Source organism: Bacillota bacterium, assembly GCA_013177945.1.
In the GTDB taxonomy this organism is placed as follows: domain Bacteria; phylum Bacillota; class DSM-12270; order Thermacetogeniales; family Thermacetogeniaceae; genus Ch130.
Genome location: JABLXW010000002.1, coordinates 57672 through 115342, shown reverse-complemented (window position 1 = coordinate 115342; position 57671 = coordinate 57672). Strand labels below are relative to the sequence as shown.

Annotated in this window: 57 protein-coding genes and 3 pseudogenes (2 of these 60 cut by a window edge); 13 read left to right on the top strand and 47 right to left on the bottom strand. The window is 54.8% G+C overall.

Translation table 11 applies throughout. The features are described 5' to 3' along the window. The 5 genes in view from HPY58_02385 to HPY58_02365 are tightly spaced (at most 47 nt apart) and all read right to left on the bottom strand, a layout consistent with a single transcriptional unit that may run on beyond the window. A protein-coding gene (locus tag HPY58_02385; GenBank protein ID NPV28502.1) for a type IV pilus twitching motility protein PilT crosses the window boundary here: on the bottom strand, positions 1-701 show its 5' portion. 370 nt of this gene lie to the left of the window's left edge; 701 of the gene's 1071 nt are visible here — the first part of the coding sequence; its start codon is at positions 699-701; the stop codon falls past the left edge of the window. Next, positions 698-1798, bottom strand: coding sequence for a 3-dehydroquinate synthase (locus HPY58_02380; GenBank protein ID NPV28501.1), 1101 nt, complete (start codon positions 1796-1798; stop codon positions 698-700). The genes HPY58_02385 and HPY58_02380 overlap by 4 nt, the downstream gene beginning before the upstream one ends. After that, positions 1779-2306 (bottom strand): shikimate kinase, encoded by a 528-nt coding sequence (locus tag HPY58_02375; protein NPV28500.1) that lies wholly within the window; start codon positions 2304-2306, stop codon positions 1779-1781. Before HPY58_02375 ends, HPY58_02380 begins: the two co-directional genes overlap by 20 nt. A gap of 47 nt (positions 2307-2353) precedes the next feature. Further along, the gene (gene aroC, locus HPY58_02370) at positions 2354-3526 is read right to left on the bottom strand and encodes a chorismate synthase (protein ID NPV28499.1); all 1173 of its coding nucleotides are present in this window, start codon (positions 3524-3526) and stop codon (positions 2354-2356) included. Between the two features lie 29 nt (positions 3527-3555). Beyond that, positions 3556-4422 carry a shikimate dehydrogenase gene (locus tag HPY58_02365; GenBank protein NPV28498.1) on the bottom strand — a complete coding sequence of 289 codons (867 nt, stop codon included), beginning with the start codon at positions 4420-4422 and terminating at the stop codon, positions 3556-3558. Between the two features lie 93 nt (positions 4423-4515). Between HPY58_02365 and HPY58_02360 the strand changes: the two genes are divergently transcribed. Next, positions 4516-4668: a hypothetical protein gene (locus HPY58_02360; GenBank protein ID NPV28497.1), complete on the top strand. Its 153-nt coding sequence runs from the start codon at positions 4516-4518 to the stop codon at positions 4666-4668. A gap of 41 nt (positions 4669-4709) precedes the next feature. Here the strand turns inward: HPY58_02360 and HPY58_02355 are convergent, their stop codons facing one another. The 6 genes from HPY58_02355 to HPY58_02330 form a co-directional block, all read right to left on the bottom strand. Next, on the bottom strand, positions 4710-5081 hold the full coding sequence (locus HPY58_02355) for a response regulator (protein ID NPV28496.1): 372 nt from the start codon (positions 5079-5081) through the stop codon (positions 4710-4712). 128 nt (positions 5082-5209) lie between these two features. Continuing rightward, positions 5210-5692: a YqeG family HAD IIIA-type phosphatase gene (locus HPY58_02350; protein NPV28495.1), complete on the bottom strand. Its 483-nt coding sequence runs from the start codon at positions 5690-5692 to the stop codon at positions 5210-5212. A 19-nt stretch (positions 5693-5711) separates the two neighbouring features. Continuing rightward, positions 5712-6677 carry a TIGR01212 family radical SAM protein gene (locus HPY58_02345; GenBank protein NPV28494.1) on the bottom strand — a complete coding sequence of 322 codons (966 nt, stop codon included), beginning with the start codon at positions 6675-6677 and terminating at the stop codon, positions 5712-5714. Positions 6678-6789: 112 nt separating this feature from the next. Beyond that, complete coding sequence (locus HPY58_02340) at positions 6790-7140, bottom strand: sigma-70 family RNA polymerase sigma factor (protein NPV28493.1); 351 nt, start codon at positions 7138-7140, stop codon at positions 6790-6792. A 20-nt stretch (positions 7141-7160) separates the two neighbouring features. Next, positions 7161-8723 (bottom strand): recombinase family protein, encoded by a 1563-nt coding sequence (locus tag HPY58_02335; GenBank protein NPV28492.1) that lies wholly within the window; start codon positions 8721-8723, stop codon positions 7161-7163. Beyond that, complete coding sequence (locus HPY58_02330) at positions 8696-8869, bottom strand: hypothetical protein (GenBank protein NPV28491.1); 174 nt, start codon at positions 8867-8869, stop codon at positions 8696-8698. The genes HPY58_02335 and HPY58_02330 overlap by 28 nt, the downstream gene beginning before the upstream one ends. Positions 8870-9063: 194 nt before the next feature. On the opposite strand from HPY58_02330, the gene HPY58_02325 reads away from it, so the two are divergent. The 5 genes and pseudogenes from HPY58_02325 (at position 9064) to HPY58_02305 (ending at position 10805) form a co-directional block, all read left to right on the top strand. Continuing rightward, positions 9064-9303 (top strand): CopG family transcriptional regulator, encoded by a 240-nt coding sequence (locus HPY58_02325; GenBank protein ID NPV28490.1) that lies wholly within the window; start codon positions 9064-9066, stop codon positions 9301-9303. Next, entirely contained in the window at positions 9293-9724 is a 432-nt protein-coding gene (locus tag HPY58_02320) for a PIN domain-containing protein (protein NPV28489.1), read from the top strand. The genes HPY58_02325 and HPY58_02320 overlap by 11 nt, the downstream gene beginning before the upstream one ends. Positions 9725-9893: 169 nt before the next feature. Continuing rightward, positions 9894-10124, top strand: coding sequence for a hypothetical protein (locus HPY58_02315; protein NPV28488.1), 231 nt, complete (start codon positions 9894-9896; stop codon positions 10122-10124). Positions 10125-10170: 46 nt separating this feature from the next. After that, positions 10171-10437: an AbrB/MazE/SpoVT family DNA-binding domain-containing protein gene (locus tag HPY58_02310; protein NPV28487.1), complete on the top strand. Its 267-nt coding sequence runs from the start codon at positions 10171-10173 to the stop codon at positions 10435-10437. Beyond that, positions 10437-10805: pseudogene (locus HPY58_02305) on the top strand (type II toxin-antitoxin system VapC family toxin). Before HPY58_02310 ends, HPY58_02305 begins: the two are co-directional and overlap by 1 nt. Before the next feature lie 132 nt (positions 10806-10937). On the opposite strand, the gene HPY58_02300 reads toward HPY58_02305, so the two are convergent. The 3 genes from HPY58_02300 to HPY58_02290 all read right to left on the bottom strand — a co-directional run bounded on the left by HPY58_02300 (position 10938) and on the right by HPY58_02290 (position 11956). Beyond that, positions 10938-11306, bottom strand: coding sequence for a hypothetical protein (locus HPY58_02300; protein NPV28486.1), 369 nt, complete (start codon positions 11304-11306; stop codon positions 10938-10940). Between the two features lie 15 nt (positions 11307-11321). Then, entirely contained in the window at positions 11322-11561 is a 240-nt protein-coding gene (locus tag HPY58_02295; protein NPV28485.1) for a hypothetical protein, read from the bottom strand. A 110-nt stretch (positions 11562-11671) separates the two neighbouring features. After that, positions 11672-11956, bottom strand: coding sequence for a hypothetical protein (locus HPY58_02290; GenBank protein ID NPV28484.1), 285 nt, complete (start codon positions 11954-11956; stop codon positions 11672-11674). Positions 11957-12540: 584 nt separating this feature from the next. On the opposite strand from HPY58_02290, the pseudogene HPY58_02285 reads away from it, so the two are divergent. Continuing rightward, a pseudogene (locus HPY58_02285) lies at positions 12541-13719 on the top strand (transposase family protein). 67 nt (positions 13720-13786) lie between these two features. Beyond that, the gene (locus HPY58_02280) at positions 13787-14149 is read left to right on the top strand and encodes a hypothetical protein (GenBank protein ID NPV28483.1); all 363 of its coding nucleotides are present in this window, start codon (positions 13787-13789) and stop codon (positions 14147-14149) included. Positions 14150-14343: 194 nt separating this feature from the next. Here the strand turns inward: HPY58_02280 and HPY58_02275 are convergent, their stop codons facing one another. The 7 genes and pseudogenes from HPY58_02275 to HPY58_02245 all read right to left on the bottom strand — a co-directional run bounded on the left by HPY58_02275 (position 14344) and on the right by HPY58_02245 (position 25035). Next, positions 14344-15321 (bottom strand): response regulator, encoded by a 978-nt coding sequence (locus tag HPY58_02275; protein ID NPV28482.1) that lies wholly within the window; start codon positions 15319-15321, stop codon positions 14344-14346. Between the two features lie 186 nt (positions 15322-15507). Beyond that, positions 15508-17708: pseudogene (locus HPY58_02270) on the bottom strand (histidine kinase). 5 nt (positions 17709-17713) lie between these two features. Further along, positions 17714-18388: an A/G-specific adenine glycosylase gene (locus HPY58_02265; GenBank protein ID NPV28481.1), complete on the bottom strand. Its 675-nt coding sequence runs from the start codon at positions 18386-18388 to the stop codon at positions 17714-17716. 30 nt (positions 18389-18418) lie between these two features. Further along, positions 18419-19741: a DNA cytosine methyltransferase gene (locus HPY58_02260; GenBank protein ID NPV28480.1), complete on the bottom strand. Its 1323-nt coding sequence runs from the start codon at positions 19739-19741 to the stop codon at positions 18419-18421. Between the two features lie 1628 nt (positions 19742-21369). Further along, entirely contained in the window at positions 21370-23532 is a 2163-nt protein-coding gene (locus tag HPY58_02255; protein ID NPV28479.1) for an IS1182 family transposase, read from the bottom strand. A gap of 802 nt (positions 23533-24334) precedes the next feature. Then, positions 24335-24865, bottom strand: a complete 531-nt coding sequence (locus tag HPY58_02250) for a DUF3368 domain-containing protein (GenBank protein NPV28478.1) — start codon at positions 24863-24865, stop codon at positions 24335-24337. Beyond that, a complete protein-coding gene (locus tag HPY58_02245) occupies positions 24829-25035 on the bottom strand; it encodes a CopG family transcriptional regulator (protein NPV28477.1) in 207 nt (68 codons plus the stop codon). Before HPY58_02245 ends, HPY58_02250 begins: the two co-directional genes overlap by 37 nt. A 325-nt stretch (positions 25036-25360) precedes the next feature. Here HPY58_02245 and HPY58_02240 point away from each other — a divergent pair, with 325 nt between their 5' ends. From HPY58_02240 to HPY58_02230, 3 genes are all read left to right on the top strand, one after another. Beyond that, positions 25361-25981 carry an RNA polymerase sigma factor gene (locus tag HPY58_02240; protein NPV28476.1) on the top strand — a complete coding sequence of 207 codons (621 nt, stop codon included), beginning with the start codon at positions 25361-25363 and terminating at the stop codon, positions 25979-25981. Beyond that, positions 25971-26789, top strand: a complete 819-nt coding sequence (locus tag HPY58_02235; GenBank protein ID NPV28475.1) for a DUF4367 domain-containing protein — start codon at positions 25971-25973, stop codon at positions 26787-26789. The genes HPY58_02240 and HPY58_02235 overlap by 11 nt, the downstream gene beginning before the upstream one ends. Positions 26790-26934: 145 nt before the next feature. Beyond that, complete coding sequence (locus tag HPY58_02230) at positions 26935-27567, top strand: hypothetical protein (protein NPV28474.1); 633 nt, start codon at positions 26935-26937, stop codon at positions 27565-27567. 128 nt (positions 27568-27695) lie between these two features. Here HPY58_02230 and HPY58_02225 read toward each other — a convergent pair whose 3' ends face one another. From HPY58_02225 to alaS, 18 genes are all read right to left on the bottom strand, one after another. Next, entirely contained in the window at positions 27696-28193 is a 498-nt protein-coding gene (locus tag HPY58_02225) for a DUF3368 domain-containing protein (GenBank protein NPV28473.1), read from the bottom strand. Continuing rightward, complete coding sequence (locus tag HPY58_02220) at positions 28162-29229, bottom strand: ImmA/IrrE family metallo-endopeptidase (protein NPV28472.1); 1068 nt, start codon at positions 29227-29229, stop codon at positions 28162-28164. The genes HPY58_02225 and HPY58_02220 overlap by 32 nt, the downstream gene beginning before the upstream one ends. Before the next feature lie 28 nt (positions 29230-29257). Then, positions 29258-29482 carry a hypothetical protein gene (locus HPY58_02215; protein ID NPV28471.1) on the bottom strand — a complete coding sequence of 75 codons (225 nt, stop codon included), beginning with the start codon at positions 29480-29482 and terminating at the stop codon, positions 29258-29260. Positions 29483-29553: 71 nt separating this feature from the next. Next, entirely contained in the window at positions 29554-29892 is a 339-nt protein-coding gene (locus HPY58_02210; protein ID NPV28470.1) for a hypothetical protein, read from the bottom strand. Between the two features lie 80 nt (positions 29893-29972). Next, positions 29973-30476, bottom strand: a complete 504-nt coding sequence (locus HPY58_02205) for a hypothetical protein (protein NPV28469.1) — start codon at positions 30474-30476, stop codon at positions 29973-29975. Next, the gene (locus HPY58_02200; protein NPV28468.1) at positions 30466-31017 is read right to left on the bottom strand and encodes a hypothetical protein; all 552 of its coding nucleotides are present in this window, start codon (positions 31015-31017) and stop codon (positions 30466-30468) included. The genes HPY58_02205 and HPY58_02200 overlap by 11 nt, the downstream gene beginning before the upstream one ends. Positions 31018-31131: 114 nt before the next feature. After that, on the bottom strand, positions 31132-33363 hold the full coding sequence (locus HPY58_02195; GenBank protein ID NPV28467.1) for a hypothetical protein: 2232 nt from the start codon (positions 33361-33363) through the stop codon (positions 31132-31134). Next, positions 33360-33512 (bottom strand): hypothetical protein, encoded by a 153-nt coding sequence (locus HPY58_02190; protein ID NPV28466.1) that lies wholly within the window; start codon positions 33510-33512, stop codon positions 33360-33362. The genes HPY58_02195 and HPY58_02190 overlap by 4 nt, the downstream gene beginning before the upstream one ends. Before the next feature lie 36 nt (positions 33513-33548). Beyond that, a complete protein-coding gene (locus HPY58_02185) occupies positions 33549-34946 on the bottom strand; it encodes an S-layer homology domain-containing protein (protein ID NPV28465.1) in 1398 nt (465 codons plus the stop codon). Positions 34947-35335: 389 nt separating this feature from the next. Continuing rightward, positions 35336-35701: a sigma-70 family RNA polymerase sigma factor gene (locus tag HPY58_02180; protein ID NPV28464.1), complete on the bottom strand. Its 366-nt coding sequence runs from the start codon at positions 35699-35701 to the stop codon at positions 35336-35338. A gap of 93 nt (positions 35702-35794) precedes the next feature. Beyond that, on the bottom strand, positions 35795-37516 hold the full coding sequence (locus HPY58_02175) for a penicillin-binding protein 2 (protein NPV28463.1): 1722 nt from the start codon (positions 37514-37516) through the stop codon (positions 35795-35797). Positions 37517-37580: 64 nt separating this feature from the next. Beyond that, a complete protein-coding gene (gene mltG / locus HPY58_02170) occupies positions 37581-38621 on the bottom strand; it encodes an endolytic transglycosylase MltG (protein NPV28462.1) in 1041 nt (346 codons plus the stop codon). Between the two features lie 93 nt (positions 38622-38714). Further along, positions 38715-40193 (bottom strand): vanomycin resistance protein VanB, encoded by a 1479-nt coding sequence (locus HPY58_02165; GenBank protein NPV28461.1) that lies wholly within the window; start codon positions 40191-40193, stop codon positions 38715-38717. A gap of 80 nt (positions 40194-40273) precedes the next feature. Next, positions 40274-40534, bottom strand: a complete 261-nt coding sequence (locus tag HPY58_02160; protein NPV28460.1) for a DUF1292 domain-containing protein — start codon at positions 40532-40534, stop codon at positions 40274-40276. Positions 40535-40618: 84 nt separating this feature from the next. Next, on the bottom strand, positions 40619-41044 hold the full coding sequence (ruvX, locus tag HPY58_02155) for a Holliday junction resolvase RuvX (protein ID NPV28459.1): 426 nt from the start codon (positions 41042-41044) through the stop codon (positions 40619-40621). Positions 41045-41055: 11 nt separating this feature from the next. Next, entirely contained in the window at positions 41056-42009 is a 954-nt protein-coding gene (locus tag HPY58_02150; protein NPV28458.1) for an aldo/keto reductase, read from the bottom strand. Between the two features lie 55 nt (positions 42010-42064). Then, positions 42065-42328 carry an IreB family regulatory phosphoprotein gene (locus tag HPY58_02145; GenBank protein NPV28457.1) on the bottom strand — a complete coding sequence of 88 codons (264 nt, stop codon included), beginning with the start codon at positions 42326-42328 and terminating at the stop codon, positions 42065-42067. A gap of 69 nt (positions 42329-42397) precedes the next feature. Then, positions 42398-45139, bottom strand: a complete 2742-nt coding sequence (gene alaS / locus HPY58_02140) for an alanine--tRNA ligase (GenBank protein ID NPV28456.1) — start codon at positions 45137-45139, stop codon at positions 42398-42400. Between the two features lie 580 nt (positions 45140-45719). Here alaS and HPY58_02135 point away from each other — a divergent pair. Then, positions 45720-48785 carry an N-6 DNA methylase gene (locus HPY58_02135; protein ID NPV28455.1) on the top strand — a complete coding sequence of 1022 codons (3066 nt, stop codon included), beginning with the start codon at positions 45720-45722 and terminating at the stop codon, positions 48783-48785. Positions 48786-49250: 465 nt separating this feature from the next. Beyond that, on the top strand, positions 49251-49889 hold the full coding sequence (locus HPY58_02130; protein NPV28454.1) for a hypothetical protein: 639 nt from the start codon (positions 49251-49253) through the stop codon (positions 49887-49889). 10 nt (positions 49890-49899) lie between these two features. Here HPY58_02130 and HPY58_02125 read toward each other — a convergent pair whose 3' ends face one another. From HPY58_02125 to HPY58_02090, 8 genes are all read right to left on the bottom strand, one after another. Then, the gene (locus tag HPY58_02125) at positions 49900-50919 is read right to left on the bottom strand and encodes an AI-2E family transporter (protein NPV28453.1); all 1020 of its coding nucleotides are present in this window, start codon (positions 50917-50919) and stop codon (positions 49900-49902) included. 39 nt (positions 50920-50958) lie between these two features. Next, positions 50959-51147: a hypothetical protein gene (locus tag HPY58_02120; GenBank protein NPV28452.1), complete on the bottom strand. Its 189-nt coding sequence runs from the start codon at positions 51145-51147 to the stop codon at positions 50959-50961. Between the two features lie 178 nt (positions 51148-51325). Further along, positions 51326-51850: a hypothetical protein gene (locus HPY58_02115; protein ID NPV28451.1), complete on the bottom strand. Its 525-nt coding sequence runs from the start codon at positions 51848-51850 to the stop codon at positions 51326-51328. 73 nt (positions 51851-51923) lie between these two features. Beyond that, on the bottom strand, positions 51924-53027 hold the full coding sequence (gene mnmA / locus HPY58_02110; protein NPV28450.1) for a tRNA 2-thiouridine(34) synthase MnmA: 1104 nt from the start codon (positions 53025-53027) through the stop codon (positions 51924-51926). A gap of 35 nt (positions 53028-53062) precedes the next feature. Further along, on the bottom strand, positions 53063-54223 hold the full coding sequence (nifS, locus tag HPY58_02105; protein NPV28449.1) for a cysteine desulfurase NifS: 1161 nt from the start codon (positions 54221-54223) through the stop codon (positions 53063-53065). 17 nt (positions 54224-54240) lie between these two features. Beyond that, positions 54241-55593 (bottom strand): replication-associated recombination protein A, encoded by a 1353-nt coding sequence (locus HPY58_02100; protein NPV28448.1) that lies wholly within the window; start codon positions 55591-55593, stop codon positions 54241-54243. Positions 55594-55682: 89 nt separating this feature from the next. Continuing rightward, positions 55683-56012: a thioredoxin gene (trxA, locus tag HPY58_02095; GenBank protein NPV28447.1), complete on the bottom strand. Its 330-nt coding sequence runs from the start codon at positions 56010-56012 to the stop codon at positions 55683-55685. A 295-nt stretch (positions 56013-56307) separates the two neighbouring features. After that, positions 56308-57671 carry the 3' portion of a sigma 54-interacting transcriptional regulator gene (locus HPY58_02090; protein NPV28446.1) on the bottom strand. 352 nt of this gene lie beyond the right edge of the window, so only the last 1364 of its 1716 coding nucleotides appear in the window; its start codon lies beyond the right edge, outside the window — the gene reads right to left on this strand; its stop codon occupies positions 56308-56310.

The window sequence follows — 57671 nt, the reverse complement described above, 5'->3', positions numbered from 1 at the left end:
ACGGTGTGAAGGGTGGAAAGAACCAGGTGCCCGGTCTCGGCAGCAGTAATGGCGGTGGCAATGGTTTCCAGATCCCTCATTTCCCCAACAAGGATCACGTCCGGATCCTGGCGCAGGGCTGCACGGAGGCCGCTGGCGAAGGATGCCGTATCTGCTCCAATTTCCCGCTGGTTCACGATGCTCTTCCGGTGCTGGTGGATGTATTCAATGGGGTCCTCGAGGGTAATGATGTGGCAATGGCGCTCGTTGTTTATCAAATCGATCATGGCAGCAAGAGTTGTCGTTTTTCCGCTCCCCGTTGGTCCGGTCACCAGGATCAATCCCTTCGGGCGCCGCGCCAGGCTTTTAACAACCTCCGGCAAGCCCAGTTCCTCAAAAGTGGGAACCCTTGTGGGGACAACCCGGATTGCAAGGGCGCAGGATCCCCGCTGCCTGTAAGCATTAACGCGGAAGCGGCTCACCCCGGGCAGAGAATAGGCGAGATCGATTTCTCCTTCGCTGATGAAGCGCTTCCACTGCTCCTCGGTTAAAAGGGAGCGCGCAATCTTTTCCGTATCCGGCACGGTGAGCGGGGGGAATTCCAGGGGAACAAGATAGCCGTTGAGGCGAAGGACGGGAGGAATCCCTACAGTCAAATGCAAATCAGAGGCCCCCCGGCGCGCGGTGAGGCGCAGCAGTTCCAGGCCATCCGGCTGACTCACAATCCATCCCTTCCTTTTTCACGGCATTCCTCGAGGGCAGTCCTGATTTCTTCCGGCTCAAGATCCGAAAAGATATCCACCTGACCCAGGCCAAGAGGAAGGACAAAGCGCAGCTTTCCGTGGTATACCTTTTTGTCCCGGGGCAAGATTGCAAGAATTTCCCCGGCGTCAAAAGGAAGGCGCGTCGGCAGCCCTGCCCGCTCTAAAAGGGCGATGAGGCGCTCCCGGTCACCCGGATCCATAACGCCCTTTTTTACCGCCAGGGTTGCCGCAGCAACCATTCCGATGCTCACGGCCTCACCATGCCGGTAGACACGGTAGTCGGTCAGGGTTTCCAGGGCATGCCCTACGGTGTGGCCGAAATTCAAGATAGCCCGCAGCCCCAATTCCCTTTCGTCTTTTTCAACGATCTTCGCCTTGATTGCACATGCCTGCTTGATAATTTCAACCAAAACCTCCTGGTCGCAGGCTAAGACCCGATCCAGATTTTCCTCCAGAAAGTAAAAAAATCCTTCATCCCAAATGACACCGTACTTGATCACCTCTGCCAGCCCCGCCCGCAATTCCCGCAGGGGAAGGGTTCGCAAGGTGGCGACATCGGTGAAAACCAGGAGGGGCTGATAAAAACAGCCGATCATATTTTTTCCCTTCGGGTGGTTGACGGCAACCTTTCCTCCTACCGAACTGTCAACCTGAGCCAGCAAAGTTGTCGGCACCTGAACGAGCGGAATGCCGCGCAAGAATGTAGCTGCCACAAACCCGGCCAGATCCCCGATTACGCCGCCGCCCAGCGCGACCAGGGCGCTCTGCCGCTCAACGCCCCCCTTCAGGGCGCAGGTGTAAAGCAGGGAGGCAGAATCGAGCGATTTGTATTCTTCCCCATCCGGCAGCTCGTGATAGACTACTTCAAAACCGGCTTTCGCAAGGGCATCACGCACCTGCTTTCCGTAGATCCCACCCACGATCTCATTCGTCACCACAAAGATGCGGGGAGAAAGGTGCAGGGGGACCAGATACCGGCCCAGTTCCGGCAGAATAGAAGAGCCTATCAAAATCGGATAGCTGCGCGCCCCCAGGTTAACCTGCAGGGTTCCCATCGTACGTTTCCCCCTTGAACTCCCATCCCTGTTTTTTTAAAAAAGAAATGATGGCCTTGACCACCTGCTCCAAACTGAGATTTGAAGTATCGATTTTAAAATCGTGGTTTTCGTAAAAAGGCGCCCGTGCTTCCAGGAGACTCTCGATCCGGGCAATTAAATCATCTCCCCTTTTTAAAAGAGGCCGCCCTGAGTGGTGGCGAACACGCCGGGCAATCACCGCAGGCTCCGCCTCCAGAAGAATAATGAGACCCTTTCTCCGCAGTCTTTCCATGTTTTCAGGGTCCAAAACAACTCCGCCCCCGGTCGCGATCACACAGCGGCTGCGCTCTGAGACCTTCTGCACCACGAGGCGCTCTTCCGCGCGGAAACGCTTCTCTCCGTACCTCCGGAAAATTTCAGGAATTGGAAGGCCGGTTGCCTCTACAATTTCCCGATCGGTGTCAATAAAATCCAGACCTAAGCGGGCGGCAAGGAGCCTTCCCACCGCCGTTTTTCCCGTCCCCATAAACCCCGTCAAGACAATATTTTCCTTCTTCAAATTTCCATCGCCCCTCAAGCCTGCCTGATGTAGCTCAGGTATTCCTCCCAGCGCGTCCTGACCTCTTCCAGCGTGTCTCCCCCGAACTTCTCCAGAACGGCGGAGGCCAGAACCCACGCCACCACAGCCTCACCCACCACCGCGGCGGCAGGCACCACACAAACATCGCTCCGCTCGAAGGCAGCCTCCACCGGCTTTTTTGTCAAAAGGTCCACGCTCGGGAGCGGGGTGCGCAGAGTGGGAACCGGCTTTACCGCCGCACGCAAAACCAGCGGCGCTCCGTTGGTCATCCCCCCCTCGAGCCCCCCGGCATGGTTGGTGGGGCGGTAAAAACCTTCTTCCGGGGTGTAGCAGATGGCATCGTGGTAGGCAGATCCGGGAAGCGCGGCGCCCCGGAAGCCCAGGCCGACCTCCACCCCCTTCACCGAAGGAATACTCATCAAAGCCGCCGCAAGCCGGGCATCGAGGCGGCGGTCCCAGTGGACGTGGCTCCCCAGGCCAGGGGGAAGGCCGAGGCAAATGATCTCGAAGACCCCGCCAAGCGTGTCCCCCTTTTCCCCTGCCTGCTCAATCGCCTCGATCATTTTTCCGGCAGCCGCCTGATCGGCACAGGCAACGGGATTTTCTGCGGCACGCGCCGCGGCCTCAAGGCAGTCAGGCCCCAGAGAATCAACGGCAACGGACCCGATCTGAACAACGTGGCCGACAAGTGAGCAGCCCAGGTTCTCCAGAAAAAGGCGGGCAACGGCTCCGGCGGCAACCCGGGCCGCGGTTTCCCTGGCGCTGGCCCTCTCCAGAATATTACGCAAATCCTCCTGCCGGTACTTGAGGCCTCCTGCCAGATCGGCATGGCCGGGCCGCGGCCGCGTCAGCCTTCTCTCCTCTTCCTTTTCCGGCACAATCTCCGCAGGATCGGGAGACATGACATCCCGCCAGTTCACCCAGTCCAGATTCCTTACCATGAGAGCAATGGGGCTCCCCAGGCTGAGGCCCTTCCTTACTCCGGCAAGAATCTCTACCTGATCCCGCTCAATTCTCATGCGCGCTCCCCGCCCGAAAGAAAACTGGCGGCGCCTCAGCTGGACATCAATCGCGCCTTTGTCTACCGGGACCCCCGCGGGCAATCCCTCAATGATCGCCACCAGGGCGGGGCCGTGTGATTCTCCGGCCGTCAACAAACGCAGCATCCCCGCACTTCTCCATTCCTTTCGAATTCTCAAGCGGAATTCCGCAGACTTTCCTCCACAACAGCCCGCATGATCGCCACAGGCGCCTGCAGCCCTGTCCAGATTTCAAAGGCAAGGGCGCCTTGATGCACCAGCATTCCAATTCCGCCCACGACACGGCAGCCCCGCGCCGCAGCCTCTTTTAGCAAGCGCGTCCTGGGGGGATTGTAAACAAGATCGCAGACAACCAGGCCGGGCCGCAGCAGGCACGGATCCACGAGGGGAGCCTCGTCGTGGTGGGGGTACATCCCAACGGGGGAGGCGTGCACCAGCAGATCGGCGCGGGCAAGCGCCGCCGAAAGGAGATCCTCCCTCAGGGCACCCGCCTCCACATCACACCCCGTTGCCCGGTGCAGGTCCCCCGCGAGCGCCTGCGCCCGCTCCGGATTCCTGTTGAAAATCCGCAGCGTCCTGGCGCCCTCCAGGGCAAGGGCAAAGGCCACCGCGCGCGCCCCTCCTCCGGCCCCCAGCACGACAACGTGCTTGCCCTCAGGCGCAAAATCTGCCTCCGCCCTGAGAGAGAGAAGAAATCCGGCTCCATCTGTATTATATCCGATTAACCGCCCGTTCTGATTCAGGATCGTATTAACCGCGCCAATCAGCCTGGCCTCCCTGTCGACCTCATCCAGGTATGAAATTACCTGTTCTTTATGGGGAATGGTAACGTTGACACCTCCCAATCCCAGGGCGCGAATGGCAGCAACGGCCGTCTGGAGGTCCTCCTTCCTTACCCGAAAGGGGACATAGCAGCAAGGAAGGCCATGGAAGGCAAAGGCCTTGTTCTGCATGACCGGAGAAAGGGAATGCAGAACGGGATCCCCGAATAAAGCAAAAACCTTCGTCTGCCCGGTAATCATGCCCTGGTTCAAACCTCCGTCAGGTGAATTACATAAAAAAAGTGCAGAGCGGCCATAATGAATTTAAGAAGTTCAATTCAAGGAGGTCAGAAAATGCCCCATAACCTGAGTGAACTCGATATCGCCAGTCTCACCGAGGAGGAACTGGCGAAACTGCAGGAGGCGGAAAGATTTATCAACCGCAACAAAGGTGGAGCCCGGAAAGAAGAAGTTTACCTCGTTGCTGTCACAAGACCGGGGCGGTAAAAAACCGCCTTGCTTCATTTTAACCAGAAACAGCCGGGCGGCTACGCCAGAACCGCAACCAGTTCCTGGATCCGTGCCGCAAGCTCCTCCAGATTGAGCGGTTTTGTCAGGTGCAGCGCTGCTCCAGCCGCTTTGGCTTCCCGGGCCACCTCGGGGGCCTGATCACCTGAATAACTGATTACTACGATCTCAGGCCACCGTTCCTTAATAACGCGGGTTACACTGATTCCATCCAAAACCGGCATCCGCACATCCATGACGATGACCTGAGGCCGTTTTGATTTTGCCATTTCAATTGCTTCAAGGCCGTTCTTTGCTTCCCCCACAACCTGGAGGCGAGGACAGGTCCTCAGGTACTCAACAAGGAGCTTTCTCAATGCAGGGTAATCATCCACAACAAGCACCGATATCATTTTTTCACTCCCACCTAATAATAAAAATTATGAGTTTTGATAAATTCCGGAAAATTCAATACATACACTGCAAAATTTTATCAAATACGGGTGTAAAACTTTGTCAGAACGCGTCGATTCCGGCGTTTTTATTTTAAAATGAGCCTCTCGAGAAGACGCATCAAACGGGTTCCAAAAAATTCCCGCCTGCTGATGGGAGCTACCAGGATCGTGTAAAGACCTGCCCTGTTTCCTCCAAGAACATCCGTGAAAATTTGATCCCCGATCACAGCAGTTTCCTCGGCCCGTGTTCCCATAATTTCTAAAGCGTGCCGGAAACTCCGCCGCCGGGGTTTCTGGGCCCGGGCGACAAAAGGAAAGCCCAGCCGCTGAGCCACCTCCTGGACGCGCCGGGTAGAATTATTGGAAACAAAACAGACCCGAAAGCCCAGGTTCTTCGCCCTTTCCAGCCATGCTACGGTTTCTTGAGAAAGAACAGGATTCCGCCACTCGGTAAGGGTGTTGTCAAGATCGATGATCATGCCGCGGATCCCCGCCCGGAGGAGATCCTCCAGGGGGATTTCCAGCACAGAGCGATAAATCCGGTTGGGGCGAAGCAAGTTCAAGTTCATCTCCGTTCCTGCCTTTAAACTATTCTCGCGCTTGCTGCGGCAACCCTTCTTGCAGTGCAATACCCGGTTCTTCTTTCATCTGTCGCCACTTAGAGCCCTGCCGGCTCCCCCGCAGCTCCAGTTCCTTCTCAATCGCGCTGAGCACCTGGGCCTTCCCCACCCCCCAGTGGGGAGCCAGGAGATACCTGCTCTCCAGAACCTCACCTACAAGCCTGTGGATGACAAGATCCGGGCGGAGCAGTTCTAAAAAATCGCACACCAAAGAGAGGTACTCCTCAAAACCTAAGGTTTGGACGCGGCCCTCCCGGTACATTTCGGCTAAAGGGGTGTTTTCAATTACCTGCAGGTGGTGGATTTTAACTCCCTGAATCGGCTGGGAACTCAAAAACAATGCGGTTTCCAGCATGTCTTCTCTCGTTTCGCCGGGCAGCCCCAGGATTACGTGGGCACAAAGAAAAAGCCCCCTTCCCTGGCTGCGGGCAACCGCGTCCTCAAAGTCAGCTCTGGTATGGCCCCGGTTGAGCAGCAAGAGGGTCCGGTCATGGGCCGACTGCAACCCATACTCCACCCAAACGTGCCACCTGGCCGCGTATTCCGCCAGTAAATCCAGCACCGCGTCCGGGACGCAATCCGGCCTCGTCCCGATGCACATTCCAATCACATCGGGATCTGCAAGGGCGCTGTCGTAAATCAACCTTAATTTTTCAACAGGAGCATAGGTGTTGGTGTAGGGCTGGAAGTAGACCAGGAACCTGCACCCTTCTTTCCTTTTAACAGCCGCCTTCCCTGCTGCAATTTGGGCCCGCAGAGAAGCGGCGGGATCGCCGAGCGCGGGGCTGAAGCTCGGGTTCCAGCAAAAAATGCACCCCTTATCACTGATGGTGCCATTCCGGTTCGGACAGGTGAATCCGGCGTAGACCGGAAGTTTGTAAACGCGGAACCCGAAGCGCTCCCGGAAAAAACGGCTCAGGGAGTAATAGCGCATATCAGGCGGCGCCTCCAAAGTGATTACGGTTTCTTCCCGGCAACATATGTTTCCCGATCAACTTAACACATTTCCTTAAATTTTACAAGAGTTTGAAAATTTTACGCCGGATTCAGCTTTCTGCTGAAAGTTCTTTAAGCAGCTTTTTAATTGCTCTTTTCTCAATTCGGGAAACATAGCTCCGGGAAATTCCGAGCATGCGTGCAATCTCCCGCTGCGTTTTTCGCAAGCCCCCAAAAAGGCCGTACCTGAGCTCCAAAACCTTGCGCTCCCTTTTGTGCAGCTTCTTGACTTTTTCCAGCAGGCGCCGTTCCTCAAAAAAATTTTCAACCACTTCCGAGACTGCTTCGGGCCCCGTTCCTAAAATATCCATCAGAGTAATCTCGTTCCCCTCTTTATCCGTTCCGATGGGATCGTAGAGGGAAACCTCCCCCCTGGACTTTTTCGCGGCCCTCAGAAACATTAAGATCTCAATCTCAAAGACTATACCTTGCGGGAAACATTGGTAATACTCTCAACAGCTTCCTCCAGTTGAAGAATAACCGTTACCGCAACCCCCTCCATGCTCTTGGCTGCGCGACCCGGCTTCGGCCTTCCCGTGATCACAATCTGGCGAATCAGGGCGCGAACCAGGCCCCGTTTTTCCTCAAAACTCATCTCATCCAACCGGTCCAGGACCCCCTTTGCCAGGGTCCTAAGCTCGTCCATCCTAACGGCTGCGCTTTCCGTGCTGCGCAGAACATGCTCCAGCTCCTTTTTCCTCGCCTCGAGCCTTTCTCTCTTTTCCTTTAAATCCGCCAGCTTCGCCTTCATTTTCACGTCGAGTTCAAAGAGCCCCGAGGCCAGGGCGTCCAGGACGGCCTCCCGGCCCCTTTCCACCTCAAGCAGCCGCTTTTCGATGCGCCTGTGTTCCTGGCGAAGTTCATCAGCACGCGGCGCGCTCGTCGCAGCCTCCCGGGCAACCGTGTCCGGATCGCAAAAGACCGCTTTCACCTGACCCCAAACGATCTTTTCCAGTTCGTCGGCCCTTATTGCTTTAGGCGGGCGACACCCCTGGTTCCGGGATACGCACCTTGCCCGGCGGCATGTATACCTGCGTTCAGCAACCCCCCACCACCTGATGTACGCTCCCCCCATCGTGTTTCCGCAGTCTGCACAGGTGAGCAGGCCGGAAAGGAGGTATTTCCGCCTTCCCTGCTTCGTCCAGAGCCTTCGGATCTCCCGGAGCTTCTCCTGGGCCTTTTCCCAGGTTACGGGGTCCACGATCGGAGGGACGGGGATCGTAATCACCTCCCTGGGAGGCCGGAGGGTTCGGGTGTGCCAGTCGATCTTTCCGTATTTCCACTCGCCTTTGAAGACGGGATTGACCAGGATCTGCCGGACGACCTGCCGGTGCCAGTACCCGGTGCGCTTTCTTGTGGGTATTTCCAAATCGTTCAACCGGTTCGTGACGCCTGCAATTCCGATGTCCTCATTCGCGAACCATTTGAAAATGTTTCGGACAACAGCAGCCTCGTCTTCGTTAATACTCACTTTCCCCGTTTCGGGGTCGTATTGATACCCGTAGACAGTAAAGCCGACCGGCATCCCGCCCTGCCGCGCCTTCTGAAGCTTCCCCCGCATCATTCGTTCCCGGATCTTCTCCCGCTCGTATTCTGCGATTGCCCCTTTTATAGAGTAAAAGAGCCTGCCCTCCGGGGTGTTCTTCCACTCAAAGTCGAGAAACTCCAACCTGAGTCCGGCCTTTTCAAACTCCTCCGTCAGCAGCAGCTGGTGGGCCAGTTTCCTCGCCAACCGATCCGGGTCCCGCAAAACCAAAAGGTCAAGGCGGCCGTCCCTGATCCATTCCCGCATCTCCGTAAGTTTGGGCCTGTCCAGGGTGGCTCCGGAATAACCCAGATCGGCAAAAACGTAAACCTCGACGGGTTCTTCCGGTAAAGCAATTTCGTGTATTCGCCTTCTCCCGGCTTCCTCCTGCTCCGCAGCGCTGTACCCGTGCAGTGCCTGCTCTTCTGTGCTTACTCTGATATAGATTCCTGCGCGCATTTTTCCCTCCGTTCCTTTTCCTCCAGCACTTTTTTCGCCAGCAGCTGCAGAGCGCGCTTGAGGCCGTCTCCTCCTCCCAGGACAACCCGAACCATCGGTTTTTCGCTTGCATCCGCCTTTTTCTCCAGTTTCCTGACCTTCGGCATGAAGGAATCATCTCCTTTCGCCAAAATTCTACGTGAGACACGGATTGTCCTATTAATACCGGAAGGAAATACCAGAATCTGTAGGTGGTGAATTCGGCATCACCCTATAGTGGCTTGACGCGATCCGCGTATGCTGGAGGACTTGACTTATCACGCAACCAAGTGATACACTTATTTACGTGGAGGTGAAGGATGTGGAGTACCAGAATGTTACCCTTTCGCTACCCAAGGAAGTGCTGCGCCGGGCAAAACATATCGCTATTGAGCGGGGTACCTCGCTCTCCGGTCTTCTCACCCAGTTGCTCGTGGACCTCACGCGCAGGGAAGACGAGTACCGCAGGGCAAAGGAGTGCCACCTGGCCATGCTGGACGAGTTTGACCTGGCGACGAAGGGAAACATCACGTGGACCAGGAGCGATCTCTATGACCGGTGAAAACGGCGGCCGGCAGTTTGTGGATACCAGCGTGCTGGTTTATGCCCACGATACCTCGGCCGGGGAAAAGCACACCCGGGCTAAGGCTCTGGTCGCAGAACTCTGGCAATCGGGCAACGGCTGCCTCAGCGTGCAGGTATTGCAGGAGTTCTACGTGACGGTAACCCAAAAGGTCCGCAAGCCGCTTCCGCCGGAAACGGCAGCACGGATCATTGAGTATCTTTCGCACTGGCGCGTGCACACGCCGGATGCCGGTGACGTGCTGGAGGCCATCAGGATTCAACAGAGGTACGCCATATCCTTTTGGGACGCGATGATTATTCGCAGCGCCGAGGCGCTGGGCAGCAAAGTAATCTGGTCCGAAGACCTGAACCCCGGGCAGTATTATGGCGAGGTGAAGGCCGTAAATCCCTTTTCTTGATGATGCTGGCCGCGTGTTGCGGTTGCACATACCTCTCATTCTCTGTCTGGTCACCAGCAGCATCTTCGCGAAAACAGCTTGCGGACTCAGATGCAACGTACTATTCCGGGCTGCCGGCCGGTAGCAGGCCCGGACGGCTCCCCTTCCGTTACCCTTTCCGCAACTTCGGTTGGGTCAGAGCCATCCTGTTTATCGCTTCCATGAAGGCTTCCGGCTCCGTCCCTCTCTCCCTGCCACGCAGGTCCTGGAAAGAGGACGGTATTTTCTTACCCTGGGCCTTGTCCTCCTGCGTGATCGCGGCCAGCGCGGTGTCGCACCAAGCGACAGCCATCCGGGCGAAACGGCGGCCGAATTCCAGGGTAAAGACCAGTCCAAACCCCGTTCAGGCAACTACCCTTGACAGGAACTGATGTAAGGCTTATCCTTAGACGTAAGGAGGTATTTAAATGTTAAGAGCAAGGTTAACAAGTAAGGGGCAGGTGACGATACCCGTAGCCGTCCGCCGTAAGCTTAACTTACAACCGGGAGACGAGCTCGTGTTCGATCTCAGCCCGGACGGAGAGGTTAAGGTCAGGGCCCTGAAGCGCAAACGCTTAACCGAACTCTACGCTTCTCTGCCTGCTAAGAGACCCTACCCCGGCAAGACGGAAGTTCGCGAAGAGGTAGCCACCGGGCTGGCCCGGCAGATACTGGGTAAAGGGAAAGAAAGGTAATGGTTTATTTTTGGGTTGATGCCAACGTTGTCTTGCGCTTTCTCACCGGCGACCCACCGGAAATGGCTGCTAAAGCCCTGGAGCTAATGAGCCGTGCTGAAAAAGGAGATATCGGCCTGCGGGTATCTCATCTGGTAGTAGCCGAAATCGTCTGGGTACTTTCTTCTTTTTACAGGTATGCCAAAAGCCAGATCGCCGAAACCCTGATCTCCTTTCTCAGCGCCGACGGTATTTTCGCTGAAAACCCCGCTTTGCTTATCCAGGCCCTGCAAGATATGGCGAAAAAAAGCGTCGACTTCGCAGATGCCTACCTTGCTGCGCTTGCCCGGACACGCGAGGAAAGCATCTGCTCCTTTGACAATGATTTTTCGCCGCCACCATCCACACGCCCGCAGCGAGCACCGCCGCATACCCCGCTTCCAGGAGCAGGCTAAGGCTGTAGGCTTGCGGCTGCTATTCTGTTCCACTCCCTTGTTTGCGTTTCCCACGCTTGTCTGGAGCTATTCCAAGATAAGGCGAGTCAGTTGTGGAAACAGTCCATCCGCTTGGTAGGCTTGCATTATCGCCTCCAGCAAATGGGCATACTGTGGGAAACGCCGCGTAAACTCTTGAACAAACTTTTCGCGCCCGTTCTCCTCGTCGGGTAGGTTGTTGATGACCCATTCCTCGAAGAAATGTTGCATTTCTTCGATGTCTTTGCCCCGGAAACCAGAGATCAAAGCCAACAGCGAAAACGAGCGAAAGTCGGGATCAACCAGTTCAGCAACTCTGGCAATGGCATCCACGAGGAGCCGCTGGCGAATTTCCGTCTCTCGAATCCGCTCCTCAAGCTTACGAATCCGCTCCTCAAAGCCCTGATGTTTGTCCAAGATGCTACCCGCCTCTCAGAGGAGAACCCACTCCACAAATAGTCGGATGTAGTAACCTACAGCCTTTCCCGTGGAGTAAGGAACGCCGATCCCGTTGAGACCACCTGTGATTTGATCTTCAATAGCTTTCAGCGGAACATCTGCCCAGGTCAGCAGCTTATCCACTATATCGGCGATCTTGCCGGCATATTTTCTAATCGTGCTCGCTACGCTCGACGAGCCGTAGGTTTCAACGAACCTGAGGAGGCTATCCAACGAATGGGAGCGGAGCATCATTTGAAAGCGTCCTCAGGGCCGCCTTGATCACCGCAGACTGGTACTTTGGGCTTCTATCTGACCATCCTATCCTGGCGCAGGTTTGAACATTAACCCCTTTTCCTTGATTTTTTGTTGAACAGCTTTAAAAGAGGCATCCCAGGTGCGTCTTTGCTTAGAGCTTCGAAAATCCGTTCCAAGTCTTCTTCGCCTCTGGTTGGCACAAGACACTTGAAGACCTCTACTAAGCATTCGCGGGCCAGTTTAGGTTGGGCCCAAAGCCTGTCATGGTTATCGGGTATCCAGCGCTTGAACTGCTTGAACCCCTCATATTCTTCTTCACTGAACTCGCTAAGAACGCGGTCCAAGTTAGGAGTACCGCCAGAAGCGCCCATACTACAATACTCCCCATTGAATGATCCATTTGATGCCGAGGGCGATCCAGTGAGACGTAGTGTGAGCGAAACCGAGATTCCAGCGCAAGAAGTTATATGTCTGGTCGTAGATGGTCTGATACGCTAGCTCCTCCCACGTAAGCAACCTCTCTAAGGAAACCGGCAATCTTACCTGCGTTGTTTTTGAGCACAGTGAGGTAGCGGCTGTAACCGCCTCAACATTTTTTAATATTCGTAGTAAATTTCTTTGCTGTAGTCAGCATTTACCTGTGTAGGTGGTTTTACGATTGGAGCATAATACGAACCTACCGCTTTACATCTCCAATATCCCCAAGATGCCCCATAAATTCCCGTTGCCGTTCGCGCACTTCTAGAGTTTTATGTGGTTGTTGTCGGCACTTCAGCTCTTTGATCCAACTCCCCCGAGGTAGCGTAAAATCAATTAAAAGGAAAAACCACAAAAAAGGGCGTACCCTCATATATAGACAATTCCCAAAACAACCGCGATCACTCAGTTAAAATCTTACCAAGAGGGAAATGGCTCACTCACGGATAAATCTTGACCTGGGGGATGAGTTTTGAGAATGTCACTTCAAAGCCGCCGTGAGTATTTAGCCATTGCCCAAAGACGTTACCGGGGCGCAAAAACCAAAAACGAGAGGTCGCGGATCATCGATGAAGTGGTGGAAAACCTGAGTTACCACCGGAAGTACGCCATTCAGGTGCTGAATCACCCACTGCCCGAAAGAAAGCAGAAGATCCGCAGAGCAAGAAAGCCTAAATACCTGGAAGCCTTGCCTGTCATCCAGGTTGTCTGGGAGGCACTGGACTACCCTTGCGCGGAGCGGCTGCATCCCGTACTCCTTTCTACAGCCGAGAGCCTAGCACGTCACGGAGAGATTGTTCTTACTCCTCTGATCAAGGACCAGCTTTCTGAAATCAGTCGTTCCACCCTAGCCCGACTCCTTGCCAGGTGGCAATCTCCCAAGAGGAGGCTGGTAGGGTCCAGGAACAGGTCTCTTTCCGGGCTGCGGGTTGAAGTCCCGGTTAGGAGCTATGCCTGGGATGAGGAACGGCCGGGAGCGTTGCAAGTGGACCTGGTGGAGCACAATGGTGGTTCCTCTTTGGGCCAGTTCGCTTATACCATTACCGTGCTTGATATCGTCAGCGGCTACAGCCGCCGCAGGGCCGTTTTGGGACGGGGCCAGGCAGGGATCTCCAGGGAACTGGCTGGAATCCTTCGGGAATGGCCATTTTGGCCCTGGGGGCTGCATACAGACAACGGCAGTGAATTTCTCAATCACCACCTGGTCAGGTTCTGCCGGGAAAATGGGCTTGAGTTTACCCGAAGCCGACCCTATCGGAAGAATGACAATGCCCATGTGGAGCAAAAGAACCGCCAATTTGTGCGGGAAATCGTCGGGTACGAACGATAGATTCCCCCGAGGCTGTTGCATGGTTAAACGCCCTCTACGGGCTTCTGGCAAGCTTTTGTGAACCTCTTTCTCCCCATGAGGAAGGTGATTGCCAAAGAAAGGCGGGGTGGACGGATTATAAAACGCTACGATGTCGCCCGCACTCCCTTCCAGCGCCTGATAGAGACCGGAGTTCTGGAACCTAATGTTCAGGCCTTTCTGGAACACCAATTCAAGGCTATAAATCCCTTAGCACTCCACAGACAGATTGAAGAGCTTCTGGTCAAGGGGCCTGATGAGTTCATGGTTCCGGAAAACGAAATTCATAGCTGTGAGATAACAAATTAGTTAATCTTGTTGGGTTAGATCTTTAAATGAGTGAGCTAGTGATCCCTGGGTAAGATTTTTTCATGGGTTGACACGGGCCAACGAGAAATGGGGGCAGGAAATTCTCATCAACCGATATCTGGCTCTCTATATCAGGCAGTTCATCAAACATGCCCTCGAAGAAGCAATAAAGCAGGAACTAACCAAATTTCTGGGTTACGAGCAGTACCAGAGGGGAAATGGCAAAAGGGATAACAACCGCAACGGATATTACGAAAGGGATCTCCTCACCCGGTTTGGCTTGATTGAAGATATTCAAGTGGCAAGAGACCGTAACGGCGAATTTGAATCGAAGGTTCTTCCTCGCTACAGGCGGAGAGAAGAAAAAATCGAGAATTTAAAAGACGGACAAGGCAGATGGACAGCCTCCCTAATGAGGACTGCTGCCTGAGGTGTATTTTTGCAATATCACAGAATCTGAATCAAACCTGGTCGAAAAGAGGATTGATGGGTTCTTGAAAATGCAGCAGAAAGCGGTTGCCTAAAAATCCATTCGTTGAGGGTTGCCCTAAACAGAAATTAAATTTTACACAAAAGTATTGACACTACCTTGAACAACAAAAGAATGCTTGTGAAATTAGCAAGCTACTCTTCTTTGGCAGTGGCAGCTTCTGTACAGCACAGCTGGTTCCGCAAAAGTTCCGTGATAACATCTACATCAAGATCAGGCGCCCCCTGCCGTCCATAATAACGAACGAACCGCGTCAGAAGTTTACCTGCAAAGGGGCTATCCAGCGACGCTACTCTCTCCATTTGAGTCAGCTGTTCATATGGTACCGAAACCAGTTGTTGAAAATCAACAATAAGATGAGGTAGTTTAATAGCCCCAGGTAAAAACATGTAACGTTCTGACTGCCCGTCTGCAAGCAATTTGCGAAATTCATTATCAACGTCTTTAGACGGGTCAGGCAATCTGTCTAACCATTTTCTATATTCCTTACTGTCCTCTAGCGGCCTGCAAAAAGCCAGCAAAATCCTTTCCGCTTTGTCCTGCCAGATATCACAGGTTGGGGTAAGCAGCACCCAGTACCCATCCTGCCCATCAACGCTGCCACGATAAAGGTCACCAGCAAGGGGCTTATTAACCACTGGGGGCATTATATAATACTTTACAGGATGAACTTTTTCTCCAGTTTTCTCTGGAGATCCACCAAGGTCCTGAATCAGTTCACAGACACCTGATTCAGAAAGGGATAAAGCAAGGCGTCTTGCAAGTAAATAAGCAAGCGTGGTGGGATCAGACCTGTCAGCAAGTTCCTCCCAGTGTACACTTACAAAATCCCACATATATTCCCGCTGAACCTTTTTCAGATGTCTGACAAGTGCTCTATTTATAGAGGGGAGACGAGTGTTGAGGGTTTCTCGTATTACTTCTAACAAGCATTCCAACCCCTGAGTCTTTTCAACAACACGAATCACTTGGTTTTCGAGATCGCGCACAAGATGGGGCACGGCAGTGTAAAAAATAACCGGAATAAAACATCTTTCCTTTATGGATTGGAGTGTCTCAATACCTATCCGCTCTTCCGTATGACCTTCACCATAATCAAGTCTGACATCCATATCAGCAAGTCAAAACGGTGCTTCTCGATGGTTTCCAAAGCTTGGTGAAATTTGTTTAATGTTGTGACATTTAACCTGTCACCCGAGTCCAAAACATTCTGATCCTCCAGTAAATCCTTTACTTCTTGACAAAAATGATGATCATCATCAACAAGCAGTATCCGCCAAGTAATTTGAGAGCTCATACTAAACCCTCCTGCGCAGAATTATCCTGAAAGTTGCACCAGGTAGAGGCCCGCCCTCAACAAGTTCTAATGCTCCGTCATAATACTCACTCACAATTTCCCCAGCGATAGCCAGACCCAACCCGATACCATCAGGCTTGGTTGAGAAATACGGGTCAAATATTCGTTCTCTTACCTCAGGATCAACACCCGGACCACTGTCAGAAAACAGTATCTGTACCTCTCCCGTCAATTCCCTTGAAACAACAACCGATATTCTACGTTGCTGTTTCGGTACCTGAAGCAACCAGTACAGGCTGTTCTGTAACAGATTGATGATCACTTCCTGAATTTCCGCCTGGTCTACAGTAACCCACGTATCGGTTTGCGGAAGATCAACCTGAACATTCGCTCTTTTTATATCAGAGCTTAAAAGATCAAAAGCATCAGCAATAACCTGCTCCAGACGAACGCTTTTAGGCCTTCCCCTTTTCCTGCCCCCAAAGGGTTCTATTCGACGAAATACAGTTGCCAGAGCCCCGGATTGAGTTCTTATTACCTCAAAACGATTCCGTAACTTTTCTACAGGTATTTTGCTCTCATTTTCTGCGCGATTAATGTCACGTAATCCCAGATAAGCCTCGTTATCTATTTTTGCAACAGGTGTACGCCCTTCGTGTAGAACAGTATCTATCAACTGCCCCAGCGTTGCAAGTCGGCGGTATCGTGATAAAACTTCCTGAACTTCTCTAACCCGATCCGCCAGATCTTTTTGTTTACTGGCCACCATCTGCATAAGATAAGTATCCTCTGGGTGTTGCTTCTTCAATAAATCATGTAAATCCTTAAGATCGAAACCTGCAAACAGGCCACCGGCCCTGGATCTTTCTTTCGATTTACGTGGACGTTGCTGATAACGTCTTATTTCAAGTTCTTTCAATACATGTATAATAAGTTCGCGCAGATCACTCAGAGCCTGATTTTCGATAAGTCCCTCACGGTTACTCTGATCGCGAAGATTGGGATTTCTATCCGCAGAAATTAAACATAACCAATTACTTGGTTGTTGGCCAACCGTAAAGTGGGATTCAGCCTGCTGCGCAAGTCAAGGCGAAGCCAGTCATTATGTGGTTCACCGTATGGTAAAACTCTGAATCCATCACGGTAAATACTTATTCCTGCCATGTAATCCAGAGTCTCTCTAATGTCCTGTATGGTCAAATTGTGCTGTTTTGCAAGCTCATCCAGTGACCTTTCCTCACGATCCCAGACACGTATTTCCAGACGGAAAGGCCCACATTCTGGCTTTCTACCATCAGTTAGAATAAATATACCGCTTATTTCTTCCGGATCATCTTTCCCCCGTAACCTGATCATGAGGTTAAAATATCCATCTTCACAAATATCGCCCGCTATCATGTAATGAGGCGTTTTTATAATTTCCGGTGGTTCAATCACTTCAGAAAAATTTTCAAAAGGCTCGGGAAATTCAAGACGGATTTGAAACTCATCATTTGCAGTTACCTCGTCACGACCAAAAAACGGTGAAACAAGTCTTGACAATCCTCTCCGTAGATCTTCGATCTGATCTTTTCCCCATGCAGAACGCAGACCTTTCATTCTAAGGATGGTTCCATGAGTTAGTTGCTCTACTGGTGGAAGAATATCATCTTTTTCATAAAGCATCTCTATCGTTCCACCAGGATTTATTTCTACTGGTTTTCTTTCTTCCCACAGAACCTCAACTTCATCCAGGTACTTTTCTTCATCCTCAAACTGCCTCCAGTCGAGTAGAACTGTTATCTCCTGCTCACTATTTTCAAGGCGTGTTACAATTTCAAGAGTGCTGGCAAGGCGCGAGGTTGCAAATCGGCCAATACCTTTTTCCCCCAGTACACGACGAAAACGTCGTTTACTATGTGCCCTTCGTCTCCTGAAAATTGTAGCTGGTTCCATCCAGGCTTCTCTGATTGTTTTAAGAGACATACCGTGACCATTATCTATGATCTCTATGCTTCCCTGGCCAGCTTCCAGAGGACCTTGAAAGCGAACTAGAACCCTGGTGGCATCTGCATCATATGAATTTTTGACCAGCTCAATGACAGCGACCACATTACTGCTAATCATTTCCTGTCCCAGAATCTGAAGAATTCGTGCCCTGGGACGGAATACTGCTTTGCTGGAATGATATTCCTCTGTTCTCCCAATATCTGTTTTTTTCATAGTAATCACGCTCCAGCGACGTACGCACACCATACCGAAACGGGACACTGTGAGCATTTCGGCAGCTGCTTTTGCGTACACACCTCATTAGCCAGATCCAGCAGGGCATAATTATATGCCGCCGCTTCGTCCGGATCAACAAGAACAGCCAGTAGTTTCCGAAAATGGCGATTACGCCGGGATGAATCGCTGACCCTGAGACCGAAAAGCCGACCGATGATTCTCACCGTATTGGTATCTGCCAGTGGCTCCGGGTAATTCCATGCGAAACAGCGTACTGCACCAGTAATGTAATCACTGATCCCCGGAAGGGACAACAGGTCTTCTCTTCCCTCTGGCACTCTACCACCAAAACGTTCAACAAGGGAGGACGCCATTTCGTGAATCAGGTTCACCCTCCAGCGAAGTCCCAGAGGAAATAAAACTTCGTGTAACTCATTTTTAGTCGCAGAAGCCAGACTTTTAACATCGGGGTAGCGATTTATAAATTTCTTGTATACCGGCACAACCTGTGATGCACGGGTACGGTGAAGCATAATTTCTGCTACCAGGATGCGGTAGGGATCCCGGTTGAGTCGCCAGGGGAATGAACGGAAATGTTCCTGTCCCCAGTCAATCAGGGATCTACGAAAGGCAATCAGGTCAGGGAAGAGAATTTTACCTTCAGATTCGTTACACATTCGTTTCCCCACCTTAATATCCAGCTTAACTTAATATCCAGCTCCAATCCTGATACCCTGTTTTGTTTCACTTATCAGTGATATCCCTTTAAGCACGCCCGGCAGAATGGCTCTGGCAACAGCTCTGGCAAGAAGGGGGGGCACAGCATTTCCCACTTGGTGAAACTGTCGTGTAAACGGACCCACGAAGCGGAAACGGTCAGGAAAGCTCTGTAACCTGGCTGCTTCCCTGACGGAAATCGTGCGCGGCGGCTCGGGTTCACCTTTTCTGCTGGGATAAATGTGCCGGTATGTATCTTTCCCTATATGAGCTTCGATGGTCCAGGAGGGACTATCCCTGTACAACTTACGGTACTTATCCTTGAAAATATCATCTCGATAACGTTTGTATTTTGCTGGCAGATCAGCATATTTCCCACCTTCCTCAAGCAAGGCAAAGGCAGCCAGATCCTGTTCGTTGTGCCACCGGGTTTGATGATTGTACAGGACACCTCCAGCCCCTTCACGCATAAAACGCTGATAATTGTTCAAATTTCTCCGTGGTATATATGCAATCTCATCCTCCCGGTGACCGTGAGGAACAATGGGTAGATCACCTATCGCATCCCAGACCGTTACAGGTCTTCCCTCATGGGTTTTTTCAGGCCATACAATTTCATGCCCTATTCTGTTACCTACAACAAAAAGTCTTTTTCGCGTTTGCGGTACACCATAATGATCCGCATGTAAAATCTGCCATTCGGCAGTGTAACCTATTTTTCTTAAATAACGAAGCATCTTTTCCAGAAGAAGTTCATCGTGGTCCACATAATACTGCATATCAGGAACATTTTCCATTACAAAGTAAAGGGGTCTCAAAGCTTCGAGAAACCTTAGAAATTCACGATATAGCTGATTGCGAGGATCATGAATGTAGGTTGGATCCTTCAGCAGGCTCCTGATTTTACCTCTACCGACCCGACTGAAACCCTGGCAGGGTGGGCCGCCGACAATAACATCCACTCTTTCGAGATCATACTTTCTGATCAGTTTCTCAGGGTTTTGAATATCTTTAATGTTTCCAAAATGACAACGGCCGTTGAAATTATAAGAATGAGTTTCGTAAGCCCACCTGTCCATTTCCACGCCTAGCCCTATATAGTAGCCAGCTAATTCAAAACCCAGGCTAAGCCCCCCTGCTCCACAGAAAAGATCCAGCACAACTGGTTTAATTTCCGGAGGATCTATTTCAAAGTGAAGATCACCACCAGGGAGCAATTTTTTCACAGGGATACCTCCGTCGTCAGTCAGGACTGTTAATGTCAAATCATTAATTTTAAACGCCCTATGATGAATTCTACATATTTTTAGCATTTCCTTCCTCCCTTCTTTTTTCCTGGCAATAAAAAACTGGCATTACTTAAATCTTATGCCAGAAGTCACTCCTGTAAAGCAGGATGAATGGGTCGCTTGATTATATAACTTGCTTACCTCTGTTGAAAACAACAAGCGGCCGGGCTTCAGGCGATAAAGTCAACCCACCGTAGGATTTTTTTAAAAACACTCCCCGCCGTCTTCCAGAAAACGAACAATATGTCAAGGCCGGTTTAAAAGTGATCCATTTCGGTCGATGGGTCTGTTGCCAAACTCATGCCAAATCGGGCCAGGAGATTGAATCCTTTATGGAGAATTAATCACTAGAGAAATGGCAAAAATCAATCCTGCGGTGATTTCAGATGATGGGTCGAAAATCTGCAGGGCGCAAGATCTTTTACATGTTTGACCTCGACAAGCGCGTGCCCGAAGACCATCTTTTAAGACAGATAAGCAGAGCAGTCGACTTCAGCTTTATCTATGACATGGTCAGGCCCTACTACAGCCACACCGGCGCTCCTTCCGTCGATCCGGTTGTTGTCTTTAAAATGGCCCTGTTGGGCTACCTTTACGGGATTACCAGCGAGCGCAAACTGGCAGAGGAATGCCGGCTGAACATGGCCTTCATATGGTTTCTGGGCTATGACATAGATGAAACTCCTCCAGACCACAGCATCCTCTCCAAGGCAAGGTCACGTTTCGGGCGGGACGTCTACGAGCAGTTTTTCAGGCATGTGGTCATGCTCTGCGAAAAGGCAGGCCTGATAGAGGGCAACAAGGTCTTCCTCGACGCCACTCTCCTGAAAGCAAACGCATCCCTGGACTCCCTCACAGAACGCCGGCCTTACCAGGAGCTGCAAACGCCGGAACAGTACCTTGACCGGGTCTGGGCAGAGAACGAGACACCTGAAGATCCTGAAGATGGAGAAGGCAGCCCTATTGCTCCTTCAGGCCAGAACGAGAGCAAAAAAGGAAAAGGCAAGCCGAAAACCAACGAGCGCCTGGTCAGCAGAACAGATCCGGATGCCGCCCTTGTTACGCGCATCAATTCCAAAGGCGTCTTGCTTGCCCATAAGGTGCACATTGCTGTAGCCGGAGGTCCGGCAAGGATTGTAACAGCGGTGGAAACCACATCTGGATCTGTTCCAGAAGCTAGGGTAGCTGCAGGCCTCATCGGCAGGCACATCTGGAACACACATCTCTTACCTCAGGAAGCAATTGCAGACAGAGGCTACGGGAGACGGTATCTTTACGCTTTTCTCAAGCAGGCAGGCATCCTGCCCAGCATACCTTATCCTAAGCCCCGCAAGACGATGCGCAAAAAGAAGCTCGAAGCCGGCTTTGTTTACGATGAAAAAGAGGACGTTTACTACTGCCCGCAGGGAAAGAAAATGTACCGCATGGACAAATCTTCCGACGGCGCCCTTTACCGTGTCCACCGCCATGCCTGCCGGGGATGTGTTTACCACGGAACACTCTGTAAAGCTAAACGGCCTTCAATAAAGACCAGTTACAATGATGAACTCATGAAATGGGTCAATGGACATCTGGCGACTGGTTATGCGAAACAGAGCTTGAAGGAGCGTCCCCACCGGGTTGAAACTGCCTTTGCTGAACTGAAAGGGCCCTTAGGATTGGCCAGAGCAACACTGCGTGGAAGAGAGAAAGTGCAGATCCAGGCACTGCTGGCCTGTGCAGTGCACAATATCAAGGTGAAGGTAATGAGGAAAGGCCGGGTGCCTGGATGGGCAAAGGAAATGCTTCTGCATTTTTCTGTTGGATTCAACTCTTTGGCCTTGGTATTTTAGGGTCTTTGGCAATAACCCCATTATCGGGTGGATCAATTCTATATTGGGGTCTGTTGCCAAAGACCTAGAATTACACACCACAACACCAAACTCAAACATGAATCTGATAGCAAAAGAGAGCAAAAAGCGTTGGCTTCCTGCATTTCGGGACCTTTTCTTAACTGACTTCACCAACTGCTTGATGTTGTGCACCGCCATTGCCAACAGAGCTTGAATCTGAACTTTGTCCCTTCCTCGTAATGTCGCCCTGCTCAAACCATGCACAGCTTTCATCTCAGCAAACACAGTCTCAACCCAAGGCGCTCTCTTTTTAATACTTTCTTTAGCCTTTTCTGTCGCTAGGTGTTGGTCAACCCAATCCATCAGTTCTGTCTTTGTCTTTCGAACAATTGAAGGCCGCTTTGCTTTGCAGAGAACTCCTTTGTAAGGGCAGCCTCTACAGGCAGACCTGTGCACCCGGTAGAGTATAGAACCGTCTCCGTAAGCTTCCATGCGGTACATCTTCTTGCCTTGAGGACAGATGTAAACATCCTCTTTCTCGTCGTAGACGAAGCCAGCATCAAACTTCTCTTTGCGCTTCTTCCTCCAAGGCTTCGGGTAGGGGATACTGGGTAGAATCCCCGCCTGCTTAAGAAAGGAGTAAAAGTGTTTCCTGCCGTAACCTTTGTCGGCAACTGCTTCTTCGGGGAGGCAGCCGGTGTTCCAGGTGTGCTTGCCAATTAAAGTCAGGGCTACACGAGCCTCAGCAACGTTTCCTGGGGTTACTTCTACCCCTGTCACTATACGCGCTGGTCCACTGTCAACGGCAATGTGGACCTTGTGGGCAAGAAGGACACCTTTGGAGTTGTTGTAGGTGATCAAGGCAGCATCGGGATCGGTCCGGCTGACTAAACGCTCGTTTGTCTTTACCTTTTTGCCTTTGCTTTCTTGGTCTGTTTCTTTGTTTGGTTCAACTGTTGTTCCCTGAGAACCGGCACTGTTGGAATTGCTGTGGCCTTCATCCGGCTCGTTTTGACTGTGTTGTTTATCCTCTTCCTGTTCCTCCTGGTTCTCGGCCCAGACCCTGTCCAGGTACTCTTCCGGGCTGTACTTGAGTTCACAAGCCTCTTTGCGCTCTTCAAGGGAGTTAAAAGATGCGTTGGCCTTGAGCAAAGTGGCATCTAAGAAGACTTTATTGCCTTCAACAAGCCCTGCTTCTTGGCAGAGCTTGAGGTTCTCATTAAAAAACTGCTCGTATGTGTTACGTCCGAAGCGCTTCCTCGCCTTGGAGAGAATACTGTGATTTGGAGGTATCTCGTCTATGTCATACCCCAGAAACCACATGAAAGCTAGATTGAGACGGTACTCCTCCGCTAATTTGCGTTCACTCGTTATCCCGTAGAGGTAACCCAATAAAGCCATCTTAAAGACTACAACCGGGTCGGTTGAAGGTGCTCCCGTGTAGTCGTAATAAGGACGTACCAGGTCGTAGATGAAACTAAAGTCTACCACTTCGTTCATCTGTCTCAGGATGTGGTCCTGGGGAACACGTTCATCTAAATTGATCATGTAGAACAGTTTGCGCTCTGTTGACTTGTATCCCATCATCTTTTCGAAGTCACCACCAGGTTGGCAAATTTTTTTAGGCCTTATTGGGTTAATTCCCCATCCAATGCCTGATTTCCCGGTGGTTGGAACAGAGTTTGGCAACAGACCCATTGACAAACGCAGGTAAAGCAGGAGCAGCACGATGAGGCTCGCAAACTGGAACGGGAAAAGCCGCCACGCCGTGACATCCCGCACCCGGCGCAGCCGGTTCGGCCAGTATGCCGCCAGCCGCCGCGCCGCTTCCGCGCCGGAAAGACCGCCGGGTGCCGCCTGTAACGAGGACAGGATCTCCGTCGCCGGAACGCTCCAAAAAGCCCGGCGCCCCCAGTTCACCATCGCCATCCCTCCGATCTTCTGCCCACCGCAAAAACGATCGCGTCCGCCGCTAAAGGTCACCGGCAGGAGTTTGCCGATAAGGCATTATCCTAGTACCTCCCGGGAACCCCCGGCGCTCACCCGCTGCACCGATAAGAGGTAACTGCGGCAGGGTTACGCCCAGGGACAGAGGGCGATTCAGCATCCCTAATTGCAGCCAGCCGCAACCCATGCCCAACACCTGGAGCAAATCCAGCGCCGGGAGATTTCCGTCACCACCGGCCGCCCTTCGCCCAGCGGCGCGGGCGGACGGTAACCGGCACCCAACTGGAGAAACAGATACGAGGACCAATGAATGGCCTCGTAAAAAACGATGGCGCCCATCCCGGCCACCAACCCGATGGCCGTAGCGATCAGGAGCCACTTCCGCAGGTAATTCAGCTACAAATTAAGATTCACCCTTTTCGTCGCCACAAACACCCTAAGGTATCGCCGCAACCCCGGAAATCCTCCCGCCTGTCTAAAAAACCAGTTCTGCTTCCGCCAGTCCAAGCGCTCGCGCCTTCCGCTTCAAAAGCGCCTCCTGATGAGGCGCGATATATATTTGCTTAATATATACATTACATGCCGCCAGCACAACTTGCTTCCTGATCCCAAATATTAACAACCGGCCACCGTCATGAGCGCTTCCACCGCACCCGCTATAGCGAGCGTATAATTCACCGTGATCATTTAGCCCCCCCCTTTTTTTCTCCGCCCTTCGCCGCCCAGCACTCAGGCCGCCTCCGGCCAATCTCTGTAGAGGCTTTCTGCCTGCTCCATGATCACCACTACTTACGGCCTACCGCTGCCAAACTTAGTTACCGCGGGAGTTTTCTAAACACTAAGAATAGATTTTTTCCAGCGCCTTTTTTGCCTCCGCCAGTACCCGTGGCGAAAGCCAAAGCGACGAACGCGCCAGCCGGTCTAACATAGCCTCCGCTTCTGGACAATTAAGCCGGCCTGTAGCCGCTGCCCACAGGACAATCCCGAGCGACCCGTGAACCTCGATTCCTAACGTTTGCGCAAACAAGCGGGCAGCGGCATCATCGGTTACCAGCCAGTCAGCACGAATCTGGCGGGCGAGCGCAATCGCCTCGGCTTCTCCGACATGAAGCAATCCCGCCTCCAGCCATAATTCCGCTTCTGCGCTATGAGGTGGAACGAGGGGATCTACTATCAGCCATGCCGGCCGTTGCTCCTGCCATTTTTCAGCTTGAAACCTCATCTCTACATCTACGGCCTGCGGAACGTGAATTTCCCCCGCTCCCCCCAGCAAATCAAGGGCCTGCGCTTCGCTAAGATGCAGGAGAGGGCCTGTGTTTGACACAATACGCCTTACGTTTTCGTTTCTTTCTCTTGCCGTAGCGCCCACGCGATATCCTCCCGCTGAAAATGTTCTGCTAACTCAAAACGGCGGCGCCGAACGAATTCCAAAAGCGCCAGGCGCACAACCTCATCTTCGCTGCGAAACCAGCCCGCTTGCACCAGTGCAGCAATCTCCGCCGCCAACTTATCGGGCAAATCTACCTGAAGAGGTTTCATTATGCCTCACCCCCCTGTACTTCCATCATAACCCAAACCAACCGTTTTCACTATCCATTATAACCCTGTTCTCTAACTTGCCTCAAGCCGCTTTATTTCCGACCCCTTCTGCTCCTCAACTAATCTACGCCGCCGCCCAGCATTCAGGCGGCCTCCGGCCAGCCGCGGTAGAGGCTCTCCGCCTGCTCCATAATGACGACTACCAAGGAAAGCCCCTGGAAGCCGCCATAACGATAAAATATTTTATCTGTCCGAGCCGAACCTTTTACCAGGCTGCTGTCTCTTATATAGTAGAGGGGGTTCCCAGAAGAAAGGAGCGGCGAGGTTGAATGTAGCTCCTTTGCTTAAACGCATCCAGGAAGGTGATTGGCAAGCTTTCGAAATGCTTATTGAGCAGTATAGCGGGAAAGCGCTACGGACGGCCTACCTCATTACCGGTCGCAAAGACATTATTGAGGATGCCGTTCAGGATGCTTTTGTCCAGTGTTACCGAAAAATCAAGGGTTTGCGTGACCCGGCGACCTTTGAAACGTGGTTTTACCGCCTCCTGACCAGAATATGCTGGCGACTTACCGCAAGGGAAAAAGGGCCTGTTTCCCTCGACTCCCTCACTGAGAGTGGCCAAGAATGCGCTCTTCGCGACGACCCCATAGGGGATGCTTTAGAGGCCGGGGAAACGAAACGGTTAGTGCAGCAGGCACTCGGCAAGCTCAGCATCCCGCTGCGCACCACGGTTGTCCTTCGCTACTACAACGACCTTCCGCTTAAGGAAATATCCCGGGTGCTCGGCTGCCGGGAGGGTACGGTAAAGTCCCGGTTGCACACAGCGCTTAAACAGTTAGCCGATGAGCTTAAACTAATTGCCCCGGAGCTTTTTTTAAGCGGTGAAGCTGATACGCAGAGAGCAAAACACCCTGGAAAGGAGGGGTTGCAAAGTGAAGCTTGAGGAATGGCTGCGTGCGGCAATGGCCAGGGAAGCTGAGCAAATCGAGGCAGGCCCCGATCTGGTTCGCAAGATTAAAACGCGCCTCCTGATGCAACAAGGGAAAGGGAGAGCAATATTGATAACGTGGCGAAAAGCCGCGGCCGCAACCCTTTGCGGTGCCCTGCTGGTGGGCGGTTTGGTCTTTGGCCTTTCGCCGCAAGCAAGGGCCTGGGCTAACAAGGCGGTCATTTCCCCGGTGCTTTCCGTTGTCTACAAGGTTATCCGCACGGGAGACGGTTATACGGTAACTAAGTTGCAGGAGGGCAAAGATCATCCTGGGGATGGCGGTGCCAGGTTCGGCGGCCTTGAGAAGATGGAAGTGAAAGAAGCCAAACGCTGCCCTGAGTTTTCTACGGCTGCCGCGGCCCAGGCACACGTTGGCTTCTCCGTTCACCTGCCCACCTACCTTCCCGAAGGGTACAGGCTAATCTCCATGACCGGGGACAGGCAGGAGAAAAGTGACCGGGGCTTCGTCAGCGTCGTCTACGGCGTTCCGAAAGAGGCCGGGAAACGACTGCTCCTGACCATTACCAATGAGCGTAACTTCCTCCAGGGCGGCGATGCCGTGCAGGAGGTCAAGGTGCGTGGCAAGACGGCCTACTGGGCCGAGTTCCCCATCATGGAAATCAACGACGCAGGTAAAGAACCTGCCGTAAAGGTAGGTCACACGCTCAAATGGGAGGATAAAGGGCTGGTTTACATGTTGGAGGATGGTAGCGGCACACTTTCTTTAGAGGAAATGCTGAAAATTGCCGCGTCGGTTGACTAACCGCCCGGCCTTCATAAGCACGCGCTTTAACCCAGGTAATTGCGGCTCCGGAAAGGGGGGATAAAGAGGAGGGGACTGGCCTGGGAGAAGCCGTGGTGAGGGGATAAAACCCTAGTCAAAATGAAACTGAAAGGAGGAAGTAAGGATGCATCCGAAAAAAGGCTGGTTGACCTTAGCAATGGTCGGTCTTCTGGCCACCCTTCTGGTGGGCGCCGGCGTGGCATGGGCAAAAAATGGAGTTGAGCCTGTGAAAAGAAGCGTGGTGCAGGCCAGTGAAAACAACCTGGTACCTCAGGAGATAAAAGATGACACGGGCGGCGGCAAGACTGGTAAAGTTGAGAAAGAAGCAGAGAACGTGCCTGGCGAGTCAATCACCATCTTCGGTAAGATTCACCAGGAGGGTACCAGGGAGCCAGTCAAAGTCTTTAAGGGAGAGCCGCAGCTAAACGTAAAGGCTATCGTCAATGCTGAGACAGGAGATGTGGAGTTTGTTCCCGTGAAGAAAACAAGGGTCGACGAAAACAACCTAACACCTCAGGAGATCAAGGATGAGACTGGCGGCGCGAAGACTGGCAAAATCGCCACCACAAAAGAAATAGCCGGGAAAAGGGCAGACGAGACTTCAGCTCCTACCAACAGTACTACTGCCACCATCTGGCACAAAGCAAGGGCTGACAACTACCGGATCGGGTGGTATGCGGAAGCCTACTCGTCAAACTACAACGGGGGCGCAGGAGCTGAGTCTGACGGAGCTTCGGTCAGCGCCTGGTACTGGTAGACTGGAAATCCGGAAAAACTTTTATGCCAAGGGGAGTGGCAAGGCCACTCCCCTCTTATGTGTGCCGGGCATGGGCGAAGGCAAATGCCGTCATTCTTCCTATCGAACCCCCTGCAGCGTCAACCGTCTCATCTTCCCCATTTTCTCAGCCGGCGTTCGCACTCGGCGCGGGGCAGGCGGCTTCCCTTCGCCCGCATCTTTTCCAGCGCTCGGGCCGCTTTTTGGGGTGTAACGATCCGCTGTCGAACCAGTTCGTCCAGTATCCATAGCGTCCCGTGCACTGATACTTTCTCTTGTTCTGCGGCTTTCCGCAGGTGCCTATCACCGGTTAGCAAAACAGCGCCCCTTGCTTTGGCCAGCGCCAGGGCAAAAAGGTCCACGCGCGAGGGCGCGGGATACCGGCTTGCTAATTGAATGACTAGGCGGACCTCGTCGCCGGCAAGTTCCTCCTGCTGCAATCCGAGGGATACCAGGTCTCGTCCATCGGGCGCCTGTAATTCGGCAATAACCACATCAGGGGCGATAAACCGGAGCGGCAGTTGGAACGCTTCGTAAATAATCCCGCCGGCATACAGGTCGATCCAGATATTCGTGTCAGTCACGTGGATCTGCCGGGAATCCGCCATGCTGCTCGGCCACCTCCCGCCAAAATTCAGCCAGGGATTTGGCGAGCAGTTCGGCGGCACGGGATTCTGAGATCAGATCCTCCGCAAGCGCACGCATCACCAGCCGTTCCATTCGCTTTGGTTCCTCGGGGGGCAGAGCATCGCCGGGTTCTTTCTGGTGCCAACCATGGCGGCGAAATTCGCGGAACAAATTCGCGGCGAGCGCTTCCGAAATGATACTTAAATCCTTCGCCCGGTAGATCCAGGCCTGCATACTGAGGCCGTACTTATGCTTTAAAAGGTGCAGTTCGTAGAGGCTAAGCGCCTGCCGCCGCTCCCCCAATTCGCGGCGCGCCGCCGGTGCGGGGACTAAAAAAGCACCGGCAAACCGGTGCGCCGCTTTCTCTGCACTCGCCCCTTTTTCGGGCCGGAGAATAATGTGCCCTAATTCGTGGGCCAAATTGAAGCGCTGGCGGTCGCCGGGAAGACTACGCCGCATAACAATGACCGGGGTGTTGTCCTCCATCATGAAGGTGCAGGCGTCAAAGCCCTCCGCACCGTCCACCAACCCAACCTTGATCCCTCTATCCTCAAGAAGTTCGGTCAGGTTTTCGATGGGGGCCAAGCCTAACTGCCAGGCCGCCCTTAGCTCTTCCGCCACCCGCTCCGCTTCTTCCGGCACGGTAATCCTGGGATTTACGCCCTCCGGTAAAGCAAAGCCGCGTGCGGCGTCGCCAGGCGGGAAAAGCGCTTCAATCTCGAGATATCGTTCAAGCCACCCCTGGATTTGGGCAAGGATCGTTTGTTCTTGCTTGCGGCGCAGGGCAGAATTTTTACGGTAAGCCGGCACGGAAAGGTTCACCCTACGCGTCCGGAAAAAATATTCAACCTTGACCCCGAGCGCCTCTGCCAGACGGAGCAGGACACCGGAACTTGGTATGTCTAAGCCCCGTTCGTACTTTGAAATGGCCTGAGGCGACACACCCACACGGTTGGCTAATTCCCGCAAATTCAGTCCGGCGGCCCGCCGGGCCAGCCTGAGCCGTTCTCCGACCATCACCTTTTCACCCCTGGTTTACATTTTATCAAAAATATTGCATTTTGTAAACCGAAGAATAATTGAAAATCAGGGGGACACCATGTGGATCACCATGGGGAGCCCGGAAGCGCCCGGCCTGTCGGATACAATCCCGCAGAGGAGCCGACTGCCCGGCAGCCACCAGTACACCACGTCTCCCCACCGCCACTCGCCCCGCGCGGGGCACCAGGGAAAGCGTCAGGCTCCGGCCGTGGCGCTCGAAGAACCGCATCTGGTTCTGGACCCGCCGGTGGTCGATGTTGGGACCCGGGTCACTTCACCAGGACACCAACCTCCCATCGCTCACGCCCGGCCGGCACCCGCCCGCCAGCCGGTCAACAGTGCAACCGCGCGCAGCACAAGCCACAGCAGACCCGCCACCGCCGCACACGACGCCAGAAAGCGCCACCACACCACCGCGAAGGGGCACTCCCACGGGGAGAGAAAGCAGGTGGTCCACACGTCCCCCGGCGGGCTGTAGCAACTCTGGTCCTGCACCACGAACCAGAAAGGCCATCCTAGCCGTACTGCGCGCAGCTCCTCAGTCCCCGTCTCCACCGCCACCGGCAGGAAGAGCGTCGCCAGCACGATTCCGGCTGCGGCCAGCAGTAAACTTATCCCCAGGATCAGCTTTTTTCTCACCGGGTCAACACCCCCCAGATCACGTCGCTCCTGCGGCCTCCAACCGCAGCCCGCGCCACCGGACACGCCGGGCAGCACCACTAACCCGCAGTGCCGCAAAGCCGAACCCGCAGCGCCTCGTAGAACTTCTGCGGCTCCGCCGGGGAAAGAAGGTAAATCTCCCGGCGGGTCTTGATCCGCACCATCCGGTCCCAGCGGGTGGCGTAGACTTTCGCCGTGCCCCCGTCCTTCAGGGTAAAGAGGCCGAACCAGCCGAAAAGCCCGCCGGACGCCCAGAGCCTTATCCCCGGCCTCACCCTGCCAACGAGCTCAACCGATTCGACTTCCGCAGCAGGGATGGTAAACGAACCAACCGCCCGGCGGATAACAATTCCCTCCCGGGATACCAGGTAGCCGCGGGGCGCAAAAAGCCAGGTCACAGCCAGCGGGCCCCAAACCAGGAAGAAGGTAAAGATAAGGGCTTCTGTTTCTTCCCCGGACACGATCCAGATCCAGAAGGTGAGGCCGCCGAGCAGCAAAAACGTGCCCAGGGTTACCACCCTAGTCGTGCCGTCCGGGGGAGCAATTGTGAAGCTAAAGGGCACCCTGCTTCACCCCCCGGGCCAGCAACGCAGAATAGAGTTCCTCCACGCCCGGGTGGGCCAGCACGTAATAGCGGCCTTCCGACTCCAGCACCACCATCCGGCTCGGGCGCAGGTGACGGAACACCACCGCTTTCCTGCCGTTGGCAAGTTTGCACCAGCCGGTGGTGAGCCCCGCTGTGCCGTAGCCGTTCGTTCGCACTACCGGCCGCCACGGGCTTGAGCTTTCCACCAGCGCCGCCCGCGTCCCCTTCAGGTCGAGCGCGGCGGAGACCGGCCACGTCTTGAGTTCGAGCCCTTTGTCAGTCAGCTGCCAGCCTGATCCCGCCTGCGGCAAGCTTGCAAAAAGCAATATAAACAAGGGGAAAGCGATGGTCACCGGCAGGAGCCACCAGCGCCTGCGCCACTCGCCTGCCGCTTTCAGCCCCCAGATGACGAGAAAGGGGATGCCGAGGAAAACACCCGCCAGCAGTAAAGTATCAAGGGGATCTAGTGGCAAAAAATCCGCCTTTAGTACGTCGAGATAACCTAGCTGGTAACTCATCTTCTCCTGCCTCCGCCTGTTAAGCTCCTCTTGTTCCCGCTGAAACGGGTAACCTCGCGGCCTGTTTGCACTCACTCTCCGCGAGGGTATTCCAGTTGACGCAGCGGAAAGGGGCTACCACTCCCGTCCGCCCCCCAGCAGCGGCAGCGCCCGGATCACCGCAGCGGCGAGTTCCTCCCAGGTCACCGGCTCGTCGGGCCGGAACCTTCCTGTGCCGTCGCCCCGCATGAACCCGAGCCCGTAGGCCAGCCCGATGCAGTTCTGTTCCCGCCCGGAGAGGGCCGCCGTGTCGGCAAAGGGCGAGGTGATCCGGTTGGGGATGGCCGCCACCTCACCGTATCCCGCGGCATTGACCAGCCACGCGGCCAGCGTTTTCCTGTCCAGGGGTTGGTCCGGGCCGAAAGAACCGCCCCCGGGCACAATGCCCAGGGCCACCGCCGTCTCGACGGCGCCGAAGTCCGCGTCGCCGGGCGCCACGTCGCGGAAACTGGGCGCGGCGGGGACCTCCTTGGCGCCATAGTAGCGCCTGGCGGCGGCCACCAGCACCCTGACGGCCTCGCGCCTGGTCACCGGCGCCGACGGGGCAAACTTTTCCGGCGCGGGCAGGAGGCCGCTCTCCGCCAGCAACTGCAAGTAGTCCGCCGCCCGGCTCCCCCGGAAGTCGTAGCCTGGCGCCGGGCTCCCCTGGGGCCGCCCGTCGGGCCCCAGGACCTGCCCCGTCACGGCGTCAACGGCGACCGCCTCCTTCAAAAAGTACACGAGCCGCGCCCCGGCACAGGGGCGCCCGTCGTCCGTCCGGGGCAGGTAGTACTTCAGCTCGTAGGAAGCGTTGGTCACCCACCGGCGGGCGGCTTCCGCCGGCGAAATGACACTTTGGGGTTGGGGAAAGTTCACGCGGTGCCACTCGCACCGGTAGCCGACCACCCGGCCGTCGGGAGCGATATCTACTTCGATGCCGTCCATCGGGAAGGGAATCCCGTTGACCACCCGGAAGAACCGGAAAGAGTGGCCATCCTCGTCCCGGCGCCATTCCGGCGGGCTTTTTTCGAGCGCCACATGGCCCGCGCAGGCGGGACTGACCTTCCGGATGAACTCCCGGGCCACGGCCAGCGCCTCGTCCCGCGTGAGACGCTTTTCACCGGGGTCGGGACGCAAGACGCGGCAGGCGTCGTCGTGGAATTCGACAACCTCCCCGGTGCCCGAATCGATGCCTACACTCAGTGCAGGTCCATCTTGCCCTTCCAGGCGCAAATCGTAGTTCCACCACGCCCGCCTGCCGAGGGGACCGCTGCTTTCACCTCCGCCGGACCGCTCCACCGGCCCCTCGTACCCGAGCAGCCGGAAGAACCGCTCGGCCGCCTCCCTGGCCCTGGTCGGATCAATCCCGGCGCCGGGAGCGGGGGGATTACCTTCACCCCTGATGTGCGCGTAGTCTTCGGGAGCGTACAGCACGCATTCTTTAACGGGCTCTCCCTGAAAGTTCAAAAAATCCCCCGTGCGGGCATCCACCAGGCACGCGCACCGGGAGTTGATCTGGTAGACCGGCCTGACCTGCGCCGGCGCCGCACCGCCGGGAAAGACCTCATAGACCAGCGCCATGCCGGCCTTCGCCGCAACCTTTGCGGGAATCTCGCCGGCCGACAACACGGCCCCGGCAGGAGGCAGCTTTAGATCGTCCAGCCACAACAGGGTGTAACCGGTAACCAGACCGGTCATGGCGTCCACGGCAATGTGCAGCCCGTCGTCCCCCACGGGTATGCCGTTCTGGGTGCGGCTCCAGGAGAAACGGTAGGCCGCGTCTAGCGCCGGCCAGCGGTAGCCAGAATACGCGGACGGCGAAGGATTGGCGGTCATCCGGGCGAACTTTTCCGGCTGCAACCGCCGGGCCAGGCTTTCGGCCGCCGCGCGGGCTTTCTCGCGGGAGATCACACCCTTGATCTCTTGTGCCCCCGCGCGCCGCTCCAGGCGCCAGTGCATTTCAAGAATCTCCCCGGTGACTGCATCCACGGCGGCAGAGTAACCGGGCGGCGGACCCAACCTGTAGGAAGGGCGTTCTTCCGCATTGATGCGCCAGACTGTTCGCCCGCGGTAGTTATCTTCCTCCAGGTCGATCCGCGGTTCTCCCTCCGCGGGAAGGTAAGGGAAGGCCGCCCTGACGATCTTCAAGGCCTCCTGCCCGGAGATGTGGGGGCCGCTTTTGTTCACCGCGCTTTCCTCTATCAGCACCGTGCCTCCTCCTGGAATTACGGTCATTACGTCGGCTGCTGCCGCACCTACCGGCGCAAGGGTAAATGCAGCGGCGGTCACAAGGGCGGCGGCCAGCAAACAGCCTATTTTCTTTTTCACGTTAATTCTCCCTCCTCGTTCAACTGGCGCGCAGCCAGGGCGCGGACCAGCATAGGCAGGGCCAGGCCGCGCCTGACTCCTGACTGAAAAATTACTGGCTCCGGTCCTGCAGCAAGCGGATACCGGCTGGTAACCGGAGCCAGCCACAACGAGCGCGGGGCTCAGTACACCAACAGCCGCCCAACTCAACTGCCGGTCGTTTCTTCCTGGGGTAGCGGCATTTCCCTGGCCTGCAGGGCTTCGGGCGGCAGCTCGATCTTGATTTGCTCACCGTAGGCGCATTCTTCCACCCGCATCCGCATTTCGATCAGCTCAAACGGCACTGCCTCACCCTGGAACCGGTCGGCGAAAGACAGCACTGTTCTTAACTCGCCACCGCAGGGCAAATAGTCGTCTGCGCTAATGTAGTCCCTGCCCCAGTAGGAGATGGACCTGACTAATTTCCCGGCTTTTTCTAAGGAGCGTTCAAATTGCAGCCCGTCTAGAGTGTCGCGTAGCGACTCGGGTACGGCCAGCTTGAAGAAGGCAGCCAGGTCGTCAATCCGCCCGTAGTAGCCGATCTCAAACACTTTGCGGCCGTCCTTCTCCGCGGTACCCAGGAGCTGGTAGTGAAAATAGGGCTTCAGCCCCTCCGGCATCCCCCCGGCGCCCATTTTACCGGCTTCCAGACTCTCTTTCATCAAAGCCTCCAGGTCCGGGAGGGCATTTTCCGGCAGGCGCATCCATTCGGCTTTGCCGGTGGCCGGGTCGGTCATTTTCATGTACATCTTTCCGCCCACCAGGTACTGCTCCGTTTCCAGCTCCGGCAGCCGCCCGCCCTCTGCGGCAGGACCTCCGGCGGCCTCAAACCGCCACCGGGCAACCTGGTGCATGGTCGCCGGCAGAACCAGCTCCGCGCTTATCTGTCCCGATCCGCTTAGCACAGGCACCTGGCCGGCCATTCCGGCGCGGGGCCGCATGACCATGTCTATGTTGCTCTTGAAACGCATGGCCTTGACGCCGGCCTGCGCCCGCCCGCTTTTTTCTACAATGTCCACCGCCTGCGGGTCGCTGCCGAAGACGCGGGCCAGGAAATCGGCCGCTTCTCTCACGGTGAGCGCACCTTCCGGATCGGACCGGGCGGAAACCAGCCCCTGGTTCACCAGCCAGTTGTACAGCGAACTGGCCCAGTGGTCGGGCTTTAAAGGACCGGCTTCAGGCTGGCCCGGGGTGCCGAACAAACCCAGGGTACGAGCCACCATCACCGCTGCTTCTGCCCCCGTTACCGGCTGGCCGGGCCGCAGGGTGCCGTCGGGATACCCGGCCATAATCCCCCTTTCCCGGAGAGCGGCCAGGGCCGGTGCGTACCAGCTTCCCGGATCCACGTCCCTGGCCTGGTAAACCTGGCCACTTACGGCCGGCAGGCTGGCCGCTTTGACCAGCATGGCCCCGAAGGCGCCCCGGGTGACCGGTTCATTCAAGTCAGGGGCTTGCGGAAGAACGCCCAGCAGTTCTCCCCTGTCCAGCGGCTGGGCAAAAGCCAGGGAAGCGCCCGCGCAAACCGAAAACAGGAGAACCAGTAAGATTAAAACAACTTTGCGCACTCGACTCCTCTCCTTTCATTAAGTTAATTAACACAGCTGGCGGCCACCAAACTCTAAAAAGAGGTGGCTCCTAAATTCCTGTGCAATCACCTCTCTTTCCTGTCCCGGCAGACATCTCATTACCTGTGGCCTGTGCATCCCGCACGGCAGATGCCCCTGAGGCGCGGCCTGTCTCCGTACCAATTGAACCATTTTCCAGAAAAAGCGTCAAGAAAAACTCTGTCGAACAGTGTCGAAAGCAGGATGCTATTGACATAAGGCTCCGATGATGCCCTGGGAGACAGGCGGGAAACATTAAACAGCCCAACTGCTTTTTTTTGCAGATTTGCCGCTATCAGAAATCTTTCAAGAATCTTTTACGAAGCTTCTTTTTCTGGTAATTATTACCGCTACGATATTGTCTTTGAAACTTCATTCTCTATGCATCGCGCAGCGTATGTCGCCAGCCTCGTCCCTTTATCCTGGTTAAAAGTGTTGATTGCCTTAATCAAACCGATGGTTCCAATGGAAATTAAATCATCCGGATCTTCCCCGCTGACGTCAAATTTTTTTATGATATGGGCAACGAGGCGGAGATTGTGTTCGATTAAAACATTGCGAGCCTCTTCATCTCCCTGCTCCAGGCGGCGCAGGTAGTAGGCTTCATCTTCCTCTGAAAGAGGCTGGGGAAAAACATTGTTGCTGATGCAGGCAGCCAGAAAGACAAGCCCCTGAAGAAAAGAAATAGCTGTTGCCAGGAACAGCTCTGAAACCACGTCAATCCCCTCCGTTTCTCGTCACCTTAAATCATATGGGGGTCAACGGTAAAAGGTGCCTGTCTTCCTTTCTGAGCATTAAAAGAGCCCCCTTTAGAAATCGATCCTTTGCAGACCTTCGATAACTTCCCGGAAGATTTCGGCAGCAACAGCGCCCCCGGCACCCCCGCCCTCAACAAAAACTGCGGCTGCAATCTGGGGAAACTCAACCGGCGCGTATCCCACAAACCAGGCGTGGGAAACGGGATTGCGCCGGGCATCTCTGAGCGCCGTTTCCACAGAGCCCGTTTTTCCGGCGCTCCCCAGCCCGGGAACATGGGCGCGCCTGCCCGTTCCCTCCTTCACCGCAAGCTCCATCATTTTCTGGAGTTCGGCAGCAACCGCCTCGGGCAGGACCCGGCGCGCTGCCGGTCGGGGAAAAGATTTCACCACTTTCCCTGTTTCGTCTTTAATTTCCTTCACAATCGCGGGAGGAATGTAAATACCCCCGCGGCCAACGGTCGCCGCCAGTACTGCAGCCGTGAGGGGGGTGATCCTGACTCCCTCCTGACCCAGGGCTGCGTTCCCCAGCTGGCCGGGGTACGCGCCGATCCGGATTACACCCCCTCGCTCAAGGGCCGGGTAGCCTGCCAGGCCCTCCTCCAGCCCCAAAACCCGGGCGTAATGCTCCAATTTCGTGCGGCCAATCCGGAGCGCCACTTTTATGAAAACAGTGTTGCAGGAGAGGGCAAAGGCCTCCCGGAAGTTGAGAACCCCATGCCCCTCCCTTTTCCAGCAGGCAACCACCTCTTTTTCGTTGAATTTGTACTCCCCCGGACAGAAAAACTTTTCACCGGGCCGCACCTTTCCCCCGGCAAGAGCAGCGGCGGCCACCACGATTTTAAAAACCGAGCCGGGGTGGTAAAGAGCCAGGCTCCGGTCGAACTGGTCGCCGGAACCCGTATTCTGGTCGTACTGGGGGCGGCTGGCCAGGGCCCTTACCTCCCCTGTCGGGATGTCCACCAGCACCACGGCGCCCCGGACTCCAAAGCGGTCCATGATCTCTTCCACAAGCTTCTGAGCCTTTCCATCTATCGTGAGAACCACATTTTTCCCCTTAACTATCCTCCCCCCTTCACCCCGGAGGCGCAGTCCCCGGCCTTCCAACAGGCGCCCCCGCCGGTCCACCACCGTAAGAAGCTCCACCCGATCCCCGGGTGGAGCCAGGAAGCTATCATAGAGAGCCTCGATTCCTTTAATGCCTTTCTGGGGTTCGCCATGAAGAACCGAACCCTTCAGGCAGCCGATCAGGTGCCGCGCCAGAGCGGCAGGGCCATAGCGCCGGGGCAAAGGAATGACATAAACGCCCGGAACGCCCCTCTTTTTAAAAGATGCCGCCTCTTCTTCGGTTAAACGAACGGGCAAGAGAAAAGGGGATCGCTTCGCAAAAGAAGCGAGCAGGAAAGAGCGCACCTTTTCCTGCTGCACACGCCGAGGAAGCAAGCCGAAGACTGCTTCGGCCGGACTCTCCTCCCGGGGAGGGCGCGCCGGAGAAGGGGGGCACGATACCTCAAGGGGGGCAGGAACCAGGGCAGGGAAAACAGCTGCCACCCAGGTTGTTTCAGGATCCAGCAGGGACTTTCCTCTCCTGTCCAGAATATCGCCCCGCAGGAAGTTGCCCAGCGGAAGCCGCAGCGTCCGCTCTTTTACAGCAGCAGCCGCGAGTTTTTCTCCCTTCACCAGCTGAAGCCAGGCCAGCCGCCCTCCGAGCAGCAGGCAGGCGCAGAGAAAAAAACAGAAGAGAAAGAGAATCCGGCGCTCCTGGAGATGAGACAAAAAAATCCCCCTTGCCCAGCTTGGCTCCTGCTGCTAGCTTGAGACAAAAAGGGGGATTTTATACTCAATGAGGCTGGTAGCGCCGGGCCGCCGTCTGGTGCTCCCCCAGGGTCCGGCTGAAATAATGGGAGCCGTCGCCGCGGGCAACGAAATACAAATAATCGACCTCCGCAGGGTAAAGAACGGCTTTAACGGAGGCAAGGCCGGGATTGCAGATGGGGCCCGGCGGAAGGCCCTCGTGCAGGTAGGTGTTGTAGGGAGAAGGGATGCGCAGGTCCTGGTATGTCAGTCTTTCCTTCTGCCTTCCCAAAATGTACTGGATGGTGGCGCATGATTCCAGGCGCATTCCGCGCCGCAGCCGGTTCAGGAATACGGCCGCAATGATCGGGCGCTCTGCTTCAAGCTTAGCCTCCCGCTCGACCAGGGAAGCCAGGGTGACAACCTCCCGGATGCTCAAACCCATCACCTGGGCGCGGTGCTGGAGTTCGGGTGCAAAAGCCTTCTGAAAGCGCTGCAGCATGATGGTGAGAATTTCCTGCTCTGTTAAACCTGCAGGAAACTCATATGTTGCGGGAAACAAAAATCCTTCCAGGCGCTGCGGGCCCGAAAGGGTCCCGCTCAGAAAGGGAAATGTAAAATTTCCGGAATTTAAGGCTTCCCGGAGGCGCACCCGGTCCGCAATCCCTTTTCTGACCAGCAGTTCCTCAATTTGAGCCACGGTGTACCCCTCGGGGATCGTCACCCGGTGGATAACCACCCTCCCCCCCGCAATCTGGGCTAAAATCCTCCCGAGCGGCCAGGTGTCACTGATCCGGTATTCCCCCGCTTGAATCTGCCTCTCCTTGCCCTTCAACCGGGCGTAGAAAATAAAAAAATTTTTGCTTTTGATCAGCTTTTTTTGCTCAAGCAGTTCTCCGATCTCCTGCAAAGACGAACCCCGCCTGATGGTAACGGACAGGGTTTTCCCAAAGCGAGGATCGGCGCTGACCGGAGCGGCCAGATAAGCGGTACAGGTGCGCGCCCCTATCCATAAACTGCCGATAAAAAACAGCAAGATCCCGGCTCTCACAGGGTATAAAATTGGGTTGAAAAAGGATCTAACCATCGCCCTTCCCCGAACTCCGGTTCCCTGATTTCGCCACTCTTCTTAATTATAACCTTGATTTTCCACGCAGGACAACACTCCCGAAGAAAAAATTTATCGGGAAGGGGATGCCTCCGGCGGAGGAGTCACAATCTCGAGGTTGCCCGGCTGATTCGAGTTCCCGGGCATCACCGGAGGAGGTTCTACCGGTGCCGGCGGCTGCGCCTGATCAGGAGGGGGCACCGGGGTTTCCGGAAGAGGCATCGTCCCCACGCGCACGATCTGATCAACCGGGCGGTAGAGGTCCCTGGAGACCAGTTCCCTTTTGGTGATCTCCCCGTCTTTGACAACGCGGTAAAGCCGCACCTGGTAGCCCCTCACTCCTTCCCGCTCGACCACCGTCTTTCCCTGGTAAAGATTGGGGTCCTCTTTCTCAATGATCTTGGGCTCCAGGACCTTGTCCACAACGGATTCCAGCCAGACGCCCTTCTTTTCCGCGGTGTTTCCGAAAATTTTTACCGTAAGGGCGCCCCCCCGGACCCGCGTTCTCAGGTAGAGGCAGCCGCTGGTGTTGTTGCAAAACTTCAGATCCCTGCCCCCATAGGCGACGGTGGCATCCCGGCCGAGCGGTACATACCCTACGGGAAGGGAGTGGTTGCTCCTTTCCACAACCTTCAATCCCGCAAGGAGGACCGCGTTGTAAAGGGTTGAAGAAACCTGACAGACCCCGCCGCCGATTCCCGGTGTAAATTGATCCTGGACGATAACCAGCGCTTCTTTGTAACCCTTTTCCCTGCTCCTGGGACCAACAACGGCGTTGAAAGAGAAAACTTCGCCTGGTTTCACCAGCCGGTTGTCAAGGGCATCTGCCGCGACATTAATATTATAGGTCCGGTTGACGTTATGAACATCGAAAAACGTGGTATAAGAAGAGAGGAGACCTTTGATTTTCATTGCCAGGATATCTTCCGTCCCCACCCGGGGCCGTTCCTCTCTCAACCGCAGCGTGATGGTATTGCTGGAATTTGCCAATTTTTCCAGATCCTTGAGAGCGGATTCAAGGTCCAGGGCCCTGCCCGGCTTCGCGGGCACGATGACCACCACATCACGGTCATCTACGATCAAGCGGGCATCCTCGGGAGGGTAAACCAGATCCCGGACAAACCGACCCAATACCGCGCGCGCTTTCTTCCGATCAAGGGTAACCTTGAGAGGAACAACCACCTCAGAGCGATACGCCCTCCAGAGCTCGCGGCAGCGCCGCCAGAGCGGGCCCTCCCGGCCCACTAAAAAAGCGCGGTGTGCAATTTCTCCCGGGTGAAGCTGGTAACCCAGTTCGCGCCGCGAAACCTCCCACCGGCGTTCTCCCAGAACAACCTTCACAGAAGCTGAGAGAAACCTTTCCTGAAACTGTAAGAGCTCCTCCCTGGCTTCCTGTTCCGGAAGCCCTCCAAGCCTTATTTCTCCCGCGCGAACACCCGGAAAAATCTTATCTTCCCAGGCCCGAAGCCAGATGGCTGCACCGGCTCCACCTCCCCCGGCCAGGAGGGCCAACAAAACAAGAACCAGGATGAAAAGGATTTTTCCTCGCAAGGAGGTCGTCTCCCCTTCCCGCCGTCTTTTCTGATATAGTATTACGCCGAGAAGGCATCTGCGATTACAGATAGGCTACCCTAAATTTCATCCCCTTCTTCAAGCATCTCCTGCCAGGCGTCGGCAACCCGCTCCCATTCTTCATCATCTTCAATATCGCATAAAATCTCGTTTCCGTCTTCGTCAATCCCGAACTTTAAAATAATCGCCTCATCCTCATCCACAGGCTGGAGAATTGCGTATTCCTCTCCGTCTACGGTGATGATGTCGACCAGGTTGAATTCGTGCTCCTGCCCCTCCTCATCGGTGAGAACAATGGTCTCCTCCTCGTTAAAAGACAACTGGGAAACACCTCCGTTTTTTTAGGCTAACTTCATTATTTCCCCGCTCCAGGTTGAAGTATGCACCAGGAGGGTTGACTCCGGCTACTGGCCCTGGCTCCTTTGACGCCAGGCTAAATAACCGCCTAAAATCCAGCTCGCCGCAAGCTGATCAACAACTCTGCGCCGGCGCCGCCTGCTGAGATCTCCGGCAATTAAAGCTTTTTCAGCAGCGACCGTAGACAGGCGTTCATCCCAGAAAACCACGGGAAGATTTAAATGCTTTTCCAGCTCCTTTCCGAAGGCAAGCATCTCCTCCCCTTCTCTGCCCAATCTCCCGCTCATGTGACGGGGCAGCCCGACCACGATTTCCTGCACCCGGTATTCCCGGACCAGGGCCTGAATTGCCTGCAGATCCTCCTGAAAACTCCCGCGCTCGATGATCCCCACCGCCTGGGCCGTAATTCCCAGTTCATCGCTCACCGCGACACCGATGCGCCGTTTACCCAGGTCAAGCCCCATAATCCGCATAGACCCTCGCCTCAAAAGACCTTGATGCAGAACAAAGGGCAAACTGCCGCACAGTACCCGCAAAGCAAACAATCTTCTTCCCTCACCTGCACTCTTCCTCCGGGGCCTAAAACTAAAGCCTGCTGGGGGCACTTCAGGGCACACTCCCCGCACCCTTCACAAAACGGCTCGATGTGGAGCCTCCGCTTCTGCTGGAAAACCTTCGTCTTCAGGTCATCAGGAACCGGGAGATTTTCCGAAACTCTAACGTTAAAGTCTACCTCCTCCCTCGTCTTCATCCCGACGGCAACGGCCGCCGCCGCCTGCTGCCTGAAGGCAAATTTAAGCGCGATCTCCGCCTGATGGATGAGGTGACCGCCGCCCAGGGGCTTCATGAGGTAGATCCCCTTCCCCAAGGCGTGAGCAGTTTCAATTGCCTCCAGCATCTGGGAGCAACTACCATCCTTAATTCCCAGCCCCTGGATGTTAAACAAGGGATGGATGACCTCGATTTCGGGAACCGCAAAAGAAGCCTGCACCCCGGCCACGGTGTGCGTGGAAATCCCAACGGCCCTCACCAGCCCCCTTTCCTTTGCCTTAACGAGAAAATTCAAGGCTTCGCGGTGCCCCCGCAGGGTCAGGATCGATTCCTGCTCGTGGAGCAGGAAGATGTCGATCACATCCCGGTCGAGTTCGCGGCGTGCCTTTTCCAGGCTCTTTTTCATTTCCGCAGCCGTAACCGCATAAGATTTGGTGGCAACAACCAACCGGCTGTTTTCAACTTCCCGAAAAAGCTGCCTGAGGTACGGGTAGGTTCCGTAAATTTCGGCGGTATCAAAAAAATTAACCCCCCGGGCAACGGCATATTTGAGAATTGCCACACCCTCGGTCAGGGGCAGGTGAGCCTGTAAGGGTCCTATCGTCAGCACCCCAAAGCAAAGGCGGGAAACTCTAAGACCGGTTCCTCCCAGCAAGCGGTATTCCATTTCAAGCATTCCCTGGCCTGAACTTTTCCATATCCACCTGGCTTCTTCTCCCCGGCTACTTCTCTTTCTGCAGGTAGCTTTCGATCAATTCCTCTAGAAGTTCATCCCTTTCAAATTTCCTGATCAGGTTCCGGGCGTTTTTATGGCTCGTAATATATGCCGGATCTCCTGATAAGAGGTAACCGACCAGCTGGCTGATCGGGTTGTATCCCTTTTCTTTCAGGGCCTCGTAAACAACTCTCAACATCTCCCGGGCTGAGGTTCTTTCCTCGCTCCTAACTTTAAAAGTCATTGTTTTATCCAGGGAATCTTCCGCCATCACGGCCACCTCCAAAACAGGCTCGGAACTCCCGGAGGCTCGTCAATTTGCCTGGTCAATTTAGCCGGCTTATCTATCTCTCAAAATATTCGCCCCTCCTGCATAACTTTCCTCTTTCTCCTGACCTTTTTCACGCTTCTCTGCTAACTGGTGACGGACGATCTCTTCCCCCTGGCGCAGGGCCTCCTCCAGCCTGGTGATGTTTTTCCCTCCTGCCTGAGCCATCTCCGGCTTTCCTCCGCCCCCCCCGTCAACAACCCGGGCAACTTCCCGCATGATGTTGCCTGCATGAAGCCCCTTCCGCTTTACCAGATCGCTGGTAACAAAACTGACAAAGCCAACCTTCCCGTTCAAAGGGCTTCCCAGGATGATTACACCGGACCCAATGCGGTTCCTCAAGAGATCCCCCAGGGAGCGGAGGCTTTCCATATCGGGCGCCTGGACCTTTACCGCCAGGACCTTCACCCCATTTATTTCCACAACGCGGTTCAGGAGGGCGTCGACCTCCATGCGCATTATCTTGCTGCGGAGCTGTTCCAGCTCCTTTTCCTTTTCCCGGAGCTGGCTCTGCAGCTGTTCAACCCGCGCGGGCAGACCCTCCGGAGCTGCCTTCAAGAGAGCAGCCGTTTTTGCCACAAGCGCGTCCTGCTCCTGCCAGTGCCTCAGCAGTTCCTCTCCGGTCAGGGCCTCGATCCTCCGGATTCCGGTTCCAATCCCGCTTTCCGCCACAATCTTGAAAAATCCCAGTTCGCTGGTCCGGCGGACATGGGTTCCCCCGCACAGCTCCCGGCTGAAATCGCCAATCGCAACAACCCTTACAACATCGCCGTACTTTTCTCCAAAAAGCGCCAGAACCCCCTGCGCCAGAGCCGCCTCCCTGTCGGTCTCATAGGTCCTGACCATGAGGTTTTCTATAATCTTCTGGTTGACCAGGTCCTCAACTGCACGCAACTCGCTCTCGGCAAGGGGAGCAAAATGGGAAAAATCAAAGCGCAGCCGGCCCGGTTCTACAAGGGAGCCGGTCTGCTGGACATGCTCACCCAGAACCGATCTCAGGGCCTGGTGCAAAAGATGGGTTGCCGTATGGTTCCGCGCCGTGGCCAGACGCCGCTTTTCGTCAACCTGGGCGAGCACCACATCCCCTTTCCGGACAAGCCCGCGGCTCACATAACCCCAATGAACGATTAAGCCATCCCCAACTTTTGTTGTATCTTCAATGGCAACTTCGCCATTTGGACCCTTGAGAACTCCCCGGTCCCCTACCTGGCCTCCGCCCTCGGGATAAAAAGGGGTGAGATCGAGGAGCACCTGCACCCGGTCGCCTTCCCTTGCCTCCCGCTGTTCGGCTTCACCGCTGACAAGGGCGCGAATCTGAGAGCGCGTCGTGAGGTTCCCGTAGCCCTGGAACTCCGTCTTCCCTTCCCGCACAAAGGCCCAGACACCGGGGCCGGCTGCCGGAGCAGCCTCCAGTCTGGCGGCACGAGCCCGCTCCCGCTGCTCTTCCATCGCCTCGTTAAACCCTGCCAGGTCCACCGCCAGGCCGCGCTCTGCAAGGATTTCCTGCGTCAGCTCAAGGGGAAAACCAAAAGTATCATAAAGCCGGAAGGCAACCCGCCCCGGAAGCTCCCGTCCCCCTTCCCGTTCAAGCTGCTCCAGGTACTCCTGCAGCACCTGCAGCCCCTGTTCAAGCGTTTCTTCAAAGCGAGCCTCCTCTGCTGCTGCAACCTTTTGAATATGCTCCTCCCGCTCCCGCAGCTCCCGGTAGGGATCCTCGTAAAGAGAGATCACGGTGCCGATGATCCTGTTTAAAAAAGGCCCTTTAATCCCCAGGAGCCTGCCGTAGCGAACCGCTCTCCGTAAGATCCGCCGCAGAACGTACCCTCTCCCCTCGTTGGAAGGAAGAACCCCGTCGGCAATAAGAAAGGCCACCGCTCTGCTGTGGTCCGCGATCACCTTTAAGGCAACATCGGTCTTTGGATGCTCTCCGTAAGGAAACCCGGTTATCGCTGCCGCCTCCCGAATCAGGGGGAAGAGGAGATCCGTCTCGAAGTTGGAGGACACGCCCTGCATGACAGAGGCGATCCGCTCCAGGCCCATTCCGGTATCTATGTTCTGCCGGGGCAATCTTGTCAACTTCCCCGTTTCATCCCGGTTGAATTCCATAAAAACCAGGTTCCAAACCTCAAGGAACCGGTCGCAGTCGCAATCCACCCCGCAGTCAGGCAAGCCGCACCCCCGCGCGGGCCCCAGATCGACAATGATTTCCGAACACGGGCCGCAGGGCCCCACCGGTCCTGCCGCCCAGAAATTGTCTTCCTCACCCAGGGGAACGATCCGCTCCCGCGGAACACCGGCCACCTCCGCCCAAAGTTGCTTTGCCTCCTCATCTTCCTGGTAAACGGTAATCCAGAGATCCTTCCGGGGGAGGCCCAGAACATTTGTCAAATATTCCCATGCCCACGCAATTGCTTCTTTTTTGAAGTAATCGCCAAAGGAAAAGTTGCCCAGCATTTCAAAAAATGTATGGTGGCGCGCCGTTTTTCCTACAGATTCCAAATCGGGCGTCCGCAGGCACTTCTGAACCGTGGCGAGACGGGTATGAGGAGGGGCGGCTTTTCCCTGAAAGTAGGGCTTAAAAGGAACCATTCCTGCAACGGTGAACAGGAGGGTGGGGTCATCCTTGGGGATCAGGGAGGCGCTTGGGAGAATCAAGTGATCGCGCTGGCCGAAAAAATCAAGAAATTTCTTTCTGAGTTCGGAACCGCTTGACAAAATTAACCCTCCCAAGCACGTATCAAATTTTACGCACATTATACATAAGATTTCAAAATTTGTCAATGAAACCTGGCTTCGCGGCAGGAACTAATAAGACATACTGCTCGAAGAGTTCTGGCCGCGGCTCGGGATGCCTCACGAGCATTACCGGGGAACCCGGTCTGTGGGAATTAAGGGTTGACGGGGACAGAAAAACTTTATAAGACCAAGGCTTCAAAAGCAATCGTGTTGCTTTGCGCTGTTGCTTTTTGTTCATTATACGCCAAAATTTGCCTTTTCAGGCAGGAAAGGGGCGGGAACGTGTAGAATAAGAAGTCCATTACACGCTGTGGAATTGGGAGCCCAGGGGCATCCTGGTCCCCGTCCGCCTGCCCACGGGGCAGAAGCGGTACAGGATGGAGAACGTAGAGGCGCTGCCGGGAAAGTGTACATCCCAGAAGAAATCCGTTTAGGCATCAACAGGCTAACAGAATGTTGTGGCCCCAAGGGGCTAGCGCACGGAGGAGTGCGAGGGGGAAAAACGGTTATAGACATGGATAGAGAATTGCTTATTCATGCACGGGAGATCGTAGCCGAGGTTACTATAGCTACTGCTGGGACCCCAAATGAAACCAGTTTGCGTCATGAGTTAGAAAAGATTCTTGAGCGCCACTGCCGTGCTTTAGGAATCCCATGGGTTCCATTCCAATTGGATCGAACCATTAGTTCAAGTGGCGGAAATGGTATTCGCTTTGTAGATGTAGCTCATGGTGCTGTGATCATCGAATATGAAGCGCCCGGCAAATTTAAAGGGCACGAGGGGATTCAGCTCCAGTATGCCCGGGGTCAAGCGGAGGATTATGGACTTCGATTGCATCGCGAGGAAGGCCGCTCTCTCTCCGAGTATGTACTGGTTGTTTGGGATGGCAACCACATTAGCTTTGGGCACTTCGAAGGTACGGAACCCAACACGGAACCCAAGTGGGATCCTCTTACGCCGTTTAACATAGATGCAGCATTGCGACTTTTATTATACCTTAAAGAAAACGGGGCTCCGCTGGTACATCCCAAACTCTTGTCTCAACTAGTCGGTCCAGAATCCAATGTTGGTTCCCAACTTATTCCTCTGTTCTTTCAGGTTATACGTCAGGCTAAATCTCTGCCTGGAGTTAAGACCAATAAAACCAAATTGTTATTTTTGGAATGGCGCAGATTATTCGGCCAGGTCGTAGGTATCCAGTCGGATCGCGTTAAGGAACTGCTTCGACGTCAGAGTGAGGCCCATGGCCAACCTTACGCTGATGACCCAGCGGCGTACCTCTTCGCATTGAACACATACATTGCGTTAGTGGCAAAGCTGGTGGCGGCTCTATCGCTACCAAACGGCTCTGAAGATCTCACCGATCCGACTACCTCAGTAGCTGATAAAATTGAAGCTCTGGAATCCGGGCGGCTTTTCAGTGATGCAGGTGTTTCCAATATGCTTATTGGGGATTTTTTCTCATGGTACCGAGACGATCCGAATTGGAGCGCTTTCGTTCCATCTATTCAAGCCTTAATTGTTAGTTTGAGTGCCATTAACTTTGATGTCACGCAAAAAGATCCTAACACGACCAGGGACTTGTTTAAAGGTATGTATCAAACTTTCGTGCCCAAGGCGCTTCGGCATGCTCTTGGTGAGTATTATACACCGGATTGGTTGGCAGCGCACGCTCTAGATGTTATCGGCTGGAACCCAGAGGATAGCCTTCTAGATCCTACCTGCGGTTCTGGGACGTTTATTTTAGAAGCTCTGCGTCGTAGGTTAGTTGCGAACGACGACTCCTTCAAGGACGCACACAAAGCTTTATCAGGACTTTACGGCATTGATCTAAATCCACTTGCAGTACTGGCAGCTCGTGCCTCTTTGGTCGTATTTCTGTCTCCGTATTTAGATCCCAGTAGGCCACTTCGGTTACCTATTTTTTTGGCTGATGCCATTAATACCGCCTCTGCTTCGGGCTCCATATTTGAACACAGCTTGCAAACTGAGTTGGGTGTTATCTCATTTACCATTCCACGTGTATTGGTGGAGCATGAGCATTTCTATGATGTAATGATGAGGATTCGGGAGTTAGTGGAGGCACAGTACAGAGCCGATGATATATATGCGGCTGTGAACTCTGAATTCGATCTAAGCTACCTGTCAGTCGATGAGCATTCCTCTCTGAGGGAGACCATCACGACACTAGTAAAGCTACACAACCTCGGTTGGGATGAGATCTGGACCGCAGCTTTGGCAGATCGTTTCGCAGCAGCAGCCGTACCACCGGTCAAATTCATTGCGGGTAATCCACCATGGGTGAAGTGGAGTCACTTACCACCTGAATACGCGGCCTTTATCAAAAAACGATGCGTTGAGTTAGGAGTTTTCAGCCAAGATGTTTGGGTCGGTGGAATTGAATCGGACATCTCGACAGTCATTACGTACGAGGCCATTGATAAATGGCTGGCCCCTGGTGGCAAGATGGCGTTTTTTATCACGGGTACGGTATTCACCAACGAATCCAGCCAGGGTTTCCGCAGGTTTCATCTAAAGCACCGTTGCCTAAGGGCAAAAGTCTTACTTGTAGACGACTTCGACGCGATTTCCCCATTTGAAGGGGTAACCAATCATCCAACCTTGCTTGTCTTGGAGCGTGATCAAGAAACCGAATATCCGGTGCCATACCGCGTGTGGAAGCCACCCATGGTCAACGGTAAGGTAGTACGAACTTTTGGTGATGTAGATGAATTCCGCAAAAACGCATCTTGCGACGAGCTACTAGCCGCACCAGTACCCGGTACAGACGCTGGCCCCTGGCTGAAAGGCATAAAGGAAGAGCACGAAATTTGGAAGAAGTTGTTTGGTCCAGGGACACCGCACTATAAGGCACGTAAAGGCGTAACCACTGATCGCAACGGCATTTTCTTCGTAAGGGTGTTAGAAGCTGACCCTAGCGGCAAGAGATGCAAAGTGCGCAACAATCCCGGTATTGGTAGAGGTTCTGGGATTCCAACGTATACAACATTTGTCGAAACAGAGCATGTTTTCCCTCTGCTGCGTGGTCGTGGCGTGAAGGCATTTTCTGCAGTACCTGATTCCGATTACAGCATCCTGCTTCCTCAACGGGGAATGCATGGTGATCCAGACCTTCCTACCAAAGCTCCTGGTGCGTACCGTTTTCTTAGGCGGTTTAAAAAGATACTGGAACAACGATCGAGTTACCGGCGATTCCAGCAAGGACAACCATATTGGTCGGTTTGGAGTACAGGCCCCTACACGTTCAGCGAATATAAGGTGCTTTGGAAAGAAATGTCCAGCGGACGGTTTGCCGCTGCATATATCGGAAAGTACAATGACCCACTTTTAGGAGAAAAAGTCGTTATTCCTGATCATAAACTTTACTTCGTGCCAGTCGAAACTGAAGATGAGGCCGCATATCTTACCGCAATCCTAAACTCGCCCACTATTTCGCGAGCTATCTCCGCTTACGCAGCGCAATTGAGCCTTGGGGTTAGCGTGGTCGAGTATCTAAAAATCCCTGCCTTCGATTGTTCGAACCGTATACACCGCGTCCTGGCACGGCTAGCAAAGAGGAACACTAGACGTGGTGGCAACCCTACAGAAACTGACATAAAAAGGATAGACCGCCTGACACGCAAGTTGTTTGGTCTGAGTTAAAAAACTGCGGGCCTACCTGGCAAGACGGAAAGGAGGCTGAGCCCGATGAGTAACTTGGCTCGACAAAGACTTATTGCCTTGGTCACCTTTCTGGTCTTTACCCTGGGCTGTTCGCGGGCTGCTCGGGCAGCGGGCCGTCCCAAACCGCACCACTAGAAGGGCAAGGCGGTCCAGGAGCACAGTGCCGCCTAACGTCAAGTACGCGGACCGTCTTCGTGAAGTTCCAGCAGGAAGCCAGGAAGAAGGAAAAGGGTCGGTGTTAGAGCGTCCAGGTGTCGCCCATGAGCTTTAAGATTGTGTCAATGAAACCAAAGATTCCGCCGGAATCCCTGTCCAGCAAGGGTTCTAAAAACCGTGAGGCCGCTTTGATTAATGTAAAATTTCGGTAGATATAAGTGTTAGAAGGGAAAGAGGGAATCTGTCAGAGGACTGCGAATTTTCAGAAGAGCAGGTGGTGGGGAGAAGATGTCTCAGCAGATTCTGGGAACCGCCGAGGACAGGGTTTTGCTGGCAAGCGACAGCCGCGTCATGGCCTGGGAAGAATCCGGCGCCGTTGCACGCGGCCAGGTCCGGAAGCTTTACCAGCTGGGATCCCACGCTTTCATCTGCTCTGCCGGTCTTGCCGTAGGGGTTGATCTTTCGCAGGCGCTCCAGCGGGAGATCCGGGCTGCAGGAGTCACCGATTTTATGGAGATTAAGGTGATGGCGCGGGAGTTTCTGAACCGGGAATACCGGCGTTTTCTTCTGGAAAATTCCCGCTGGTTTCAAGAAAATCCCGAGGCGCCGCGCCTTCTCTACTTCACCCTTGCAGGCTATTCGGAGCGTCTCAAAAAATGCCTGGCCTGCGTCCTCGAAAGCAAAGATCTGGCGCTCCCTTTTACAGAAATCGACATCGGACCTGTCCTTACGATGCCGCGCGTCCTGAAGGTTGAGGCAAGATTCGCACACCTCTGGTCGGATCCCTCGCAACCCCTAGAAGATCTTGCCCATTTCTGCCTGCAGGCCCTCGAAAAAATCGCCTCGCGGGACGAGCGGGTGGGTGCACCCTTCCAGGTGGCAGCGGTTACGGCCCGGGGCGTGGAGTTTTTTGCTGACTTTTCCTGAGCCCCTTTCCCTAGACCACCCTGGACCAGATAAACCTCAAAACCACCCGCAGCAGACCTGCCAGCGGCACGCCAAAGATCAAGCCAAAGGGGCCGAACAGATAACCGCCCGCCAGCAGGATAAAAACGATCACAAGGGGATGCAGCCCCACCCGGTCCCCTAACAAACGGGGAACAAGGATGCTTCCCTCTAACTGCTGTACGAACAAAAAAACCCCCAACATTAAAACCCCTTTTAACCGGCTCTCGGCAAGGGCCAGCCCCAGCACAGGAACCGCAGCAAGAACCGGCCCGAACACCGGAACCAAATCGGCCACCGCAGTGAAGATCCCAATTAAAATCGAAAAACGAAGCCCGATTAAAGCCGCACCCAGCCCGGTTAAAAAGCCAACAATCAGGGAAATCAGCAGGTGGCCGCGCAGGAACCTGCTGAAGATCAGATCTGCTTCTCTCAGGAGATAAACAACGTCGCTCCGGCAGCCGGGCGGAAGCATCGCCAGGGCGCGCTTCTTCAGCAGTTCGGAATCCTTGAGAAAGTAATAGGCAAGGAAGGGAGCAAGCAGAAAACCGGGAAGCAGGGAAACAAGCGCCAGCATTCCTTCCGTAAAATCTCGCATAGCCTGGATAATCCCATTTCTGATGCGGCCCGAAGTTTCTCTCAGGACCTGGCGTGCCTCCCCGGGTAGAAGCACCTGTTCGGATAAGCGATTGAGGTAACTCTGAATCTCAAGAAAGGCTTCTGCATAAACCGGGATGATCTTTCCAAAAGCCTTGACTTCCCTGGAAAGAGCCGGAAGAAAAAGAGTCAAAAAAAGGCCCGCGAGGATCAGTCCCGCGGCGTAGACGGTAAGGATTGCTTTTACCCGGTTAACTCCCCTTGCTTCAAGGCTGCGCACAAGAGGGTAAATGATATAAGCAAGAAATAAGGCAATTCCAAACGGAACAAAAAGAAACCGGAGACGATAAAAAAGGACTCCTCCAGCCAGTCCTGCTGCCCCCAGGAATGCGATCCGAACGAGCCGCCGCTGCAATCAATTTGCCTCCCTAGTTTCCCAGATAAATCCTCTCTCCTAGCGGCGCAGCATATCCATCATACCCCGTGAGATGCCCCGGAATACTTTCTTCGCCCGGTTTCCGACCTCACCTGATCTGGCCATTAGCTTCCGGTTCGGTTTCCTGCGGGAGGTAAACATCAAGCTCAAAATCGCCCCCATCAAGCCACCTGTGAGCAAACCGCTGAAATAGCCCCGCCTTGCCACCTCTTCACCCCCTTTTCAGCGCAAAAATTTTGATCAAAGACGTTTTTCGGCCGAAATGTCCAAAGCCAAAAGGCTTCCATCCTCACTTATTTCAAAAACCTCACCCTGCCCCTGGGTATTGAACTCCACGAAACAGGACCAGCAGTAGTACTGATCGGCTCCTACCTTTCCTGTCTGGTTACTCCTGCAAATGGGACACTGCATTGCTTTCCCTCCTCGGCTCCGGGGCCTCTAGTCCTGGAACATCTTTAATAATAACCGCCTCTTCCCCCCAGGTGGCAACGGCATCCCAGGGAATGGTGCTTCTCCCGGAAATCAAATCATCAACAAGACCGGCGGAAATTTCGTAGCCCGCAAGCTCTCCTCCAGTCATGGTGAACACCACGTCTTCCATTGTACCCAGGTTTTCCCCTCGCGCGGTGATCACCGGTATGCCTGCTACCTGGGTTACCCTCAGGCCGGTCTCTGGATCTGCCTCCCCCTCCGGTGCCTCCCCCGCAACGATAACTGCATCCCTGCCGATATTGACCACATCCTGGTAACGTATCAGGCGCGGCCGGGATAACACTCCTCCCTCATTAAGGATGATGCCGGTTATCTTTCGTGTTTCGGGGCACCAGACAAGATCGCCAACATGCCCGATTTCTTTTCCCGTAGCAAGGTTAACCACCGGCAGCCCTATGATCTCCCGGCCCTTGCGCAACTACCCCATCTCCTTCAAACCTTGGCCTCGCTTTTTTATTATTACCGCAGTTTCAGAAAAAAATGCGCCTCTGTCAAAAAGAGGCGCGTGCAATGACTCCGCCGCCAAGCACCAAATCCCCTTCGTAGAAAACAGCAGCCTGGCCAGGTGTGACCGCTTTTTGAGGCTGGGCAAATCTCACCTCAACCGTACCGTTCTTTCCGGGAGATATTACTGCCGGAACAGGCGGCGATGTATAACGGATCTTTACCTCCGCCTCCCGGGGCGCCTCCAGGCTCTCGATGGCAATAAAATTCGCATCCTCCGCAACCAAACCAGATGCCTTCAAATCTTCCTTTCTCCCGACAATCAGGGCGTTGCGGGGAAAGTCGATTTCCACAACATAGGCAGGATAGCCCAGGGCAAGACCCAGGCCGCGCCGCTGCCCGATGGTATAAAAGGCAAGCCCCTCATGGTAACCCACAAGGTTTCCTTTCAGATCGTAAATGGGCCCCGGCTTAATCCCCGGAACCCGTTCCTTTAAAAAGCGGCGGTAGTCACCATCCGGAACAAAACAGATTTCCTGGCTTTCCTTTTTCGCGGCAACCGGGAGACCGGAAGAGCCGGCAATGCGGCGAACCTCCTCCTTCGTGCACGTCCCCAGGGGAAAGAGAAGGTGAGGCATTTGATCCTGCTCCAGCATGTACAGGACGTAGCTCTGGTCCTTTCTGGGGTCCAGCCCCCGGCGCAAAATCCAGCGCCCCCTCTCTGAACTGTACTCAATCCGGGCGTAGTGACCGGTGGCGAGAAAGTCGGCACCGAGGGCGCGCACGCGGCCCAGCAGGGCCTTGAATTTGATCTCCCGGTTGCAGGCCAGGCAGGGGTTTGGGGTACGGCCGCTGAGGTACTCCCGGCAAAAATAATCTATTACTTTTTTTTCAAAGATATCCGCAAAATTCCAGACATAGTGAGGAATTTCCAGAATCGCCGCCACTCTCCGGGCGTCTTCAACTGCTGCCAGGGAACAGCAACCCCCGTATTCGGGGTCCTCCCCGGCCGGCCAGATCTGCATCGTGATCCCGATCACGCGGTACCCCTTTTGTTTAAGCAAAAAAGCGGCTACCGAACTGTCGACACCTCCGCTCATCGCGACAAAAACCGTTTTCTGCACCGGTTTCCGCCCCCCGCACCTCTTCATTTTCGCGCAAGCCTTTCCGGCCGCTCCGGGCCTCTCTAGTTCCGGCCAAGTGGGGACAGCGTCCGGAGCTTCGCTACGACATCCGGAAGTACCTCAAGCACATAGTCAATATCCTCCTCGGTATTTGCAAGACCTGCGGTCATCCGCAGCGAGCCGCGGGCGAGTTCGGGGGGAAGCCCGATTGCCGTCAACACGTGGGACGCCTGGAGCGCTCCAGCACTGCAGGCAGAACCGGTGGACGCGGCGATTCCCTTTAGATCCAAACTTAAGAGGAGGGACTCCCCTTCCACCCCGGCGAAGCTGAAATTGACATTATTGGGCAAACGCCGGGTGGGGTGGCCGTTCAGCCTGACGTCAGGAACCCGCTTTTGGATTCCCTGAATCAATTTATCCCGGAGTTTTTGAACCCTCGCACTCGTTGCGGAAAGCTCGCGCCCGGCAATTTCCGCGGCTTTCCCAAAACCGACGATCCCCGGCAGATTTTCCGTTCCCGGCCGCCTTTTTCGTTCCTGGCCGCCCCCGTGGAAAAGGGGGGTCAGGCGGATTCGCTTCCTGATGTAGAGGGCCCCCGCCCCTTTTGGCCCGTACATCTTGTGGGCCGCCATTGAGAGGAGATCCACCTTTAAATTTTCCACATTAACCGGAAGGTGGCCTGCCGTCTGGACGGCATCGGTGTGAAAAATTACCTCCTTTTCCCGGGCAATCTCTCCGATTTCCTCAATCGGCTCGATGGTTCCGATCTCGTTGTTGGCGTGCATAATCGAAATTAAAATTGTTTCCCTCCGGATTGCTCTGGCAACATCATCAGGACTCACGACCCCATTCTGGTCAACCGGGAGGAAGGTAACCTCGAACCCGTTCTGGGCAAGGAACTTGCAGGTATCGAGCACCGCGTGGTGTTCAATGGCCGACGTGATGATGTGGTTGCCCCGGCGCTGGTTGGCATAAACGGTCCCCAAAATTGCAAGGTTGTCAGCCTCCGTTCCTCCGCTTGTAAAAATAATCTCCTCGGGAACGGCGCCGATCAGTTCGGCAACCTTGCGGCGCGCCTCTTCCAGATATTGTTTCGCTTCTCTCCCAAAGGCGTGCACACTGGAGGGGTTGCCAAAAGAGGTTTCCAGAACCCGGCTCATTTCTGCTGCCACTTCGGGATGGAGCGGAGTTGTGGCCGCGTGGTCGAGGTAAACCTGCCGCACTTCGTCATCTCCCCATTTCAAGGTAAATTTTTATTTAAAGCCCATTTTTTTGACAGCTCCCGCAGCGACTCAAGCCGCGCTTTAATCACTTTTTCCTGCCCCTGCTCCGAGGGCTCATAGTAGCTCCTTGTTTTCAGGGGGTCGGGGAGGTACTGCTGGGGGACGAAGCTTCCCTGGTAGTGGTGGGGATAGAGGTATCCTTCCCCATGCCCGAGCTTTTTCGCTCCCCGGTAACTGCCATCCCGGAGGTGTTTGGGAACGGCTCCTATTTCGCCCTTTTCCAGGTCCTGGCGCGCCTTCGAAAGCGCCGCATAGACGCGGTTGCTTTTGGGGGCGCAGGCAACGTAAAGAGCGGCTTCGGCAAGAAGCAGTTCCCCCTCCGGCATCCCCACATATTCCAGACCCTGGGCCGCCGCCCCGGCAACCACAAGCGCCAGGGGATCGGCCAGCCCCACATCCTCGGCGGCGCAAATCAAGATGCGCCGCGCGATGAAACGGGGGTCCTCTCCGGCCTTCAGCATTCTCGCCAGCCAGTGGAGCACGGCATCGGGATCGGACCCCCGCATGGATTTAATAAAGGCCGAAACCACATCGTAATGCTGGTCCCCATCGCGGTCGTAAAGAACAACCTTTTTCTGGACGGCCTCGGCAACCGTTTCCCGCCCGATCAACCTGGCCCCGTCGGCCTCGGGTTTTGAAAACTTTACCGCAACTTCTAAGGCACTGAGCAGGATTCGGGCGTCTCCTTCCGCAGCCTGCACCAGGTAGTCCACCGCCTCCGGAGCAATGCGAAGCTGCATTTTCCCCAGGCCCCGCTCCTCGTCGGAAAGGGCGCGCGCCAGGATCAGTCTCAGGTGCTCGGATTCAAGAGGATAAAAGGGGAGCACTCTCATCCGGGAAAGGAGGGGCGCGTTCACGGTAAAATAAGGATTTTCTGTGGTTGCTCCGATCAGCACCAGATCTCCCCGCTCGACCGCTGAAAGGAGGACATCCTGCTGGGCTTTATTGAAGCGGTGGATTTCGTCGAGAAAAAGCACCGTTTTCTGCTGGTAAAATTTTAATCTTTCCCGGGCCTCCTGCAGCACTTTTCTGAGCTCCCCCACCCCGGCATTGCCGGCATCCAGCTGCACAAAATGGGCGCGTGTGGTCCGCGCGATAATTCCCGCCAGGCTGGTTTTGCCCGTACCGGGCGGGCCGTAAAAAATCGCCGGCGGCAGATTGTCCTCCGCCAGGGCGTGGTGGAGCAGGCGCCCGGGCGCAACCAGGTGCTCCTGGCCGACAAACTCTTCCAGGGTGCGGGGGCGCATCCGGTAGGCAAGGGGAGCCTCCTGCTCCCTGAACTTTTCCTGGGCGTAGTCAAACAGGTCCAAAAAACCACCTTCTTGGAACCGCACTTCAATCCAATGAAATAATAAAGAGGGAAATCCCTCTTTAATTTTTGACTGTTTTCGGTTCAGGTTTATGCAAGGGCCTGGCTGATCAACCGGCTTAATTCTTCTTTGGGCCGGAACCCTGTAATTCTTGTTACTTCGCTTCCGTTTCGAAACAGGATCAGGGTGGGGATGCTCATCACGCCAAAGCTGGCTGCAGTCCGGCGGTTCTCGTCTACATCCAGCTTCCCCAGCATGAGGCGACCGGAGAACTCATCGGCCAGTTCCTCCAGGACCGGCGCCAGCATCTGGCAGGGCCCGCACCAGCTTGCCCAAAAATCTACCAGCACCGGAAGCGTCGCCTTCTTGATCTCCGTTTCGAAGTTTGCATCTGTCAGGGTAACGATTTTCCCCTCCATCCAACGTGGTCCCCTTTCACCGCTTTTCGTTAACTCTTTCCCCTTCAATATAATGGGACTCGTCCAGTCTGTCAAGCCAGATTCAGCAAAACCTCCCGGTAATTACCGTTCCTCCTCGGGAGGAGAAGCAGGGGGGAAAATCTCCGGCTGATCGCCCCCGGGATGAAGGGGCAACGTCCCGGGTTGGGGTATCTCGGGTGGACTGGTTTCCGGACGGGTAATGCGATTCCTCATAACACTTCTCACCTCATTTTTAGTTTACTATTCCCCCGTCCTCCCTCTCTTATGTAGGGGGCTAAATGAGATTGAATCTCTTCAGTTTTTCGTAAAAACTGGAGCGGGGAACGCCCAGTTTACGCGCCGCCTTCACCTTGTTTCCGTTTGCCGCGGAAAGAGCCTGCCTGATCATCTCCTTTTCTACCTCTTCGATCACCTGCGCAAGGGTCTTGTCGGAGTTCAGGTGCCAGCGCAGCCAGGCTTGATTCCGGATCACTTCGGGAAGGTCCTCCGGGCCGATGACTTCGCCATCCACCCGGTTGAACAGCTGCTCAACCACGTTTTCGAGTTCCCGCACATTTCCGGGCCAGCTGTAGCTGGTGAGCAGCCGCAGCGCCTCCGGAGAAAGAGATTTTTTTCGGTGGTAACGCGCCTCGAGCTTTTCGAAGAAACAATTCACAAGCAGGGGGATGTCCTCCGCCCGCGCCCGCAGGGGTGGAAGCCGGATCGGCAAAACATTCAACCGAAAATAGAGGTCCTCCCGGAAGAGCTTCTTCGCCACCATTTCCTGGAGATCCTTGTTGGTTGCCGCGATCACCCTGGTGTTCACGCGGTAGTAGCTGGCGCCCCCGATCTTCTCGATCTGCCCATCTTCAAGGAAGCGAAGCAGCTTCGCCTGCAACACCGGGGAAAGGTCGCCGATCTCGTCAAGGAAGAGGGTGCCTCCCGCAGCAAGTTCAATTTTTCCCGGCTTGCCCCCCTTCCGCGCCCCTGTGAATGCCCCTTCTTCGTAGCCGAAAAGTTCTGACTCCAGGAGGTTGTCCGGAATGGTGGCGCAATTCACCGGAACGAAGGGCCCCCGTCCGTAGCGGCTGGCGTGGTGAATTGCCTGGGCAAACAACTCTTTCCCCGTCCCGCTCTCCCCCATGAGCAGGACGGGAGCATCGGTCCCGGCCGCCTTCTGCGCGAGAACCACAGCCTCGCGAAAGAGCGGAGCATTTCCCACAATGCTCGCAAAGGTGTAACGCGCCTGGTAATGGCTCATCACCTGAGCACGGTAGAAGTTCACCTCGTCCTCCAGGACGCGCAGTTTCTCAAGCATTGCCTTAGTGACCCGGTCGTCAGGGAAGAGCAGCTGGCTGAAACCCCCGTTCAGCTGTCCGTTGCTGAAGATCGGGCCCTCATTCAGAAAATACTTTTTGTTCTTAAAGGAAATCATCCGGCCGGCCCCGCGCTTCCTGGAGGCCAGAATCTCTTTCAAATCGGAAAAGACAAGCACCTCTTCGACCGGTTTTCCAAGCGCATCGGCCTGGCTGATCCCCAGTATCTCAGCATACGCCTGGTTGATTTCCAGAATTATGCCCTGAGGATTGACAATTGCAATGCCGCCGGGGATGTTTTCGAAAAAGGCGTAGGAGGCCCTCAAATTGGCCTGGAGTTCCG

Excerpts from the sequence above, each read along its gene's own strand:
- HPY58_02375 (NPV28500.1), bottom strand. The coding sequence starts at position 2,306 with ATGGGGACGGGAAAAACGGCGGTGGGAAGGCTCCTTGCCGCCCGCTTA.
- aroC (NPV28499.1), bottom strand. The coding sequence starts at position 3,526 with ATGCTGCGTTTGTTGACGGCCGGAGAATCACACGGCCCCGCCCTGGTG.
- HPY58_02220 (NPV28472.1), bottom strand. The coding sequence starts at position 29,229 with ATGGTCGGAGAACGGCTCAGGCTGGCCCGGCGGGCCGCCGGACTGAAT.
- HPY58_02380 (NPV28501.1), bottom strand. The coding sequence starts at position 1,798 with ATGGGAACCCTGCAGGTTAACCTGGGGGCGCGCAGCTATCCGATTTTG.
- trxA (NPV28447.1), bottom strand. The coding sequence starts at position 56,012 with ATGGAGGGGAAAATCGTTACCCTGACAGATGCAAACTTCGAAACGGAG.
- HPY58_02150 (NPV28458.1), bottom strand. The coding sequence starts at position 42,009 with ATGGAATACCGCTTGCTGGGAGGAACCGGTCTTAGAGTTTCCCGCCTT.
- HPY58_02275 (NPV28482.1), bottom strand. The coding sequence starts at position 15,321 with ATGGATGTCAGACTTGATTATGGTGAAGGTCATACGGAAGAGCGGATA.
- HPY58_02145 (NPV28457.1), bottom strand. The coding sequence starts at position 42,328 with ATGGCGGAAGATTCCCTGGATAAAACAATGACTTTTAAAGTTAGGAGC.
- HPY58_02260 (NPV28480.1), bottom strand. The coding sequence starts at position 19,741 with ATGCTAAAAATATGTAGAATTCATCATAGGGCGTTTAAAATTAATGAT.
- HPY58_02200 (NPV28468.1), bottom strand. The coding sequence starts at position 31,017 with ATGAGTTACCAGCTAGGTTATCTCGACGTACTAAAGGCGGATTTTTTG.
- HPY58_02345 (NPV28494.1), bottom strand. The coding sequence starts at position 6,677 with ATGCGCTATTACTCCCTGAGCCGTTTTTTCCGGGAGCGCTTCGGGTTC.
- ruvX (NPV28459.1), bottom strand. The coding sequence starts at position 41,044 with ATGCGGATTATGGGGCTTGACCTGGGTAAACGGCGCATCGGTGTCGCG.
- HPY58_02310 (NPV28487.1), top strand. The coding sequence starts at position 10,171 with ATGTTAAGAGCAAGGTTAACAAGTAAGGGGCAGGTGACGATACCCGTA.
- HPY58_02245 (NPV28477.1), bottom strand. The coding sequence starts at position 25,035 with ATGAAACCTCTTCAGGTAGATTTGCCCGATAAGTTGGCGGCGGAGATT.
- HPY58_02230 (NPV28474.1), top strand. The coding sequence starts at position 26,935 with ATGCATCCGAAAAAAGGCTGGTTGACCTTAGCAATGGTCGGTCTTCTG.
- HPY58_02225 (NPV28473.1), bottom strand. The coding sequence starts at position 28,193 with ATGGCGGATTCCCGGCAGATCCACGTGACTGACACGAATATCTGGATC.
- HPY58_02365 (NPV28498.1), bottom strand. The coding sequence starts at position 4,422 with ATGATTACCGGGCAGACGAAGGTTTTTGCTTTATTCGGGGATCCCGTT.
- HPY58_02265 (NPV28481.1), bottom strand. The coding sequence starts at position 18,388 with ATGTGTAACGAATCTGAAGGTAAAATTCTCTTCCCTGACCTGATTGCC.
- HPY58_02335 (NPV28492.1), bottom strand. The coding sequence starts at position 8,723 with ATGCGCGCAGGAATCTATATCAGAGTAAGCACAGAAGAGCAGGCACTG.
- HPY58_02320 (NPV28489.1), top strand. The coding sequence starts at position 9,293 with ATGACCGGTGAAAACGGCGGCCGGCAGTTTGTGGATACCAGCGTGCTG.
- mltG (NPV28462.1), bottom strand. The coding sequence starts at position 38,621 with ATGGTTAGATCCTTTTTCAACCCAATTTTATACCCTGTGAGAGCCGGG.
- HPY58_02340 (NPV28493.1), bottom strand. The coding sequence starts at position 7,140 with ATGTTTCTGAGGGCCGCGAAAAAGTCCAGGGGGGAGGTTTCCCTCTAC.
- HPY58_02130 (NPV28454.1), top strand. The coding sequence starts at position 49,251 with ATGTCTCAGCAGATTCTGGGAACCGCCGAGGACAGGGTTTTGCTGGCA.
- HPY58_02290 (NPV28484.1), bottom strand. The coding sequence starts at position 11,956 with ATGGGCGCTTCTGGCGGTACTCCTAACTTGGACCGCGTTCTTAGCGAG.
- HPY58_02215 (NPV28471.1), bottom strand. The coding sequence starts at position 29,482 with ATGCGGTTCTTCGAGCGCCACGGCCGGAGCCTGACGCTTTCCCTGGTG.
- HPY58_02350 (NPV28495.1), bottom strand. The coding sequence starts at position 5,692 with ATGAACTTGAACTTGCTTCGCCCCAACCGGATTTATCGCTCTGTGCTG.
- mnmA (NPV28450.1), bottom strand. The coding sequence starts at position 53,027 with ATGAAGAGGTGCGGGGGGCGGAAACCGGTGCAGAAAACGGTTTTTGTC.
- HPY58_02355 (NPV28496.1), bottom strand. The coding sequence starts at position 5,081 with ATGATATCGGTGCTTGTTGTGGATGATTACCCTGCATTGAGAAAGCTC.
- HPY58_02330 (NPV28491.1), bottom strand. The coding sequence starts at position 8,869 with ATGCCGAAGGTCAGGAAACTGGAGAAAAAGGCGGATGCAAGCGAAAAA.
- HPY58_02360 (NPV28497.1), top strand. The coding sequence starts at position 4,516 with ATGCCCCATAACCTGAGTGAACTCGATATCGCCAGTCTCACCGAGGAG.
- alaS (NPV28456.1), bottom strand. The coding sequence starts at position 45,139 with ATGTGCGTAAAATTTGATACGTGCTTGGGAGGGTTAATTTTGTCAAGC.